39 protein-coding genes are annotated in these 44,157 nt (G+C 43.1%); 32 read left to right on the top strand and 7 right to left on the bottom strand.

Going from position 1 to position 44,157, the window contains the following annotated elements; translation table 11 throughout:
* Window positions 1–322 precede the first annotated feature (322 nt).
* From EDD59_RS14870 to EDD59_RS14860, 3 genes are read left to right on the top strand one after another with little or no spacing between them, the layout of a single operon-like run.
* A complete protein-coding gene (locus EDD59_RS14870; protein WP_132383284.1) occupies window positions 323–898 on the top strand; it encodes a manganese efflux pump MntP in 576 nt (191 codons plus the stop codon).
* A 32-nt stretch (window positions 899–930) separates the two neighbouring features.
* Complete coding sequence (locus EDD59_RS14865) at window positions 931–2,286, top strand: radical SAM/SPASM domain-containing protein (protein WP_132383281.1); 1,356 nt, start codon at window positions 931–933, stop codon at window positions 2,284–2,286.
* A gap of 11 nt (window positions 2,287–2,297) precedes the next feature.
* Window positions 2,298–3,284, top strand: coding sequence for a lysylphosphatidylglycerol synthase transmembrane domain-containing protein (locus EDD59_RS14860; protein WP_132383277.1), 987 nt, complete (start codon window positions 2,298–2,300; stop codon window positions 3,282–3,284).
* 37 nt (window positions 3,285–3,321) lie between these two features.
* Here EDD59_RS14860 and EDD59_RS14855 read toward each other — a convergent pair whose 3' ends face one another.
* The 3 genes from EDD59_RS14855 to EDD59_RS14845 all read right to left on the bottom strand — a co-directional run bounded on the left by EDD59_RS14855 (window position 3,322) and on the right by EDD59_RS14845 (window position 4,554).
* Window positions 3,322–3,579 (bottom strand): spore coat protein, encoded by a 258-nt coding sequence (locus EDD59_RS14855; protein ID WP_132383275.1) that lies wholly within the window; start codon window positions 3,577–3,579, stop codon window positions 3,322–3,324.
* 12 nt (window positions 3,580–3,591) lie between these two features.
* Window positions 3,592–3,774: a hypothetical protein gene (locus tag EDD59_RS14850; protein ID WP_089984974.1), complete on the bottom strand. Its 183-nt coding sequence runs from the start codon at window positions 3,772–3,774 to the stop codon at window positions 3,592–3,594.
* A gap of 69 nt (window positions 3,775–3,843) precedes the next feature.
* Window positions 3,844–4,554, bottom strand: coding sequence for a gamma-glutamyl-gamma-aminobutyrate hydrolase family protein (locus EDD59_RS14845; protein ID WP_132383273.1), 711 nt, complete (start codon window positions 4,552–4,554; stop codon window positions 3,844–3,846).
* Between the two features lie 421 nt (window positions 4,555–4,975).
* Between EDD59_RS14845 and EDD59_RS14840 the strand changes: the two genes are divergently transcribed.
* The 7 genes from EDD59_RS14840 to uraA all read left to right on the top strand — a co-directional run bounded on the left by EDD59_RS14840 (window position 4,976) and on the right by uraA (window position 13,761).
* Window positions 4,976–5,803 (top strand): flagellin N-terminal helical domain-containing protein, encoded by an 828-nt coding sequence (locus EDD59_RS14840; protein WP_132383271.1) that lies wholly within the window; start codon window positions 4,976–4,978, stop codon window positions 5,801–5,803.
* A gap of 104 nt (window positions 5,804–5,907) precedes the next feature.
* Window positions 5,908–7,236: a tetratricopeptide repeat-containing glycosyltransferase family 2 protein gene (locus EDD59_RS14835; protein ID WP_132383269.1), complete on the top strand. Its 1,329-nt coding sequence runs from the start codon at window positions 5,908–5,910 to the stop codon at window positions 7,234–7,236.
* A gap of 17 nt (window positions 7,237–7,253) precedes the next feature.
* Window positions 7,254–9,776: a hypothetical protein gene (locus EDD59_RS17975; protein WP_207670416.1), complete on the top strand. Its 2,523-nt coding sequence runs from the start codon at window positions 7,254–7,256 to the stop codon at window positions 9,774–9,776.
* Between the two features lie 16 nt (window positions 9,777–9,792).
* Window positions 9,793–10,251, top strand: coding sequence for a glycerol-3-phosphate cytidylyltransferase (gene tagD / locus EDD59_RS14825; protein WP_132383267.1), 459 nt, complete (start codon window positions 9,793–9,795; stop codon window positions 10,249–10,251).
* The gene (locus EDD59_RS14820; RefSeq protein ID WP_132383265.1) at window positions 10,229–11,377 is read left to right on the top strand and encodes a glycosyltransferase family 4 protein; all 1,149 of its coding nucleotides are present in this window, start codon (window positions 10,229–10,231) and stop codon (window positions 11,375–11,377) included. The genes tagD and EDD59_RS14820 overlap by 23 nt, the downstream gene beginning before the upstream one ends.
* Window positions 11,378–12,301, top strand: a complete 924-nt coding sequence (locus EDD59_RS14815; protein WP_132383263.1) for a class I SAM-dependent methyltransferase — start codon at window positions 11,378–11,380, stop codon at window positions 12,299–12,301.
* A gap of 197 nt (window positions 12,302–12,498) precedes the next feature.
* Entirely contained in the window at window positions 12,499–13,761 is a 1,263-nt protein-coding gene (gene uraA, locus EDD59_RS14810) for a uracil permease (RefSeq protein WP_132383261.1), read from the top strand.
* A gap of 97 nt (window positions 13,762–13,858) precedes the next feature.
* Here the strand turns inward: uraA and EDD59_RS14805 are convergent, their stop codons facing one another.
* Entirely contained in the window at window positions 13,859–14,398 is a 540-nt protein-coding gene (locus EDD59_RS14805; RefSeq protein WP_132383259.1) for a prolyl-tRNA synthetase associated domain-containing protein, read from the bottom strand.
* Between the two features lie 318 nt (window positions 14,399–14,716).
* Window positions 14,717–15,931: an argininosuccinate synthase gene (locus EDD59_RS14800; RefSeq protein ID WP_132383257.1), complete on the bottom strand. Its 1,215-nt coding sequence runs from the start codon at window positions 15,929–15,931 to the stop codon at window positions 14,717–14,719.
* 298 nt (window positions 15,932–16,229) lie between these two features.
* On the opposite strand from EDD59_RS14800, the gene EDD59_RS14795 reads away from it, so the two are divergent.
* The 22 genes from EDD59_RS14795 to dnaJ all read left to right on the top strand — a co-directional run bounded on the left by EDD59_RS14795 (window position 16,230) and on the right by dnaJ (window position 42,266).
* Entirely contained in the window at window positions 16,230–17,264 is a 1,035-nt protein-coding gene (locus EDD59_RS14795; protein WP_132383255.1) for a threonine aldolase family protein, read from the top strand.
* A gap of 17 nt (window positions 17,265–17,281) precedes the next feature.
* Window positions 17,282–18,463, top strand: a complete 1,182-nt coding sequence (locus EDD59_RS14790; protein WP_132383253.1) for an iron-containing alcohol dehydrogenase — start codon at window positions 17,282–17,284, stop codon at window positions 18,461–18,463.
* Window positions 18,464–18,937: 474 nt separating this feature from the next.
* Window positions 18,938–19,816, top strand: coding sequence for a glutamate 5-kinase (gene proB, locus EDD59_RS14785; protein WP_132383251.1), 879 nt, complete (start codon window positions 18,938–18,940; stop codon window positions 19,814–19,816).
* Window positions 19,788–21,038 carry a glutamate-5-semialdehyde dehydrogenase gene (locus EDD59_RS14780; RefSeq protein WP_132383249.1) on the top strand — a complete coding sequence of 417 codons (1,251 nt, stop codon included), beginning with the start codon at window positions 19,788–19,790 and terminating at the stop codon, window positions 21,036–21,038. The genes proB and EDD59_RS14780 overlap by 29 nt, the downstream gene beginning before the upstream one ends.
* 177 nt (window positions 21,039–21,215) lie before the next feature.
* The gene (gene argC / locus EDD59_RS14775) at window positions 21,216–22,256 is read left to right on the top strand and encodes an N-acetyl-gamma-glutamyl-phosphate reductase (protein WP_132383247.1); all 1,041 of its coding nucleotides are present in this window, start codon (window positions 21,216–21,218) and stop codon (window positions 22,254–22,256) included.
* Between the two features lie 89 nt (window positions 22,257–22,345).
* Complete coding sequence (locus EDD59_RS14770; protein WP_132383245.1) at window positions 22,346–22,792, top strand: GNAT family N-acetyltransferase; 447 nt, start codon at window positions 22,346–22,348, stop codon at window positions 22,790–22,792.
* Between the two features lie 37 nt (window positions 22,793–22,829).
* Window positions 22,830–24,053, top strand: a complete 1,224-nt coding sequence (gene argJ / locus EDD59_RS14765) for a bifunctional glutamate N-acetyltransferase/amino-acid acetyltransferase ArgJ (RefSeq protein ID WP_132383243.1) — start codon at window positions 22,830–22,832, stop codon at window positions 24,051–24,053.
* Window positions 24,054–24,062: 9 nt separating this feature from the next.
* A complete protein-coding gene (gene argB, locus EDD59_RS14760) occupies window positions 24,063–24,962 on the top strand; it encodes an acetylglutamate kinase (protein WP_132383241.1) in 900 nt (299 codons plus the stop codon).
* On the top strand, window positions 24,952–26,142 hold the full coding sequence (locus tag EDD59_RS14755) for an aspartate aminotransferase family protein (RefSeq protein ID WP_165920954.1): 1,191 nt from the start codon (window positions 24,952–24,954) through the stop codon (window positions 26,140–26,142). Before argB ends, EDD59_RS14755 begins: the two co-directional genes overlap by 11 nt.
* A 72-nt stretch (window positions 26,143–26,214) precedes the next feature.
* Window positions 26,215–26,649: a DMT family transporter gene (locus EDD59_RS14750; RefSeq protein ID WP_132383239.1), complete on the top strand. Its 435-nt coding sequence runs from the start codon at window positions 26,215–26,217 to the stop codon at window positions 26,647–26,649.
* 120 nt (window positions 26,650–26,769) lie between these two features.
* Window positions 26,770–27,417, top strand: coding sequence for a helix-hairpin-helix domain-containing protein (locus tag EDD59_RS14745; RefSeq protein ID WP_132383237.1), 648 nt, complete (start codon window positions 26,770–26,772; stop codon window positions 27,415–27,417).
* A gap of 164 nt (window positions 27,418–27,581) precedes the next feature.
* On the top strand, window positions 27,582–28,271 hold the full coding sequence (locus EDD59_RS14740; protein WP_132383235.1) for a response regulator transcription factor: 690 nt from the start codon (window positions 27,582–27,584) through the stop codon (window positions 28,269–28,271).
* Entirely contained in the window at window positions 28,228–29,700 is a 1,473-nt protein-coding gene (locus EDD59_RS14735) for a sensor histidine kinase (protein WP_132383233.1), read from the top strand. Before EDD59_RS14740 ends, EDD59_RS14735 begins: the two co-directional genes overlap by 44 nt.
* A 16-nt stretch (window positions 29,701–29,716) precedes the next feature.
* Window positions 29,717–30,652, top strand: a complete 936-nt coding sequence (locus EDD59_RS14730; protein ID WP_165920953.1) for a GerMN domain-containing protein — start codon at window positions 29,717–29,719, stop codon at window positions 30,650–30,652.
* On the top strand, window positions 30,649–32,973 hold the full coding sequence (locus EDD59_RS14725; RefSeq protein ID WP_132383229.1) for a DNA internalization-related competence protein ComEC/Rec2: 2,325 nt from the start codon (window positions 30,649–30,651) through the stop codon (window positions 32,971–32,973). The genes EDD59_RS14730 and EDD59_RS14725 overlap by 4 nt, the downstream gene beginning before the upstream one ends.
* 47 nt (window positions 32,974–33,020) lie before the next feature.
* Window positions 33,021–34,037, top strand: coding sequence for a DNA polymerase III subunit delta (gene holA / locus EDD59_RS14720; protein WP_132383227.1), 1,017 nt, complete (start codon window positions 33,021–33,023; stop codon window positions 34,035–34,037).
* A gap of 67 nt (window positions 34,038–34,104) precedes the next feature.
* Entirely contained in the window at window positions 34,105–35,919 is a 1,815-nt protein-coding gene (gene lepA / locus EDD59_RS14715; RefSeq protein ID WP_132383225.1) for a translation elongation factor 4, read from the top strand.
* Window positions 35,912–37,114: a radical SAM family heme chaperone HemW gene (gene hemW, locus EDD59_RS14710; RefSeq protein ID WP_132383287.1), complete on the top strand. Its 1,203-nt coding sequence runs from the start codon at window positions 35,912–35,914 to the stop codon at window positions 37,112–37,114. The genes lepA and hemW overlap by 8 nt, the downstream gene beginning before the upstream one ends.
* A gap of 185 nt (window positions 37,115–37,299) precedes the next feature.
* Window positions 37,300–38,355: a heat-inducible transcriptional repressor HrcA gene (hrcA, locus tag EDD59_RS14705; RefSeq protein ID WP_132383223.1), complete on the top strand. Its 1,056-nt coding sequence runs from the start codon at window positions 37,300–37,302 to the stop codon at window positions 38,353–38,355.
* 15 nt (window positions 38,356–38,370) lie between these two features.
* Window positions 38,371–39,069, top strand: coding sequence for a nucleotide exchange factor GrpE (grpE, locus tag EDD59_RS14700; protein WP_132383221.1), 699 nt, complete (start codon window positions 38,371–38,373; stop codon window positions 39,067–39,069).
* A gap of 38 nt (window positions 39,070–39,107) precedes the next feature.
* Entirely contained in the window at window positions 39,108–40,979 is a 1,872-nt protein-coding gene (gene dnaK, locus EDD59_RS14695) for a molecular chaperone DnaK (protein ID WP_132383219.1), read from the top strand.
* A gap of 93 nt (window positions 40,980–41,072) precedes the next feature.
* The gene (dnaJ, locus tag EDD59_RS14690; RefSeq protein ID WP_132383217.1) at window positions 41,073–42,266 is read left to right on the top strand and encodes a molecular chaperone DnaJ; all 1,194 of its coding nucleotides are present in this window, start codon (window positions 41,073–41,075) and stop codon (window positions 42,264–42,266) included.
* Window positions 42,267–42,340: 74 nt separating this feature from the next.
* Here dnaJ and EDD59_RS14685 read toward each other — a convergent pair whose 3' ends face one another.
* The gene (locus EDD59_RS14685; protein ID WP_132383215.1) at window positions 42,341–42,961 is read right to left on the bottom strand and encodes a response regulator; all 621 of its coding nucleotides are present in this window, start codon (window positions 42,959–42,961) and stop codon (window positions 42,341–42,343) included.
* Window positions 42,962–42,964: 3 nt separating this feature from the next.
* A complete protein-coding gene (locus EDD59_RS14680) occupies window positions 42,965–44,005 on the bottom strand; it encodes a sensor histidine kinase (RefSeq protein WP_132383213.1) in 1,041 nt (346 codons plus the stop codon).
* Window positions 44,006–44,157 lie beyond the last annotated feature (152 nt).

The raw sequence follows: 44,157 nt of genomic DNA, 5'->3' as shown, positions 1-44,157 counted from the left end.
GCCCCCTGATACCTACGGATTGCTCCGCACTTTGCGCTCTCGCAATCCTAAAAACATTCGAAATTCGCCCTATTCGGGCTACTTTCTCATGTTTTATGGGTCCCAAGGCCATACTTTTCCATGCAAGCATGAAACGCATGGCCTTTTGACCCTGGTATCATAAAATAAGAACAGAGTATACAAATTATGCGGTTTGTAGCCGAAAGAGAACGATTCTTTGATATTGTACTGATTTAGATACAGGAAGAGGGGTTTGAAGCTTATAGGAAGGGCTCCAAAGTGATATAATATAACTAAAGCATACAGGAAGGAAGGGAGGAAATTGGTAATATATGAAATTCTTATGTTTTCGGTTGGGCTGTCTTTAGACGTGTTTGCATATGCATTATATAAAGGAGCTATGATGCCGGAAATCAGCAAATCTTCTTTAATAAAAATTGGCAGTATATTTGTACTGTGGCAAATGACAAGTCTCCTGCTCGGACATATGGTTACCAATATCCCAATGGTAAAGGAATCAGCACAGCAGGCTGCTGTTCACTGGCGCTACATATCGGTGTTTATCTTTTGCGGCCTGGGCCTGTATATGATACTGAAGGGAGGACAGCAAAAGGTAATCATTGAACGGAAGGAAGATAAGCTAAAGCTGCGCCAGATTGTTATATGGGCATGTATTACAAGTATAGATACATTTCTCGCAGGAATTGGATTTGGATTTTTTCGGACAAATTTTTTGGTTACAATTCTGATCATCGGCATTATTACAGCACTCAGTGTCATTGCAGGCATCTATTCAGGATATTGGCTGGGGTGTCAGTCCAAGAAAAAAGTTGTAACCCTCGGAGGCTGTATCTTGCTGCTTGGAGGCATTGAACTACTAATTCGGGGAATAAACTAAAGAGGATTGGAAGAAAAAGGAGGAAATGAGCTATGGGTAAAATAAGGCATCAGGCAGAACGGGCTGCATTTGGAAAGGTGATAGATTCTGTATTAAAGTACATTAACAAGGACAGAGAAAAGAATCTTCTGAAAGCAGTGGATTTGACGGAAAGCTTTGCGAAGGACAGATTCAAGCCGGAGAGCTATGAGGCTGCCAGGAGGATGATACGGGATCAGGACGGGAAGTGGATGACTTATGTTAATCGTCTGCTTGATGAAGTCAGCCCCAATGTTATCCGCACTACAGTTATGGATTTGGGTTTTGAAGCTATGTTGAGCGGTACGAAAATTATGCACGAGAACCGTGAGAAGTATGACTGCAACATACCCTGGTTGATTTTGATGGATCCGACCAGCGCATGCAATTTGAAATGTACCGGCTGCTGGGCTGCTGAATATGGGCATACGCTTGCATTGTCCTATGATGAAATGGACAGCATTATTACACAAGGGAAGGAGCTGGGAATATTTTTTTACATGTACACAGGTGGCGAGCCGCTTGTAAGAAAGGCAGATATTATTAAATTGTGCGAAAAACACAATGACTGTGCTTTTCATGCATTTACCAACGGAACCCTTGTTGACGATGCATTCTGCGAGGAAATGGACCGCGTGGGAAATCTTTCCCTTTCTATCAGCCTGGAAGGGTATGAGGAAGTAAATGATGGCCGCCGGGGTGCCGGGGTGTTTGACAAAGTAATGAAGGCTATGGACACATTAAAAGCGCACGGGCAGATATTCGGTACATCTATCTGCTATACAAGGGCTAATATTGACACGGTAACTTCTGATGAATTTCTGGATATGATTATTGAAAAGGGATGCCGTTTCGCCTGGTATTTCCATTATATGCCAGTTGGGAATGACGCTGCGACAGAACTTTTGCCAACGAAAGAGCAAAGAGAGTATATGTATCACCGGATCCGCGAAATACGTGCTGTGGAAGGCGGCAAACCAATATTTGCTTTTGATTTCCAAAATGACGGCGAGTATGTGGGCGGATGTATTGCCGGAGGAAGGAATTACTGTCATATCAATGCAAACGGAGATGTGGAGCCGTGCGTATTTATACATTATTCCAGTGCAAATATCAGAGATGTAAGCCTTTTGGAAGCACTGCAGCAGCCACTGTTCAAGGCATACAGGGACGGGCAGCCATTTAATAACAACCATCTGCGTCCTTGCCCGATGCTGGAAAATCCAGAATTATTAAGAGAAATGGTGAAAAAAACCGGGGCACAATCTACAGATTTACAGTCGCCGGAATCAGTGGAGCATCTTTGTGCAAAATGTGATATGTATGCACAGGAATGGAAAGAGAAAGCGGATGAGCTTTGGGCCAAGTAAGGTGAATATAGTTGAAAAAAGGGCTATCAAAAATCTGGAGACCGGCATTTTTTGTCTTGGTGATCCTCATAATCTACATGGTCTTCAAGGATTCCTGGGGAGATATATGGGGTGCGCTTAAAAACACATCATGGAAAGTACTGGCAGGAGTAGTCATCTGCAGTGTGCTGTATAACTGTTTTGACGGTGTTGCAGTGACAAAACTCCTGCGCAGCTGTGATGATAAATTTCCATGGAATGAAGGAATTAAGTGTTCCTTTTATTACAGCTTTTTCCGTGTAGTTACCTTTGGAAGCGGAACAGCTGCAGCCGGAATGTATTACGTAAGCAAAAGAGGAATCCCTGCTGTCAGGAGTCTGGGGATATTTACTTTAAATTATATAGTGCAGCGGATTGCAGTATGTCTGTATTTCATATTCAGCTTTCTTGGAAACTATCAAACGATGCACCGGTATTTTGGAGGCTACGGGAGATATATGCTCTATGGTGTGGCACTGGCGGTTCTGGTTGTGGCAGCCCTGATTATATTTTGTATTTGTGAACCACTGCATACATGGGCGTTTGGGCTATTAGAAAAAGTGGTCAGGAAAGAAAAAAATAGGGGAAAGATAGCAGAGTGGAAAGAAAGAGCAGGTACGCTGCGCACTGAGGCACAAGGGCTTTTGAAAGATAAGAAGCTGCTTTTAGAAGTGTTGCTGCTGAATTTTTTGAAATTGAGTGCATGGTATCTGATACCGGCTGTTGTTTTCGGTAAGATGGAATCCCTGAGGCTGCCCCTTCTGATGGCAACAACCTCTATGGTGCAGGCCCTTTCCGGTGTCATTCCGGCACCGGGCGGTGTGGGGGCTGTGGAGTTCGTGTTCGCCTCACTGTTTACTACGCTCGTCGGAAGTGTGGATGCGGTTTCTGGAATGCTGCTGTACAGATTTTCGACCTATATACTTCCCTTTGTTTTGGGGATACCATTGGTATTAAAGAACTCCAGACGTAAAAAATGAAAAATCTGATGATTCAGATTTTTCATTTTTGTTTCACTTAAAAAGTTTTAGGCTGTGTCAGGATTGATTTCACATGGTCTACTTCCTGCTGATTTGCTTTTTCTGCAGGAACATAATAGCTTTTTTCTCTTGCTATTTGATAAAGCTTTTCCTGGGACATTTCGCATTCATTGCGGATTTGCTTCAGGCATTGTTTCAGCTCTTTGTTTTCCGTCTGTGCAATCATGTCGCCGAACATTTTCAGTTCTCCGTTTACTCCGACTAAGGCATCGGATACCATAGTTTTTTCATTCATATACGTCACCTCTTATAAAAATTTCATCAGTTCCTGTTTGTTTTTCATTGCAGAATCAGCGGCATCCTGGAAAAGTTTTTTCACTTCAGGGTCCTGAGTCTGTGATGCATAATCAGTCATCTTGCAGTGTGTTGTGTCATACCCCCCAATCAGATGACGTAAGTTTTGCAGATCAAGCATTGAAATATCGGACATAATTTGACCTCCTTTGAGAAATAATATTTTCGAGGTTTATTATGTCCTTTAAAACAAATAATATACGTACTATTTAGGCCGTAATCGAGTATGGAGAACAAATTCTGAAAACAATTCCCGCATTTCAGGTGACGAGCGGTACATGCATTCCGGATGCCACTGAACTCCTATGGCAAAAGGATGGGATGACATTTCTACCGCTTCAATTGTTTTATCTGTCGCATGGGCGCAGGCAGTCAGATTTTTTCCCAGCATGCCCACGGTCTGGTGGTGAAAGCTGTTTACTTTCAGATGAGAGCCGATGTATTTACAAAGCTGCGAATTTTTTTCAACACAAATTTTGTGGCTGACCTCCGCCCGGGAATAGGATTGCTGCATGTGGTTCAGCGGATGTCCGGGCTGCAGGGAGATATCTTGATAAATAGTGCCTCCGCAGGCTACATTAAACACCTGCATACCGCGGCAGATGGAGAAGACGGGTTTTTTTGTGCTCAAAACAGCTCTCATCAGACGAAGCTGAAACAAATCAAGGGTGACATCGGTTTTTCCAATACCACTTTTGGGCTCTTCCCCAAACAGCAGAGGAGTGATATCGTCTCCCCCGCAGAACAAGAAACCATCGCAGAAAGAAATATATTCTTGAATTGCATTGTCTGAGCGTATTACAGGAAGGATAAAAGGGAGTCCGCCTGAATACCTGACGGACTGGATATAAGTGTTGGTTACAAATTGCCTGTCATCCGTAAAACCACAGACAACAACTCCGATTTTTGGTCGCATAAGCACTCCTTTTCTGGCATAGGATAGTTCGGCAGAGGAGAACCCTGCCGGTTATGGTGGTTATAGCGTATGTAAAAATGTGGTAAAATATACCTATGCACAGACATATTGGCTTTGGTAACTGCTCAGAGCCAAGCAGCGAGGAAACCGTAGATTTTCGAGCTGGGTTCAGAACAGTTACTGATTTTGCATAAATAGTGCGGGATGAAGAAAATAAATAAAAATATAAAAATACCTTATCTAAAATTTTTTCATGACGATATTAGAATTAGAATGTAAATGAACTCATTTCAGGGTATCTGTTATATTCTTTACATAACTATCAGCCTTCATCCAGGGCCCGGGTGAAAGGTTTGCATAGATAAAAAAGAAACCAGGGGGAAAGGGAATTCCCCGACACAATTCAAGGAGGTATTTTATTATGAGAATCCAACATAATATTGCGGCTTTAAATTCATACCGCAACTTAACAAACAATAACAGTGCAGTGTCTAAGAATCTGGAGAAACTGTCCTCAGGTTACAGAATCAACCGTGCAGGTGATGATGCAGCCGGACTTGCTATTTCCGAAAAAATGCGCGCTCAGATCACAGGTCTTGAGACAGCACAGAAGAATGCCAATGACGGCATCTCTTTAGTACAGACAGCAGAAGGTGCACTGACAGAAGTACACTCCATGCTGAACCGTATGGTAGAGTTGGCTGACCAGTCTGCTAACGGAACATATGACGATCCAACAGACCGTGCAAATCTTCAGAAAGAAGTTACATCTCTGACAGCGGAAATCAACAGAATTTCTGATGGAACAAACTTCAATGGAATTAATCTGCTGAATGGTTCACTTGCAACATCAGGTCTTACTCTTCAGATTGGTGATACTGCAGATCCATTTAATAAGCTGACGGTCACAATTGGAAATATGTCTGCTGCTTCTCTTGGAATCGCCGGCATTAACATTGGTACTCAGACTAATGCAGCAAGTGCGATTAGCCATATTAAGGATGCGATAAACCTAGTATCAACTACTCGTGGTAATCTTGGCGCTACACAGAACCGTCTGGAGCATACAATCAACAACCTGAGCGTAACTTCAGAGAATATGACTGCTGCAGAAAGCCGTATCCGTGATGTTGACATGGCAAAGGAAATGATGGCTTACACGAAGAATAATATTCTGGTACAGGCTTCTCAGGCTATGCTTGCACAGGCTAATCAGATTCCACAGGGTGTTCTTCAATTATTACAGTAATTATACTTAGAACCGATTAAAAACAATGAATATGAGGGCTGCCACATTAGCTGATAAAAGCTGCTGTGTGCGGCCTTTTATTCTTAGAGGGAAGGAACAGAGAAATGGGAAAAAGAGTGCGTCTTTCACAGTGTATGATTGTGAAAAATGAAGAAAAAAATATTGAAAAGGCATTATCCTGGGGTAAGGAAGTTGTGTGCGAACAGATTGTAGTGGACACCGGTTCTACGGACAGGACCGTAGAAATAGCGGAGCAGATGGGGGCAAAGGTTTTCCACTATAAATGGCATAATGACTTTGCTGCAGCGAAAAATTATGCAATAGAGCAGGCGGCAGGAAACTGGATTGCATTTTTGGATGCGGATGAATATTTTACTCAGAAGGACGCAAAACAGCTGAAGATTTTTCTTAGGGATATTTCTGCATCGTTTCCTGTTCCGGACATGGTGACCTGTCCCTGGATGCAGTTAAATGATGAGGGACAGATATTTGCAGTCTCGGTTCAGCAGAGGATTTTCCGCAACATTCCGCAGATTCGGTATGAGAATAGAATTCATGAGGCCTTATCCAGGACGGATAAGAGACACATGACCCAGATCCGTACGGAAGATAAATTTCCCATTTATCATACCGGATATACAAAGGAAGCCTATGAGGAGACAAGGAAGACAACAAGGAATAAGGAAATTCTGATTAGTATTCTGAAGGAAAATCCGGAGGATTATATAAATTTAGGATATCTGGGGGATTCCTATTTTGCCGAGGGAAATGTGGAAAAGGCCGAGGAGACGTTTAGAGAGGCTGTGGCTCATCACAGTCAAGTTCCTTCGGCTGCCCGTAACAATACGTCTTTCAGTAGTCTGATGAGGATTATATACCAGAAGAATGAATCGGATGCAGAAAAAGAAATGCGCATGATTTATGATCAGTTTGCAGAAACCGGGGAAAACTGCCCGGATATGGAATATTGGATGGGGCTTGGTATGATGCAGAAGAGGAAGCTTAAGGATGGTATATATTGGCTGGAAACGGCCTTAAAAAAGCTGGAACAATATCAGGGTGATGAAAGTTTATTTATTATGGCTAACCAGAGCGAGACATATAGAGTCCTTGCATATGCAAACAAGGAGCTGGGAGCTTTGTCACAGTCCGTCCGTTACTGTACGATAGCGCTTCGTGCAGATAAGAAGAAGGCAATGCCTCTTGCGCTGCTTCTTCAGCTTTTTGCAGAGGATCAGGGGACAACCGCCGCGGCGGCACTTGAATTTTTGTCAAAGATTTATGACTTTTCGGATGTGTTGGACCGAGTTTTTGTGTTGGAGGTGGCAAAGAAAGCATCTTACCCAGGATTAGAGAAGGAATTGTCCTGTATTATGACAGAAGAGGACTGGAAAGTACTGGAAGAGATGCAGGGAGAAACTCAAGGTGCGTAAGGAGGAATGAACATCTAATGAGAAAAGCACAGAAGGAAACAGCACTAAGTTTTGTTCAGACACTGTATCAGGCGAATGAACATATCAAAGAGCTGCTTGATCAAAAGGACACTGTCCAGGCGATGGAACTTTTGGGACAGTGTCAGCAGGAGGCAATCAGCTTTGGAGAATTGCTGGAGAAGACTGAAGGTGAAGCATGCCCTACAATTGGATATATAGAACAATATTGTGAAGAAACGTACCAGCTGTATGTAAAATTAAGGGAAAATGAACCTGTAAATAATAAGCAGACACATAAATTATTCCGCAGACAGCTGATACAGGTTGAAAACAGTGTCAAAAATGATATTCTGCAAGAGCTGGAGATTGTGTTTCTCCCATATAATGCCTCTATGTGGGATTCTCTGGAGAGTGTATGGAAGGCGGCAGATGAAGATCCCTGCTGTAATGTCTACGTAATCCCCATTCCTTATTACGATAGAAATAAAGACGGGAGTTTGAATAAGGAACATTGGGAAGGAAATCTATTTCCTGATTATGTGCCTGTTACCCGGCATGAGGACTATGATTTTGCTGAACGCAGACCGGACGTCATATTTATTCATAATCCTTATGATAATTTTAATTATGTTACTAGTGTTCACCCTTTTTTCTACTCAAAAAATTTAAAAAGATTTACGGATAATCTTGTTTACATTCCATATTTTATTTTAGATGAAATTTCACCGGATGATCGGCAGGAAATCGAAAAAATGAAACACTTCTGTACAGCGCCGGGTGTGATAAATGCAGATAAGGTAGTTGTACAGTCAGAGGATTTACGTCAGATTTATATTGATGTTGTGACTAAAGCGGCAGGAGCAGACACCAGGGGATATTGGACAAAAAAGATATCCGGTCTTGGCTCACCCAAGGCAGACAAAGTGTTGAATTCCAAAAAAGAAGATCTGATAGTTCCGGACGGGTGGATGAAGAAGATTCGAAAACCGGATGGAAGTTGGAAGAAGATTATCTTTTATAATATCAGTATTGGTCCGTTTTTATACTATAGAGATAAGATGTTGGATAAGATAAGGGATGTCCTGGAAATATTTGAAGAAAACAGGGATGATGTGGTATTACTGTGGCGTCCCCACCCTCTCTTGGAAGCAACCGTTGAATCCATGCATCCTGAGCTGCTAAAAAGGTATCAGGAATTAGTGGATGATTATCGGAGAAGTGATTGGGGAATTTATGATGATACAGCGGATATGAACAGAGCAGTTTTGTTGAGCGATGGATATTATGGAGACACAAATGCTTCAGCAGTTCCGCTCTACGGTATCACAAGAAAGCCTGCGCTCATACAAGACCCCAATGTAAATATGAAAGACAAAAGCTTTAAGCTCTCTTTTGAGGATGCTGTGATTGAAAAGGAAAAGCTGATATTCCCCACAGGTGACTGCGACATGATCTGTTTGTATGATTTTAAAAATGGAATTACTAAGAAATTTAAAGGATATGCGTCAGAGGACATTTTTAAACAACACCAATATGGAGCTGTTTGTAAATATGGCCCCCATGAGTATTTATTTGCTCCGTCATCAGGTTCAAAAATTTTGCTGTATCATTCAGAAAAAAATGAATTTTCATATATAGATATTGAGAATGTAAAGGGTGAAAGTTCAAAACTGTTTGGTACAACATTACAAAATGGAAAATATGTTTATCTGCTCCCAGGTACATATCCGGCGATTGTACGGTTTGACTGTGAGGATAACACGGTTGACTATTACGGCAATTGGCTGAATAAGCTGAAAAACCATGTGAAAAAAGGAGAGGAGCTTTTTGGACATGGCTGCGGTTTAATAGGAGAGAATTTATTTCTTGCAAGCAAAACAGCAAACCAATTAGTAAAATTCAACCTGCTTACTCAAGCGGAAACCTTGATAACAGTCGGGAGCAGTGATACCTCTTATAGTGCAATCTGCTCAGATGAAAAAAATTGTTGGCTGGCTACTTCGGATGGAACTGTTATGAGATGGGATCCTGTCAGCCAGAAATGTGAAATAATAGATCTGCCTCAAGATATTGGTTCAAGTGGTTATTTATCTTTCTCGGGCCTGCTGTATTTTGATAAACGAATCTATGCAGTGCCATATTCTGCAAAAGACGCAGTTGTGATAAATCAAGAAACTCTGCAAGCCCGGATTTTGCATACGAATGATACGATGGAATCCTGTTGGTGTTCTTTTAGCAGGATTACGGAAAATAAGCTATATCTGTATTATTCTGAACAGCGGAGATTGCTGGAAATAGATTTGCTGCAGGGAAAGCCGTCTAATAGCTATACTATTTATGAGGATCAGGATGATCCCATTTCCAGGAAAGATTTTTATTGGAAGAATTGTTGGGATAAGTCAAAGAATCAATATATAGAGGCTGATAGCAACTCATTGAGCTTTTTCCTGGACGCTGTAAAACGCAGCAGTATAGACGGGCATAGGGAAAAAGCTGGATTAATAGGAAAACAGATATGGGATAGTATTGTTAATGCCTGAAAAGAGGAATATGGATATGAAACGAGTTATAACATACGGCACTTTTGATTTACTGCATTATGGGCATATAAATATTTTGCGTCGTGCAAAGGAGCTGGGAGACTATCTTATCGTCGCCTTATCCACTGACGAATTTAATTGGAAAGAAAAGCATAAAAAATGTTATTTCAATTATGGGCAGAGAAAGCGTTTACTTGAAGCTATACGCTATGTAGATCTTGTTATACCGGAAACCTGTTGGGAGCAGAAAAGAACGGATCTGCATGAATATCATGTAGATACATTTGTTATGGGAGATGACTGGAAAGAAAAATTTGACTTTTTGCAAGACGAAGGTGTTGAAGTCGTTTATTTTCCCAGGACACCAGAGGTGAGCACTACACAGATAAAACAAGATTTAAATCAAACACTAAGAGCAGCAGGAAGCGAGAGCTGGAAAGGGGACGAATATTATGAAACAGGTTCAGAAGGATGAAAATTGTATTTCAATCATGCCAAAACGCATTGTGACACTGCCTGGTTCCAACCCTGGTTGGAGTAATGTAGAGCTAATTAAGGACTGTGGTTTGATTCCATGGCTTCTGCATAAAAATCACGGCCACGATGTCAGCATGGTCGGATATAAGCGTGAGGATGATTATCCTTACCTGCGAAAATATGTCAAAGGGCTGAAAATGGAATTTCTACCTGATGAAAGCGAAGAAGCGCGTGCAAACTACATACTTGAAAATGCAAATCAAATCGACTGTCTAATCCTTAGAGGATGCTATACTTCCAATTTTGTTCCTGCCCGTTTATATAAGCAGACAAATCCAAAAGGAAGAATCTATGTCGGACTGGACGCAAACAGCCACTGGATGGACCGGATCATATGGAACAATCCGAATTTCACACAATTTATGGATGACTGTGACGTCATTGCTACCTCCTGCCGGGCTATGCAGCGGCATTTGAATGAAAAATGGCCATGGATCATTGAACATATTCCCAATGGTTATTATAACTTCGGCCCTGACTTCTCTGTGCCCGAATTTGAAGAAAAGGAAAATGTCATTTTGACGGTATCCCGGCTGGGCACAACTCAAAAAGCTACAGAGATATTGATGCGGGCTTTTGCTATCATAGCAGGGGAAATACCAAGCTGGAATTTAAAGCTGGTGGGAAATGTAGATGAAAAGTTCAGAAGCTTCATTGAAAGGTATTTCAAAACCTTTCCTAAATTAAAAAAAAGAGTTTTGTTCACCGGGCCAATTGTAGAACGGGACAAGCTGGCGGAACAATACAGGAAGGCCAAAATTTTTGCTCTGCCCTCCAGGTTAGAGGGAGGGACACCCAATGTAATCGCAGAAGCTTTAATTGCTGGCTGTGCTACTGCAGTAACAAAGTTTGATGCCTATGAGCAGGCCATTGATGGGGGAAAGTGCGGAACATTTTCAGAAATAGATGATATCAGGGGATTTGCTAACGTCTTGCTTTCATTATGCAAAGACAAAAATCTTCCCTATCTTTCCGAACACGCTTATCAATATGCTAAAAAGTGTCTGGATATGGAAAAAATAACAACTAAACTTAATTATATGCTTTTTGGAGGGAGAGAATAAATGGGAACAGTCAAATTTGAAAATAATACTTTTATCTACACCGACGGAGTTAAAAGTACAAGCCTTTTAAACTGTTCAGATTTTTTGTCTAATAAAAGCCGGATTCCTTTGCACAGTCTGGGAAATGGTTTGAATGTGCCTTTGCTAATTTCAAAGCTGGTGGAAGTAAATAAACCTCTCAGCGCTGGTACGGGTGAAGAAGCGTTTGCTTTATCGAATCTTTTGTTGGATGTTCTGGTATCCTCTCATCTGGTAAAAACTCCACTTCCTGTGAAAGCTTTGGAAATTGGAACAGTTACAGGAGTGACCACCTATCATCTGGCTTCACTTTTAGGAAAATTCCATCCAGATTCTTTGTTGTGCTGCGTCAGTGATTCCATTGGAAATGAAAGCGGAAACCAGTGGCTTAACCGCATCGTCCTTGTGGAAGAGCCGCCGAGACTTTCCTTTCTGGCTGCGGATTATCACGATACAAATTTACAGGAAAGCAGCTTTGATATTATTGTAATCAACGGAATCGTAAGCTATGAAAACCCTTATGAGATTGTGTCCGAGGCAAAAAGACTCGTTAAAAACGGCGGGCTTATTCTATGTTATTCTGTTGAGAACCCTACTTTAGAGCAAAGTTTTAAGAAGGTATTTCCTAAGGTGACCGAATATCCTCTTACAGGCTCTGCGAATATTATAACTGTACAAGTTGATAAAACAAGGAAGACAGAAGCCCTGTATAAGCCTATGGAAGAGATATACCGCTATATAAAAGAGACAGAACAGACTATTTACAAAAATGCGGAGATCAATATAAATTTTTCTTTAAACAAAATTCAGGAGCATCTTGAAACTGCGGCAAAAGAGCAGGATACAACGGCAAAAATCCGGTTGATTGAACTGAGAGAATCCCTGATTGAGTATGCATTGTTCTAATTTTAAGGGTTTTCATTGTGTTGGAAAAAGAGAAATTGTATAATCACATTAATCTGAAAAGAGTTCAGGGTGAGATAAATAAAAGGTGACGGTCGTTCTTTGTTATCTTTGATTTTTAAGTTATTGCGCCGGGGTAGGGTTGGTGCTATAATAGGCAAGATAAAAAATTTTAAGAAACAAGAGAGACGGAGGGTTATATGGAGAGTAAGAAAATCATACAGGTGGAAGAGAAAGTACCATTTAAGCTGCTGGTGCCTTTGAGTATCCAGCATATGTTCGCAATGTTCGGAGCATCGGTTCTGGTTCCTTTTGTATTTGGAATTAATCCGGCAATTGTATTGCTTATGAATGGAATCGGAACTTTAATATTTATTTTCATAACAAAGGGAAAAGCACCGGCATACCTTGGCTCCAGTTTTGCATTCCTGGCACCGGCAGGAATTGTTATCAGCAAATGGGGCTATAATTATGCCCTGGGAGGATTTATCGCGGTTGGAATCGCCGGGTGTATTCTGGCACTGATTATTTATAAATTCGGCTCAGAATGGATTGATATTGTACTTCCGCCGGCCGCTATGGGGCCGGTTGTCGCACTGATTGGACTTGAGCTTGCAGGGACGGCAGCGTCCAATGCAGGCTTGAAGGATGAAGTGATAGATTTGAAAAATGTCATTGTCTTTTTGGTAACACTGTTGACTGCAGTGCTTGGATCTGTTTTGTTCCGCAAGTTTTTATCGGTTATCCCAATTTTGATTGCAATTATTGCAGGATATGTGGCATCACTCATCTGCGGTATAGTAGATTTTAGCGAGGTCAGCAACGCAGCATGGTTTTCCTTGCCTAATTTTACGGCACCAAAGTTTAAATGGGAGGCAATCGTTATTATTCTCCCGGTTATTTTGGTTGTCACATCAGAACACATTGGTCATCAGATTGTGACAAGTAAAATTGTAGGAAGAGACTTAATTAAGGATCCGGGACTTCACAGGTCTTTGTTGGGAGATTACATATCAACCATTCTTTCTGGTCTTGTAGGTTCTGTCCCAACAACAACATATGGTGAGAATATAGGTGTTATGGCAATGACCAAGGTGTACAGTGTCTATGTTATCGGAGGGGCGGCTGTGCTTTCTGTCATCTGTTCCTTTATCGGGAAGATGACCACATTGATTAATACCATTCCCGGACCGGTAATCGGCGGAATTTCGTTCCTCCTATACGGAATGATCGGGACCTCCGGCATCCGTATTCTGGTGGATGCACAGGTGGATTATGGAAAATCCAGGAATATGGCGATGACATCGGTCATTTTTGTCACCGGGCTTTCCGGGGCTGCTGTGAAATTTGGAAGTATCCAGCTTTCAGGCATGGTTCTCGCCTGTGTAGTGGGAATGCTGATGGGACTCATGTTCTTTACATTGGACAAGCTGAAATTGACAAATGACCGGGAGGAAGGATAGCTGGCGAGGCCCGCGTAAATAAAAATGCCGCCAAGCAACTGAACTGCAGATGCTTGGCGGCATTTCTTTACATTAAAGCTCCTGATTACGGAGTACTTTATAAATTGATGATTTTATAGGTGTGCTTTGAGTGCGGCAATAAAACATTGAGTATATCATCTGTTTTTACCTTCATGTATCCGGTTGTTGTTCCGTCACTGCATCCGTAATATTTATTCGCCACAACATCTCGGTCGAAAATCACCTGTATTGTTTTCTCCCAGTCAGTGAGTGTGGAAAAGACAGTCGCAGCTCCGATTTTTGTTCCCAGGATTTCTTCAAACAGCTCCTGCGGAGCAAATGATACCCGGGAAATATCCAAAGCCTCACAGAACTTTTTTGTATTGAAAGCTTTTTCCCCTGTTGTAATAAAAAGATAAAACAAGGTCTTCTTTTTATTGCACAGAAATAAAGTTTTCACCATTTCCATATTCAGCTTTTCATTAATCAGAATACAGTCCTCCATTGAAATTGCTTCGTCCGTTTCCACTCTTTCAAAAGGTATTTTAAGCTGACCTAACACCTTGTATACTTCTTTTTGCAAGTCAGTTATAAATTGCGCCGGAGGCGTACTAAAAATATTACTTATATAAAACATATCAATCTCCTGTTCTTTTTCAGTATTGTTTAATTTAGCAGTAGTTATCGAAGTTTGAATGTTAAGTACAAGTAAAATGTATTACCTTTTATATATTACTAAGCGTACAATACACCAGAATGTACTTAACACTCAGCATACGGGGGCGGGTTAACGCCTGATGTAAAACCGGCAAATATACGATAATTAGACATCTCAGACTCCTCCTTAAAAAAATTGATGAAAATAGATATATGATGTGCGGGTCCCAAAGTCATGCTTTTTCATGCAAGTATGAAACGCATGACCTTTTGACCCTGGTATCAATATATTATAATTTTATAGCTCCTGCATTTTCATAGCACGTACTTTAAGCGGCAGTCCGAACAGATTAATGAATCCTTCTGCATCATGATGGTCATACAATTCACCTGTGGTGAAGCTTGCCAGTGATTCGCTGTATAAAGAGTATGGAGAAGTTGTTCCTGCTTTAATAATATTTCCTTTATATAGCTTGAATTTTACTTCACCGGTCACATATTGTTGTGTAACGTCCACAAAGGCCTGGATTGCTTCACGCAGTGGTGTAAACCATTTTCCTTCGTAGACAATCTGAGCAAACTTGTTGCCCATATCTTTTTTTACATCATAAGTGGCACGGTCCAGAACCAGTTCTTCCAGCTGATCATGAGCTTCCATTAGAATGGTTCCGCCCGGTGTTTCATATACGCCCCGGGACTTCATGCCGACAACGCGGTTTTCTACAATATCTATAATACCGATGCCATGTTTTCCGCCAAGAGCATTCAGCTCTGTGATAATTTCTGAAACTTTCATTTCTTTTCCATTTAGGCTCTTTGGAACTCCGGCTTCAAATGTCATGGTGACATATTCTCCTTCATCCGGTGCTTTTTCGGGAGAAACGCCCAGTACTAACAAATCATCATAGTTTGGCTCATTTTCCGGGTCTTCCAGTTCCAGGCCCTCGTGGCTGATGTGCCATAAGTTACGGTCACGGCTGTAGCTGTGTTTCGCATCAAAAGGAAGGTCAATTCCATGCTGGCGGCAGTATTCGATTTCATCTTCACGGGACTGCATAGTCCATACATCTGTCATTCTCCAGGGAGCAATGATTTTGATATCCGGTGCCAGCGCTTTGATTCCAAGCTCGAAACGTATCTGGTCGTTTCCTTTTCCTGTTGCACCATGGCAGATAGCAGCAGCCCCTTCTTTACGTGCAATCTCAACCAGCTTTTTAGCAATCACGGGACGTGCCATAGAAGTACCGAGTAAGTATTTGTTTTCATAGACAGCCCCTGCTTTCACACATGGCACAATATATTCATCGCAGAATTCATCAATGATGTTTTCTATGTATAATTTAGAAGCACCTGATAATTTTGCTCTTTCTTCCAGTCCGTCAAGTTCTTCTCCCTGCCCGCAGTCGATACAGCAGCAGATAACTTCATAGTCAAAGTTCTCCTTTAACCACGGGATGATTGCGGTAGTGTCAAGTCCTCCGGAATATGCCAATACTACTTTTTCTTTACCCATTTCATTTGCCTCCTAAATATATTCATTCTATGTTGTTACGTTTCACCTTACATGGAGCTATATAAGCTACCACATACTATACACCATAATTTATAAATATGCAATAATAAAAGATAAAAATATGGATTTATACATAAAAACTAAGGATGAATGCATATAACCACACCTAATATGCAAAATTGATGTGAAAAAGAGTACAGAATATTCTGAAAACGGTGCGCAAAAGGGACAGTCCCCTTTTTCTTTTTCTACATCCGTAGTATAATAACTTTATTATTAAGAGATAAGGAGTTTGGCTATGATTTATTTTAATTGTGACTATAATGAGGGGGCTCATCCCGAGGTGCTGGGCAGGCTCTGTGAGACGAATATGGAGCAGACGTCCGGTTATGGAGCAGATATTTATTGTGAACGGGCACGTGGGGTTATCCGGGGACTATGCGGAAATGACAGGCTGGGAGTGCACTTTCTGGTTGGCGGGACACAGGTTAATCTGACGGTGATTGCCGCTGCGCTGCGGCCCCATCAGGGGGTGCTGGCGGCTGAATCGGGACATATTAATGTGCATGAAACAGGTGCCATTGAGGCCTGTGGGCACAAGGTGCTGACAGTTCCTTCGGAGAATGGGAAAATTTCGGCCCGGCAGGTGGAGGAAGTTTATCGCATTCATGTGGAGGATGAAAGCATGGAGCACACTGTACAGCCTAAGATGGTGTACATATCCAATCCCACAGAGCTGGGGACAATTTACAGCAAGGCTGAACTGGAAGAATTGTCTGCAGTCTGCAAAAAGAATGGTTTGTATTTGTTTATGGATGGGGCGCGGCTTGGATATGGACTGGCTGCTAAGGAAAATGATTTGGATTTGAAGATAATAGCCGAATTGTGTGATGTGTTTTACATTGGCGGTACAAAAGCCGGAGCCTTATTCGGTGAAGCTGTGGTGATTTCGAATCCGGCGCTCCAGGAAGATTTTCGCTATATTATAAAGCAGAAAGGCGGGATGCTGGCGAAGGGAAGACTGCTCGGCATACAATTTCTTGCACTGCTGGAGAATGAGCTCTATTTTGAGCTTGGGAAGCGGGCAAATGTGATGGCAGATATAATCCGCAAAGCATGCAGGGAGAGCGGATATCCTTTCCTGATTGAAAATACGACGAACCAGATTTTCACAATCATGCCTGATGATAAGCTGGACAGTCTTCGGGAAAAGTATACATTTTCTTATGAAAAAAGGATAGACGAATCTCACAGTGCCGTGCGTTTTTGCACCAGCTGGGCTACAGAGGAAGTAAATGCACAGAAACTTGCAGAAGACATTTCAAATGATTGAGAAAGGAAGAATATGATATGGAAAATTTTCAGTATTTTACACCAACAAAAGTGGTCTTTGGAAAGAAGACAGAATTACAGACGGGGACATTAATTCAGGAATATGGCTGTAAAAAGGTTATGGTTCATTACGGAAGCGGAAGTGTTAAGAAATCAGGGCTTCTTGAAAGAATATGCAAGTCTTTGGAGGAAGCAGGAATTGCATATATTACATTGGGCGGTGTTGTGCCAAACCCTCACCTATCCCTTGTCTACAAGGGGATAGAATTGTGTAAAAAAGAAGGTGTCGATTTTATTCTGGCTGTCGGCGGCGGAAGTGTGATTGACTCTGCAAAAGCAATAGGATATGGGGTGACAAATCCCGGAGACGTGTGGGATTTCTATGAGAAAAAAGGGAGCCCAAAGGCGTGCCTGCCCATAGGGGTAGTTCTGACCATTGCTGCAGCCGGCTCTGAGATGAGTAATTCTTCTGTTATTACGAAAGAAGAAGGCGGAATAAAAAGAGGGTGCAACAGTGATCTTGCCCGCCCCAGATTTGCCGTCATGAATCCGGAATTAACTATGACATTGCCGGAATATCAGACTATGAGCGGCTGTGTGGATATCATGATGCATACAATAGAGCGGTACTTAAACCGTGCGGATAATATGGAGCTGACAGATGGAATAAGTGAACACCTGCTTTGCACCGTAATGAAAAATGCGAAGATCCTTTTGCATCACCCTGAGAACTATAATGCGAGGGCAGAGGTAATGTGGGCAGGAAGCCTTTCCCATAACGGCCTGACCGGATGCGGCACAGACGGGGGAGACTGGGCTACCCACCAGATAGAGCATGAACTTGGCGGTATGTTTGATGTGGCCCACGGCGCAGGCTTGGCAGCTGTGTGGGGGAGTTGGGCGAGATATGTAGTTTCTGAAGGAACAGAGCGTTTTGCCAGATTGGCAGTGAGAGTGTTGGGGGTGTCGGAGACAGGCAGTGATATGGAAAAAGCTTTAAAAGGAATTGAAGCCATGGAAGAATTTTTCCGCTCCGTAAATATGCCTATATCCCTGGGGCAGCTGGGGATAAAACCGACAGAGGAACAGATGAGGGAAATGGCAGAAAAGTGCACTTTCTGGGGTCAAAGAACAATTGGATGCGTGAAAACTTTGGCTCAGGAAGATGTTTATCAGATATACCGGAAAGCAGCTTTATAGAAAGCAGGAGCGGATTGTAATAGTTCAGGAGGGCAAGTTCGATTGCACAGGGCCGTTCGTGAACATTTCTGCCCTCCTAAATAGTTACGAAAATTTCTTGACAAACTATAAAATATGTGTAAAATGAAATGAAATGGAAGAAACTATAAGACACACATGAATGATTGGAGTTGTAGTAATGAGAGCACAGTATAACAGTCTCGAAATCATGAATCATTTTAATCATACTCTGCCACTTGCTGACAGTGTTATTTTTGTGCCGTGCGTCCCGAGTCCCTTTGGGGTATGCGCATAGTACAAAAATTAATATTGACAGTAAAGAGGATATCGTTGTGCCAAACGTTTGATAAGGATAGGTTTCAAAGGGTGGAAGTATGGCAATATACTTCTATCCTTTTTTTACGCGGGTGTGCAGACCTCCCACAGAACGATTTGGCAGATGAGAGAGATTAAATTGAAAGAAGGCTGCATACTATGGAAAGAAAAGGGATTCTGGAAAATAAGAAGAGGATTGTTATAAAAGTAGGGACAACTACGATTACGCATGAAGAAACAGGAAATATTAATTTAGAGAAGCTAGAGAAATTTGTCAGGATACTGACTAATCTTCAGAATAAAGGCAGAGAGGTCATTGTTGTTTCATCCGGAGCAGTGGGAATTGGCCGGAATGTACTTGGACTGGAACAAAAGCCTGGAACTATAGCCGCAAAGCAGGCATGTGCGGCAGTTGGTCAGGGAAGGCTTATGATGACCTATGAAAAATTATTTAACGAATACGGACAGCTGACTGCACAGGTGCTTCTTACCAGGGAATCTGTTACAAACGACGAGTGCAGGAAAAAGGCTAGGCAGACCTTTGATGAGCTAATCCGTATGAAAGTGATTCCCATTGTGAACGAAAATGATGCCATATCTGCAGATGAAATGCTATATGGAAACTTTGGAGATAATGATACGCTGGCGGCTTATGTGGCAGAACTGGTAAATGCAGACCTGCTGATTCTGATGTCTGATATTGAGGGCCTTTACACTGATGACCCAAGGCAGAATCCGAATGCAAGATTTATTCACACAGTCGCCGGTATTGATGGACAACTGGAAAAGATGGCAAAAGGAGCCTTCGGTGACATGGGAACCGGGGGCATGACAACGAAAATAGCAGCGGCAAAGATTGCCATCGCTTCAGGCGTAGATATGGTGATTGCCAATGGAAAAAACATTTATTCTATTAATGATATAATGGCAGGCAAGAAGATAGGAACCTTATTTTTATCCGCAGGCCAGGAAACAATGAAAACATCAATTCAAACGATAGGAGGATGTCATGGTCAGTTATATGGAAACGTTAGGTAGCCGGGCAAAGGCGGCATCAAGAGAAGCGGTGACTTTTACGACAGAGGAAAAAAACAGGGGGCTGTTATCTGTCGCAGAAGAACTGTGTCAGAACACGAACACTATTTTACTGGAAAATGAGAAGGATATACAGGCTGCAGAAGAAAACGGGATGAAGAGCGCTCTGCTGGACCGCTTGCGGTTGACCAAACAGAGAATTCAGGATATGGCAAAGGGACTTAAGGAGATAGCTGTTTTGGATGACCCGGTGGGAGAAGTTCTTTCTATGAAGAACAGACCAAACGGGCTGAGAATAGGAAAACGAAGAGTACCTATAGGCGTAGTGGGGGTCATATATGAGTCAAGACCGAATGTAACAGCGGATGCATTTGGGCTGTGCTTTAAAACAGGAAATGCGGTGATACTCCGGGGCGGGAGTGATGCAATCAATTCCAATAAAGCAATTGTACATGCTGTGAAAGAAGGTCTGCGCAAGGAAAAGCTGTCCCAGGACCTGATTCTTCTTGTAGAGGATACGGACAGGGGGACAGTGTATGAAATGATGAAGCTGCATAATTATATTGATGTACTGATACCAAGAGGCGGTGCCGGGCTGATTTCCAGTGTAGTTGAGAATAGTACTGTGCCGGTAATTGAAACCGGAACTGGAAATTGTCATATATATGTGGATGAATGGGCGGACCTGAATATGGCAGTGGATATCATTGAAAATGCCAAGAGTCAGAGAATGGGTGTGTGTAATGCATGCGAATCTCTTGTCATACATGAGAGTGTGGCCCGTCAGGTGATTCCTATGATTGTCAATCGTTTAAAGCTCCACCAGGTAGAAATACGAGGAGACGAAAAGGCCTGTACATTCAGTGAAGATATTACAGCAGCAGAGGAAGAGGATTGGGGGACGGAGTATCTGGACGCTGTCATTTCCATAAGGGTTGTGGATTCTTTTGAGGCGGCGGTGGAGCATATCAATACGTATAACACAGGACATTCCGAAGCAATCATCACAGAGAATTATAAAAATGCACTTCGCTTTCAGGATGAGATTGATGCCGCGGCAGTTTATGTAAATGCCTCAACGCGGTTTACGGATGGATTTGAATTTGGATTTGGGGCAGAAATCGGGATCAGCACCCAGAAGCTTCATGCCAGAGGACCAATGGGGCTGGAGGCTCTGACAACATATAAATATATTATTTTTGGAAATGGACAGATAAGAGAATAAAAATAGTCCATAGAAAGCAAGCTTTCACGGGTTATTTTTAAATATATCTGCCTGGTTTTGAACAGTTACAAAAAATTAAAAATGGCGCTTGCATAATATACAAAATAGATGTATAATTATGCAAGCGCCATTTATAATATGCGCAGTAGGTTTACAGTGAGAAAGGAAGTTTTATAAATGATCAGAGCAGGAATAATCGGATCAACTGGGTATGCAGGAGGGGAGCTTGTACGGATTTTAACAGTACATAAGGATGTAGAAGTTGTATGGTATGGATCAAGGAGTTATATAGATAAGAAATATGCAGACGTATATCAGAACATGTTTCAAATTGTGGATGCAGTCTGTATGGATGATAACATGGATGAGCTCGCGGACCAGGTCGATGTGATATTTACAGCAACTCCCCAGGGATTGTGTGCTTCTTTGGTTAATGAAGGAATTTTGTCAAAGGTAAAGATTATAGATTTGAGTGCAGATTTTCGTATAAAGGATGTGGCTACATACGAGAAGTGGTATGGACTGGAACATAAAAGCCCTCAATTTATAGAAGAAGCGGTCTACGGCTTATGCGAAATCAACAGAGCAGATGTAAAAAGAGCAAGGTTGGTTGCAAACCCGGGATGTTACACTACCTGCTCTATTTTGACGGCATATCCTCTGGCAAAGGAAGGCATGATAGATATGAGTACACTGATTATTGATGCCAAATCAGGGACCTCAGGTGCCGGAAGAGGAGCAAAGCTCCCGAACCTTTACTGCGAAGTGAATGAAAATATTAAGGCATACGGAGTGACTACCCACAGGCATACACCAGAGATAGAAGAGCAGCTGGGCCTGGCAGCAGGGGAGAAGGTTTTACTGAACTTCACACCGCACCTGATTCCCATGAACAGAGGCATACTTGCAACAGAATATGCAAAACTAAAAAAAGAGGTCACCTATGAGGAAGTAAAAGCAGTTTACGATAAATACTATACAGATGAGAAATTTGTCCGCGTACTGGAAAAGGATGTGTGCCCTGAGACAAAATGGGTAGAGGGCAGCAATTTTGCAGACATTAATTTTAAGATTGATGAGAGAACCGGGCGTATTATTATGATGGGGGCCATAGATAATCTTGTAAAAGGCGCGGCGGGGCAGGCAGTACAAAATATGAACCTGATGTTTGGGCTTAAAGAATCGGAAGGCCTTGAACTCGTACCGATGTTCCCATAAGGATATCACTAAGGAGTATAAATAAGGAGACAACCATGCCGCTAAGCTCGAAAGGGCCTCACCAAGGAGTATAAGCAAGGAGTATAAGTATGATTCGTACGATGACGATTGAGGATTATGAGGGTGTATATAGTTTGTGGAAAAAAATTAAGGGCTTTGGGCTGCGGAGTGTTGATGATTCCAGGGAGGGAATCGAAAGGTTCCTGAAAAGGAATCCGACTATCAGTGTTGTGGCTGAGGAGGACGGCAGGATTGTAGGAGGGATTCTTTGCGGGCATGACGGACGCAGAGGATGTCTGTATCATGTATGTGTGGATGAGGGTTACCGGAGACGGGGTATTGGGAAGGCTATGGTCGTAAAGGCGATGGAAGCTTTAAACCAGGAAGAAATCAGTAAAGTGTCTCTTATAGCTTTTACGGAAAATGATGTAGGGAACGCATTCTGGAATACAATTGGCTGGACCGAAAGAATGGATTTGAACTATTATGATTTTGTACTGAATAAAGAAAATATTACTGCTTTTAATGAACAGTAGATGTAAGAAAAACATCAGGAAAGGAAGGAAATTGGGTATGGTGATTGTCAAAGGCGGAGTTACCGCAGCAAAAGGATTCGAGGCAGCATCGGCGGGTGCCGGGATTAAGTATCAGGGCAGAACAGATATGGCGCTTATATATAGTAAAAAGCCGTGCAGGACGGCAGGAACCTTTACTACAAATGTAGTAAAGGCGGCCCCTGTGAAATGGGACAGAAGCGTGGTGGAGAGCGGTGTGAAATCTCAGGCTGTTATTATAAATTCCGGCATTGCAAATGCCTGCACCGGAGAAGAAGGCTATGGCTATTGTAAAGAGACTGCCGCAGCGGCGGAAAAAGCCTTGGGTGTGGAGGCAGAGGGGGTTCTTGTGGGATCCACAGGCGTCATAGGAATGCAGCTTCCGATAGATAAACTGAAAAATGGAATTCGGGAAATGGCGGAAAACAAAAATGCCTCTCTTGAAAATGGGACATCGGCGGCGAAAGCGATTATGACTACGGATACTTTCCATAAAGAGATTGCCGTTTCAATTCAGGTGGGGGACAAAACCGTCACAATCGGGGGAATGGCAAAAGGCTCAGGGATGATTCATCCTAATATGTGCACCATGCTTTCGTTTATTACTACAGATGCTGTTATTTCCAAAAAAGCACTGCAGAAGGTGCTGAGTGAGGATATAGAAGATACCTATAATATGATTTCGGTGGACGGTGATACTTCAACAAATGACACGGTACTTCTTCTTGCAAATGGAATGGCAGAAAATGAAAAGATTAAATATAAAACAAAAGAGTACGAGAAATTTGCGGAGGCTCTTCACCTGGTAAACGAGTACCTTGCAAAAAAAATAGCCGGCGATGGAGAAGGTGCCACTGCATTATTTGAAGTAAAAGTGATTGGAGCTTCCACCAAAAGACAGGCAAAAATCCTTGCAAAATCCATTGTGTGCTCCAATCTGACAAAGACAGCGATTGCAGGGCACGATGCAAACTGGGGACGAATTTTGTGTGCTATGGGATATTCCGGGGCACAGTTTGACCCTGAGAAGGTGGATTTGTCCTTTGAGAGCAAGGCGGGGAAAATTCAAATTATTGAGAATGGCAGGGCTGTGAATTACAGTGAAGAAAAGGCAACTGAAATATTGTCACAGCCGGAGGTTGCGGCAATTGCAGACATTAAAGAAGGCACAGAAAGCGCAACTGCGTGGGGATGCGACCTGACCCACGGCTATATTGATATCAACGCAGATTATAGAAGCTAGGAGGGCATCATGGATAAAAATATGCAGCAGTATCTGGACAAAGCCCAGGTACTTATAGAAGCACTTCCCTATATACAGCGTTTCAACCGTAAAATTATTGTTGTTAAGTACGGCGGCAGCGCTATGGTTGATGAAGAACTGAAAAAACAGGTTATTGAGGATGTTACCCTCTTAAAGCTGGTTGGGTTTAAACCGATTATTGTCCACGGCGGCGGCAAGGAAATCAGCAGATGGGTCGGCAAGGTAGGCATGGAGCCTCAGTTTATCAATGGCCTGCGTGTGACAGATGAAGAAACTATGGAAGTGGCAGAGATGGTGCTGGGGAAGGTAAATAAAAGTCTGGTTCAGATGGTGGAAGAACTGGGAGTGCATGCAATTGGCATCAGCGGCAAGGACGGCGGCCTGCTAAAGGTGGAAAAGAAGCTGTCAAACGGGGAAGATATTGGTTTTGTAGGCGAGGTCAGGCAGGTAAATACAGACATCATCTATGACCTGCTGGAAAAGGATTTCCTTCCAATCATCTGCCCTGTTGGACTGGATGAGCATTATAATACATATAATATCAATGCTGACGATGCGGCCTGTGCCATTGCCCGTGCAGTAAAGGCGGAAAAATTGGCTTTTCTGACAGATATTGAAGGGGTTTATAAAGATCCCAGTGATCCGTCTACTTTAATCTCAGAATTACGTGTGAGGGAAGCCCGCAAGCTGATGGCGGAGGGCTATATAGAGGGCGGTATGCTGCCCAAACTGCAGAACTGCATTGATGCCATTGAAAATGGCGTGTCAAGGGTTCATATACTGGACGGCAGGATTGCCCACTGCCTGCTGTTGGAAATCTTTACGAATAAAGGTATCGGCACCGCAATTTTACACGGAGAGGAGAGCAGGTATTATCATGGTGAATAGCAAAATCCAGGCAGGGGAAGAAAACCTTCTGCATGTGTACAACCGTTTTCCCATTGCCCTGGATCATGGGAATGGGATGTATGTATATGATACAGACGGAAAAGAGTATCTTGATTTTGCCGCAGGCTTTGCAGTTACAGGTTTGGGGTATAATAATAAAGAGCTAAATGAGACATTAAAAGAACAGGTTGACAAAATTTACCACATTTCCAACCTGTATTATCACGAAAACTGCGGTGAAGCCGCCGCGGCGCTAAACAAGATAACAGGGATGGACAGAGTGTTTTTTACCAACAGCGGAAGTGAGGCAAATGAAGGGGCTCTCAAGTCTGCAAGACGGTATGCATATACAAGGCAGACTGGAAAATATGAATTTATTGCCATGGAAAATTCATTTCACGGCAGAAGCTTTGGCGCTGTGTCTGTTACCGGGCATGATTCCTACAGAGAGCCGTTCGAGCCGCTAGTCCCGGGTGTACATTTTGCAAAATTCAATAATCTTGACAATGTAAAGTCGCTGGTCAATGAGAAAACCTGTGCCATTATCCTGGAGCCCCTTCAGGGGGAAGGTGGAATTAACCTTGCCACCCAGGAGTTTATGGAGGGCATCAGGCAGATTTGTGATGAGAAGGATATCTTGATGATCTGTGATGAAGTACAGTGCGGGATGGGGCGCACCGGGTCTATGTTTGCCTGTCAGGGATTTGGCGTGAAGCCGGATATTATCACTGTGGCTAAAGCAATCGGCAACGGAATACCGGTGGGAGCATTTGCAATGACAAAGAAAGTGGCAGAGTATTCCTTAAAGCAGGGGGATCACGGTGCAACCTACGGAGGCAACCCTCTGGCCTGCACTGCGGTGAAAAAGGTGCTGGAAATTTTCGAGAAGGAGCATATTCTGGATCACGTGAATGAGATTTCTCCCTACCTGACAAAACGTCTGGATGAAATGACTGAAAAATGGGCTTGCATTGTACAGAGAAAAGGCAAAGGCCTGATGCAGGGACTGCAGTTTAATATTCCTGTGGGAGAAATAAATAAAAGGGCTGTAGAGAATGGGTTGCTGGTCATTCAGGCGGAGGGAAATGTAATCCGCTTTGTGCCGCCACTTATTTTGGAGGAAAAACACATAGATGAGATGGTGGAAAAGCTAGAGCAGGTTCTGATGGGACTTTGCTAGAGCAGTGCTTGCGCCGGGGGATAAAAACCAATCATTGAGTACATACTATGGAAAGGCAGGAGGTATGAGGATATGATTGGTTTTTTAATTGCGCTGTTATCCGGTGCGCTTATGAGTGTACAGGGGGTATTTAACACGCAGGTAACGAAAACAACAGGAATGTGGGTTGGTAATGCGTGGGTTCAGCTGACGGCATTTCTTGTGTGTGCAGTGGCTTGGTTTTTTGCAGGAAGAGACAGCATTGCTGCAATCGGAAAAGTAGACCCCAAATATATGCTGCTGGGGGGAGTGATTGGCGCAGGAATCACATGGACCGTCATAAAAAGCATGGCTGCTTTGGGGCCGGCCAAAGCAGCTCTGCTGATTGTTATCGCCCAGTTGATTGTGGCATATGTGATTGAAATCATGGGGCTGTTTGGCGTGGAAAAGCAACCTCTGGATTGGAGAAAAGTGGGAGGGCTGGCACTTGCACTGATAGGAATAGCCATTTTTCAGTGGGAGAAATGATACCTGTAATAAAAATGTAACAGAAACGTAAAAATATGTATTGTAATTTAGACCAATATTCGTTACAATATTAATGTCCGGCGAGGGGATTCCAGACAGCCAGAAGACTGTGAGGGAATTATGAAGGACAGAAGAAATATGGGAATCTGCAGATTCCTGTATGTAATTTTTACCGCAGTGGTACTGACCGCAGGATGTACAAAGGAAAAAGCGGATGATTTTACAGAGTTGGAGTTAGGGATAAGCGGTGATAAAGGCACAGAGGCGACACAGGAAGCCCCCGATAAGACGAAAGGGGACGCTGTAAAACAGGGGGAGAAGCCTTCCTCGGTTTTTGTTTATGTCTGTGGTGCGGTGCATACACCAGGAGTGTATGAATTAGACAGTGATTCCAGGGTATATGAAGCTCTTGCAAAAGCGGGCGGCGTGACGGAAGACGCGGCCGATGAAGCTTTGAACCAGGCAAGAGTGGTGACGGATGGGGAGCGCATTTATATACCTACGGCTAAGGAGCTGGAAAAAGGGTTTGTAGACGGCAGTATGCCGGAAGTGACAGGTGCGGATTACGAAAAAGAGGGAAAGATAAATATTAATACGGCTTCAAAGGAGGAACTAAAAAGCCTGCCGGGAATCGGCGATGCAAAGGCAGACAGTATTATTTCTTACAGGGAATCTAACGGAGGATTCCAGTCTGTGGAAGATCTGATGCAGGTTGAGGGAATCAAAGAAGGAGTATATAATAAAATAAAGGATAAAATCATAATATGATACCAGGGTCAAAAGGTCATGCGTTTCATGCTTGCATGAAAAAGCAAGACTTTGGGACCCGCAAAACATGAGAAAGAAGCCCGGGCAGGGCGGATTTCGAATGTTTTTAGGATTGCGGGAGCACAAAATGCACAGGTATCAAGGGGGCTAAGGGAAAGAAGAGAATGAGTAAAAAGAAAATTTTAGTAGTGGACGATGAAAAATTAATAGTAAAGGGGATTCGTTTCAGCCTTGAGCAGGACGACATGGAAGTGGACTGTGCATATGACGGTGAGGAGGCATTGGAATATGCTAAAAACTGCGAATATGACCTGGTACTTCTGGATGTCATGCTTCCCAAGCTGGACGGATTTCAGGTGTGCCAGCAGATACGTGAGTTTTCAGACATGCCGGTTGTTATGCTGACGGCAAAGAGCGAAGATATGGATAAAATACTGGGTCTGGAATATGGGGCTGATGACTATATCACAAAACCCTTTAATATTCTGGAGGTGAAGGCACGCATTAAAGCCATTATGAGAAGAACCACAAAGCGTGAGGAACCGGCAGGCAGCCCGGTTATCGTGAAGGGAGCCATGCGGATAGACTGTGAAAGCCGCAGAGTATTTATCGGCGAGAAGGAGGTTAATCTGACGGCGAAAGAATTTGATGTACTGGAACTTTTGGCAATGAATCCGAACAAAGTATATAGCAGAGAAAATCTTTTGAACCTGGTGTGGGGATATGATTATCCGGGAGATGCAAGAACAGTAGATGTACATATCAGACGTTTGCGTGAGAAGATAGAGAAGAATCCGAGTGAACCAAAATATGTACATACGAAGTGGGGAGTTGGTTATTATTTCCAGGGATAATTTTCATTTTAAATATAATGGAAAGTTTCTAAAAAGCCTGCGGTTCTGTATTATACTTTTAATTCTCGCGGTATCAATGATACCATGCTTTGCGGCCTACAGCGGGATTATTAAAGCCTATGAGACGAGGGCTGTTTCTTTGAGGACTGCAGATATACAGAATCAATGTACAATTCTAAGCAATCAGCTTAACAGCTATAATTATCTGGCAGACACATCTTCTGAGGTGATTAATGCAAATTTAACTCAATTGACAAATATATACAACGGCCGGGTAATGGTTATCAATAAGGACCTTGGGGTTGTAAAAGATACCTATGGACTGGACGAGGGGAAGACAATGGTATCGGAAGATGTTGTCCGCTGCATGAAGGGAAACTGTACCAATTACTATGATAAAAAAAATCGGTACATAGAGGTTACCTCTCCTGTTACTATAGGGGAATCTAAGGAGATATCGGGCGTGATGCTGGCCAGTGTATCCACGGACACGATTGAGGACAGCATTAAGATATTGCGCACAAAAGGCAGTACTATTTTGGGAATAGTATTTGTATTGATGCTGGGGTTGAGTCTGTTCCTGGCTAACTGGATTGTAAAGCCCCTGCACAAAATCACAGAATCCATTGCAGATGTGTCTGAGGGGTATGATGATGAAGTGCTGCATGTAAATACATTTACGGAGACCAGACAGCTTTCGGAGGCTTTTAACAAGATGTTGGGCCGGCTGAAGCAATTGGATGAAACCAGAGAGGAATTTGTCTCCAATGTATCACATGAACTGAAGACACCCCTGACGTCAATGAAGGTACTGGCAGATTCTCTTTTATCCCAGGAAAATGTTCCGATAGAGTTATATCAGGAGTTTATGGGGGATATTGCAGAAGAGATTGACCGGGAAAATCATATTATTACGGATCTTCTGACACTTGTCAAGATGGACAAAACTGCACAGGATATGAATATTAAGTCAGTAAATATCAATGAATTGCTGGAACAGATTTTAAAGCGGCTGAAACCAATAGCTGAGACAAAGAATGTGGAGCTTGTTCTGGAGAGTTTTCGTCCCGTAACTGCAGACATTGATGAAGTAAAGCTGACTCTTGCATTTTCCAATCTCGTGGAAAATGCAATTAAATATAATTATGATGATGGCTGGGTTCATGTTTCTTTGAATGCGGACCACAAATATTTCTATGTGAAAGTGGCAGATTCGGGAATAGGGATACCGGAAAGTGATCAGGCTCATGTGTTTGAACGGTTTTACCGTGTGGACAAGTCTCATTCCCGTGAAATAGGAGGAACAGGACTGGGGCTTGCAATTGCAAGAAACGCGGTGCTCATGCACAGAGGTTCTATTAAGGTGTACAGCATTGAAGGGGAAGGAACCACATTTACGGTAAGGATTCCTTTGATTCATGTTGTTTAAAGGAGGCAGAATATATATGAAAAGAAAAATATCAGGAGTGGTGTCTGTTTTTTTCTGTATTCTTTTTTTGCTGTCTGCCTGTGGGAAACCGAAGAATGAAAAAGGAGACAGTTTTGATATATATTATTTGAATTCTGACCGGACGGGGCTGACGAAGGTGACCAGTGAAATCAGTAAAAATCAGAGTACAGAAAAAATAATAGGGCGTATACTGAAAGCTCTGAAAAAGCCAACGGAGGATATTGATTATACAGCGCCTATTCCCGAGGGAGTTAAGATTAACAGTTATAAGCTGGAAGGAGAAATTCTGTATCTGGATTTTAACGGGAAATACGTAAATATAGATCCATTAGAAGAAAAGCTGGTAAGGGCAGCGATTGTTAAGTCTCTTGTCCAGATAGACGGAATCAGCGGTCTATGGCTCACTGTAGAGGGAGCGGATCTCAATGACAGTACAGGAAAAGTGACAGGGTATCTGAATGAAGACGATTTTGTGCAGAATACAGGTTCTTCACTGAATACTTATGAGACAGCAAATCTGACTTTATATTTTGCGAGCGAAGCAGGAAATAAACTGATTGCACAGAATATAGACGCAAAATACAGCAGCAACATATCCAAAGAGAAACTAATTGTAGAAAAGCTGATGAAGGGCCCCAGGAAAGGTACAGGTTATGCCACAATCAATACGGAAGTTAGTCTCTTAAGCGTCACGATCAAAGATGGGATTTGTTATGTGAATCTGGATAATGAATTTCTAACCGGCGGGGTTGATGTTAAGCCTGAAATTACGATTTATTCTATTGTTAATTCCCTGGTGGAGGGGACAACGGCCAACGAAGTGCAGATTATGGTAAACGGTGAAAAAAATATCTCCTACATGGACAAAATAGACTTAACCCAGCCTCTTAAAGAAGATATGAGTTGGGTGGAAAAAGCGGAGGAAGAATGATAAAACGGCCTCTATGTGCGGCTTCCATTCTTTTTCTGAGTATACAGGTAATTCTCACCGGGGGGCTTGATTTATCACCTGGCCGGAAACCCTCCGGGCTGGAAAAGCAGATAGATGGAAAAGCCCGGGTGGTTTTGGCGGGGACTGTATGCCGCAGGGAAGAAAAGACGAAGTGTGAAGCACTATATCTGAAAAATAGTCAAATTTATTTGAATAATCAGGTCTTTCATGAATCTAAAATTCTAGTTTTTATCGAAACAAAAAATCAGACAAGAATCGGTAACAGAATAAAAGTCTCGGGGGAAGCAGGGGTATTTCAAGATGCCAGAAATCCGGGGAATTTTAACCAAAAATTTCATTATGGAAAAGAAGGCATCCACGTTTCTGTGTGGGCAGATGAGCTCCAGATCCTTGATGCCAGAGTAAATATGATTTTTGAAAAATTAGCCCGAGTCCGTAAGCAGTGGAAGAATCTCCTGACAGAGCATATGGGGGAGTATTATGGAAACATCATGGGTGCTATTTTGCTGGGAGATAAAGGTAATCTGGACAGTGATGTAAAGGATTTATATCAAAAGAGTGGAATAGGGCATATTCTCGCCATTTCGGGTCTTCACATGTCATTTTTAGGAAATGGACTGTACAGGCTGCTGCGGAAAATAGGGCTGCCCTTTAAGCTTGCGGGAACAGTCGGGATCTGTTTTCTCCTGGTATATACTCTTATGACCGGATGCGGTGTGTCGAGTATCAGGGCTTTTATTATGTTCCTGATAAGAATAGGGGCTGATATAACAGGAAGGGACTATGATATGCCAACCAGTCTTGCACTGTCAGCGGCAGTGATTGCGGCGTGGCAGCCCCTGTATCTTTTTGATGCCGGATTTCTACTCTCCTTTGGTGCGCTTACAGGAATCACTGTGGTGGCTCCTTGTCTGGAATTCTGCTTTATTAAAGAAAAGGAAGAAATAAAAAAATATAAAAGCGAAAAAGAATCTAGGCTTACAAAGTATAGAAAAAAGCAGACAAAGCGATATATGAAAGAGTTTTGCTCCGGGCTGGCTGTTAATATTACACTTCTGCCGCTTCTGCTTTATTTCTTTTTTGAGTTTCCACCTTATTCTGTACTTTTAAATCTTTTTGTAATTCCCCTGACATCTACTTTAATGGGAGGAGGAATTATAGGTTCAATGGCAGTACCTGTTAGTAGTTATGCAGGAAGTTTTTTACTCTTCGGCTGCAAATGTATTCTATATTTATACGAAAAAGCATGTCAGATAAGCCTGGGACCACCGGGGAGCAGAATTGTAACGGGACAGCCCCCAAAAAGCTCTGTATTTTGTTATTATATGGTATTGGTCTTGTTCTGCATTATAATCGGCAGATATAAAGGCATGCAGGAAAGTGAGACAAAAGAGGCCGTTGTTTTGAATGATAGCAGATATAGAAAAATTATTGGGGGCACGGTACCGGCAGTGCTAATGCTGGTCCTCATACTGGCGTGTCAGTATACTTATGGAGGGCCGGGCAAACTTAAAGTGACTATGCTGGATGTGGGGCAGGGAGATGGTTTATACATAAAAGGACCTGAAGGCATCAACTATTTTGTGGACGGCGGGAGCAGCGATGTTTCTTCTGTTGGAAAATACCGGATAGAGCCTTTTCTAAAATCACAGGGGGTGGCGGCACTGGATTATGTTTTTATCTCTCACGGCGATGCAGACCATATGTGTGGGATAGAAGAGCTGCTGGAAAACCAAGACATGGGAATACATGTAAAAAATCTTGTGCTGCCTCCGGAAGATGTACAGGATGATGTCTTAAAAGCCCTTGCGGTGAAGGCAGACAGGTATCGGACAAGGGTAGTGACGATGAAGAAGGGGGAGATTTTAAGGGAAGGGAAAATGAAGTTTACCTGCATGGCGCCATTTCCGGAATACAGTGGAGAAACAGGGAACGCTGCCTCTATGGTATTGGAATTGAAATATAAAGAATTTGATATGCTCTTCACAGGAGATGTAGAGGGAGCAGGAGAAAAACTTTTGGAAAAGAGCAAAGAACTGACGAAATATGATATATTAAAAGCAGCGCATCACGGTTCAAAAAATTCCGGCTCAGAAGAATTTCTGAGGCAGACCATGCCTAAAATCACATGGATATCAGCGGGACAAAACAATAGATACGGGCATCCCCATGAGGAAACGCTGAAACGACTGAAAGAAGTAGAAAGCCAGATCTACAGTACACAAAGATCGGGCGCTGTAAATCTGACTACAGACGGGAAAAGAGTAGAGATTTCGTCACATATCACAGCTGCAGATTGAGTTTTATCTTTACAAATCAGAGAGTTTTCCTATATAATAGAACCGTTATGAAGAGTTTGAATGAAGATTTAAAGACAGGACAATTCAGGCAGATATATCTTCTCTACGGTGAAGAAAATTATCTGAAGAAACAATACAGAGATCGCCTGACGAAAGCGATGATTCCGGACGGGGATACTATGAATTATGCCTATTTTGAAGGGAAAGGCATAGATGTCAGGGCAGTGATTGACTTGGCTGAGACGCTGCCATTTTTCTCCGACCGCCGTCTGCTTGTATTTGAGAACAGTGGTTTTTTTAAGAGTGCAGGAGCTGATTTGGCTGAGTATATCAAGAATATGCCGGACACCACTTATTTCATTTTTATTGAGAAGGAAGTGGACAAGCGCAGCAAAATCTACAAGGCTGTGAAGGATAAGGGGCATATTGTGGAGCTGCCGTTCCAGGACGAAAGGACTCTGAAGAAATGGATTCTTGGACAGGTGCGCCGGGAAAATAGGCAGATTTCGGAATCTACAGTCACGTATTTCCTGAATAAAGTAGGCACAGATATGGAAAACATACAAAAAGAGCTGGAAAAGCTGCTGTGCTACACTTTGGACGAGAATGCCATTATGCCGGAAGATGTGGATGCGGTCTGCATCACCCAGATATCCAATCATATTTTTGACATGGTGGATGCAGTGGCAGATAAAAAACAGGAGCGTGCCCTTCATCTATATTATGAACTGCTGGCTTTAAAGGAGCCTCCCATGCGTATTCTGTTTATGATGACCCGGCAGTACAGAATATTATATCAGGTGAAAGATCTGCTGAAAAAAGGCTATGGAAGAAAAGAAATCGCAACCAGGGCCGGCCTGCATCCTTTTGTGGCAGGAAAATATATGGAACAGGCAAAACATTTTCAGTCCCGGGAGCTTCGGGATGTTATGGAGGACAGTGCCGGTATAGAAGAAAGTGTAAAGACGGGCCGTCTTACGGATATACTTGCCGTAGAGCTTTTTATTGTAAAACATTCATCATTATATATGATACCAGGGTCAAAAGGCCGGAGCAATCCGTAGGTATCAGGGGGCAAAATACCTTTTGCCCCCTACATCATTATATATGAAAATATGGGAGGAATAGAAATTGTCAGAGATAGATCAGAGTAAAATACGGAATTTTTGTATTATTGCACATATAGACCATGGAAAATCAACCTTGGCAGACCGCATTATTGAAATGACAGGGCTTTTGACCAGCCGGGAAATGCAGTCACAGGTCCTGGATAATATGGAGTTGGAGAGGGAGAGAGGAATTACGATTAAGGCACAGACTGTGCGTACTGTATATAAGGCAAAGGATGGGGAAGAATATATTTTCAACCTGATTGATACTCCGGGGCATGTGGACTTTAATTATGAGGTATCCAGGAGCCTTGCCGCGTGCGACGGCGCGATTCTTGTGGTGGATGCGGCACAGGGTGTGGAGGCCCAGACGCTGGCAAATGTATATCTGGCACTGGACCATGACCTGGATGTCATGCCTGTAATCAATAAAATCGATCTCCCCAGTGCAGACCCCGACAGAGCAAAAGAGGAAATTGAAGATGTCATAGGAATTGACGCCGAAGATGCCCCTCTGATTTCCGCAAAGACAGGATTAAATGTAGCGGATGTGCTGGAACAGATTGTGCAAAAGATACCTGCTCCGGGCGGAGATGCATCTGCGCCTTTGCAGGCACTGATTTTTGATTCGGTTTATGATTCCTATAAGGGAGTCATTGTTTTTTGCCGTTTAAAGGAAGGTACAGTGAGAAAAGGGAGCAGAATTCAGATGATGGCTACGAAAGCAACGGCGGACGTTGTGGAGGTGGGGTATTTTGGAGCAGGGCAGTTTATACCCTGTGAGGAGCTCAGTGCAGGAATGGTAGGATATATTACAGCCAGCCTGAAAAATGTAAAAGATACTCATGTGGGCGATACAATAACGGATGCACAGAGGCCCTGTGATAAGCCCCTTCCGGGTTACAAAAAGGTTAATCCTATGGTATACTGTGGGCTTTACCCTGCAGATGGAGCTAAATATCCGGATTTGAGAGATGCCTTGGAAAAACTGCAGCTTAATGATGCTGCGCTTCAATTTGAAGCGGAGACATCCGTGGCATTGGGATTTGGCTTCAGATGTGGCTTCCTTGGACTTCTTCATCTGGAGATTGTCCAGGAGCGGCTGGAGAGAGAATATAACCTGGATCTGGTGACCACAGCCCCCAGCGTTATTTATAAGGTGTACAAGACAAATGGGGAAATGATAGAATTGACGAATCCGACAAACCTGCCGGACCCCTCAGAAATTGAATATATGGAGGAGCCGGTTGTAAAGGCTGAAATTATGGTTACCTCTGAATATATCGGTGCGATCATGGATTTGTGCCAGGAGCGCCGGGGCGCTTATCAGGGCATGGAATATATAGAAGAGAACCGTGCGGTTCTGAAGTACCATCTGCCCCTCAATGAGATTATCTACGATTTCTTTGATGCTTTGAAATCCCGCTCCAGAGGGTATGCTTCCTTTGATTATGAGATGCTGGGCTATGAAAAATCTGAGCTTGTGAAGCTGGATATTCTTATTAATAAAGAAGAAGTAGATGCGCTCTCCTTCATTTTACACGCCGGCACCGCCTATGAGCGGGGCAGAAAGATGTGTGAGAAATTGAAGGAGGAGATTCCAAGACAGCTGTTTGAAATCCCGATTCAGGCAGCAATCGGCAGCAAGGTGATTGCCCGCGAGACGGTGAAGGCAATGCGCAAAGATGTCCTGGCGAAATGTTATGGGGGCGACATCTCACGAAAGAGAAAGCTTTTGGAGAAACAGAAAGAAGGAAAGAAGAGGATGCGCCAGGTGGGCAATGTGGAAATACCACAGAAGGCTTTCATGAGCGTACTGAAGTTGGATGATGATTAAAGAGATGGAAATTTATCTGCACATTCCCTTTTGTGTGAGGAAATGTGCGTACTGTGATTTTCTTTCCAGGGCAGCGGATGAAAAAACACAGCAGGAGTATGTGAAGACTCTGATAAAGGAAATAAGAGGGTATGGAAGCACTTACTATGACAGGGTCAAAATATCCACCATTTTTGTGGGAGGTGGAACACCTTCTATTTTAACAGGGGAGCAGATGCAGCACATATTCGATGCCTTGCATCAGAGCTTTCAAATTTCAAAAGATGCAGAAATCACAATAGAAATCAATCCCGGAACTGTGACTGATGAGAAGCTTTGTCTCTGGAGACAGGCGGGGATTAATCGGTTAAGCATTGGTCTGCAGTCTGTGAATGATGAAGAACTTCGAATGCTGGGACGAATCCACACCTATGGGAAGTTTTTGGATTCTTACAGGGCAGTGAGGGCACAGGGCTTTCAAAACATCAATATTGATCTGATATCTGCCATACCGGGACAGACTTTAGAAAGTTGGAGGGAAACACTTACTAAGGTGGCTGAACTGGAGCCCGAGCATATTTCGGCGTACAGTCTGATTGTGGAAGAGGGGACGCCTTTTTATCAGATGTACGGCGGCAGTGGGGAAAACAAGAAAGAGACTCAGGATTCCTTACTATGCGGGGAAGGTACACACAGGTATCTTCCCCTTCCTGATGAAGAGACAGAGCGGGCCATTTATGAGGCGACTGATGAGCTGCTGGGCCGATACGGCTACCAGCGATATGAAATATCAAATTATGCAAAAGAGGGGTATGTATGCCGCCACAATTTGGGATACTGGGAGCGTAAGGAATATCTGGGTATCGGATTGGGAGCATCCTCTCTTGTGGAGCACACCAGATATCACAACACTTCGGATTATGAAAAATATATAACCGGAGTAGAAGGACATAAGGATATCCGTGAGGAGATGGAAAAGCTGTCCCTTGCTGATGAAATAGAAGAGTTCATGTTTCTTGGCCTGAGAAAGACAAAAGGAATTTCGGCGAAAGAATTCAGAAAACAATTTGGAAAAACAATAACAGATGTCTACGGAAAAGAATTAAAGAAGCTGGAATCAGAAAACCTGCTTGTGCGTGCAGGGGACAGAATATATCTTACAGAACGAGGGACGGACATAAGTAATGCGGTATTTATCCGGTTTCTGGATCCTTGAAACTTTTGTAACAGTTCAGCCATCAGCTCGATTCCACCCCAAGGGTACCGTCTTTTAATAAAAAATGCATAAACAGTGTTGACAAAAATAAATACCGGTGATATCTTAGTATACGTAAGGTATTAGCACTCAAAACAAAAGAGTGCTAATAAATATAAAATAGCTGAATCAGGAAGGAGGGTTCTATGGCTACAGATATAAGTGAAAGAAAGCTGACAATATTGAAGGCCATCATCCAGAATTATTTGGAGACAGGGGAACCAGTAGGCTCCAGAACTCTTTCAAAATACACAGATCTTAACCTTAGTTCAGCGACAATTCGCAATGAGATGGCGGATCTGGAGGATTTGGGCTATATTTTCCAGCCTCATACATCAGCAGGGCGGATTCCTTCGGACAAAGGATACCGGCTGTATGTAGATATGCTGATGGAAGACAAAGAGCAGGAAATCACGGAACTGCGGAACACCATGCTGGAAAAGACAGATAAGGTGGATAAAGTATTAAAGCAGGCAGCAAAGGTGCTGGCTGCAAATACCAATTATGCCACTATGGTGTCTGCCCCGTTCAATAATAGAAATATACTGAAGTTTATTCAGCTTTCCCAGGTGGACGCGGAGCAGATTGTCGCTGTGATTGTAATGGGCGGCAATGTCATTAAGAATAAGATTATTCATGTAGGAGAGACCATAAGTAATGAAAACTTATTGAAGCTGAACATGCTCCTGAATACAACTCTAAATGGTATGTCTATTGAACAGATTAATTTAGGCCTGATAGCAAGGCTGAAGGAGCAGGCGGGAATCCACAGCAGGGTGATCGGTGATGTTCTGGACGCAGTGGCTGACATTATCCAGGTTGATGAGGACATGGAAATTTATACAAGCGGTGCCACTAATATTTTTAAATATCCCGAACTGAGTGACAATCAGAGTGCGCAGGAGATTATCAGTGCGTTTGAAGAGAAGCAGCAGCTGGCAGCTCTTGTTACTGAGACGCTGGCCAGTGAAGACAGTCATGGGATTCAGGTATATATCGGTGATGAAACTCCGGTGAAGAATATGAAAGACTGTAGTGTTGTAACTGCGACCTATGAGCTGGGGGAAGGTATGAAAGGCACCATAGGTATCATCGGTCCTAAGCGTATGGACTATGAGCATGTCATGAAGACGCTGAAGACTCTGCAAAGTGAGTTGGATGCAGTATATAATAGGCAATCAAATGAACAGGAAGGTGAATAGCTGGTGGGAGAAAAGATGAGTAATGAAGATATAATAAAAGAGGCAGTGGAAGAGGCAAAGGCTAAAGCAGCTGCCGAAGACGGAGAAGAGACAATCCAGGATCAGACAGCAGAGGAAACGACAGACCAGCCGGAAGTTCCCGTGGAAAATACTTCGGAGGGGCCAGTGGATCCTGAAAAAGAAGCTGATTCCGGTGAAAACGCAGAGGAACAGCAGGAGTCAAAGGATGAGAAAGAACAATCCGTCAAGAAAAAGTTTGGCAGAAAGCCAAAGAAAGATGAAAAGGACGAGAAGATAGAGGAACTGACTGACAGACTCACTCGTCAGATAGCAGAGTTTGATAACTTCCGCAAGCGTACCGATAAAGAGAAATCCCAGATGTACGAAATAGGTGCGAGAGATATCATAGAAAAGATTCTTCCGGTGGTCGATAATTTTGAGCGCGGCCTTGATGCTGTGCCGGAGGGAGAAGAATCCAATCCTTTTGCAGAGGGCATGGAGAAAATTTACAAACAGCTTATGGCTGCATTTGAAGAGATTGGCGTAAAGCCGATTGAGGCAGTCGGCGCTGAATTTAATCCGGATTTGCACAATGCGGTGATGCATGTGGAGGATGAAGAACTTGGTGAGAATATTGTAGCGGAAGAATTTCAGAAAGGCTACACTTACCGGGACGGCGTAGTGAGACATAGTATGGTAAAGGTAGCGAATTAGTTATTATCCGCAATTAAAAATTTTTAGGAGGAAATATTATGGGTAAAATAATTGGTATTGACTTAGGTACAACAAATAGCTGTGTAGCTGTTATGGAAGGCGGACAGCCAGCAGTTATTGCAAACACGGAGGGGGCAAGAACAACACCGTCTGTAGTGGCATTTACAAAGACAGGGGAGCGTTTGGTGGGTGAGCCTGCAAAACGTCAGGCAGTAACAAACGCTGACAAGACAATTTCTTCCATCAAGAGAGAGATGGGAACAGACCACAAAGTAACAATCGATGATAAAAAATATTCTCCTCAGGAGATTTCAGCAATGATCCTGCAGAAGATGAAAGCTGACGCAGAGGGGTACCTGGGTGAAAAGGTAACAGAAGCAGTCATCACTGTACCTGCATATTTTAATGACGCTCAGCGCCAGGCGACAAAAGATGCCGGAAAGATTGCAGGATTGGATGTAAAGCGTATTATTAACGAGCCTACTGCAGCAGCTCTTGCATATGGACTGGATAATGAAAAAGAGCAGAAGATTATGGTATATGACCTGGGCGGCGGTACATTCGACGTATCTATCATTGAAATCGGCGACGGTGTCATTGAAGTATTATCTACAGCAGGAAATAACAGACTTGGCGGAGATGACTTTGACCAGAAGATTACAGACTACATGCTCGCTGACTTTAAGTCAAAAGAAGGTGTAGATCTTTCTACAGATAAGATGGCACTTCAGAGATTAAAGGAAGCTGCAGAGAAAGCCAAAAAAGAACTTTCTTCAGCGACAACAACAAACATTAACCTTCCGTTCATCACAGCAACATCAGAGGGACCGAAGCATTTTGATATGAACTTGACAAGAGCTAAGTTTGATGAACTGACCCATGATCTGGTTGAAAAGACAGCAGAACCGGTTAGGCGTGCTCTGTCAGACGCAGGTATCAATGCATCTGAGCTTGGGCAGGTACTGCTGGTAGGTGGCTCTACACGTGTCCCTGCAGTTCAGGAAGAAGTAAAGCGCCTGACAGGGAAAGAGCCGAGTAAATCACTGAACCCGGATGAGTGTGTTGCACTCGGTGCATCCGTACAGGGCGGTAAGCTGGCAGGTGACACAGGTGCAGGCGACATTCTTCTTCTGGATGTTACTCCGTTGTCACTCTCCATTGAGACAATGGGCGGTGTTGCAACAAGACTGATTGAGAGAAATACGACAATTCCGACAAAGAAGAGCCAGGTATTTTCCACAGCAGCAGATAATCAGACAGCTGTTGATATTAATGTCGTACAGGGCGAAAGACAGTTTGCAAGGGACAACAAGTCTCTCGGACAGTTCAGACTGGATGGAATTCCGCCGGCTCCACGTGGAATCCCACAGATTGAGGTTACATTTGACATTGATGCCAACGGCATTGTAAATGTATCGGCCAAAGATCTTGGAACAGGAAAAGAACAGCATATTACAATTACAGCAGGCTCCAATATGTCTGACAGTGACATTGACAAGGCAGTAAAAGAAGCAGCTGAATTTGAAGCTCAGGATAAGAAGCGCAAGGAAGCAATTGATACAAGAAATGAGGCCGACGCGCTGGTATTCCAGACCGAGAAGGCTATCAAAGAAGTGGGAGATAAGCTGGATGCAGCAGACAAGAGTGCTGTAGAAGCAGATTGCCAGGCTTTGAAAGATCTTCTTGCAAAATCTTCTCCTGAAGAGACAACAGAAGCTCAGGTTGGTGAAATTAAGGCAGCAAAAGAGAAATTGACAGAAAGTGCTAATAAATTGTTCACTAAGATGTACGAGCAGGCTCAGGCAGCGGCAGGTGCACAGAGCCAGGGCGGCCCGGGACCTGAAGGTGGTCCGGCACCGGACGGCTTCCAGGGGGACGATGTAGTGGACGGAGACTATAAGGAAGTTTAAGACCCTGCTAAGAAGGGATGTTTCTACGAAGCCGGCCAAAACGGCTTCGTAGGACTTTTTATGTTATTACTTATTAATGAAAGGTAGAGTGTTATGGCAGAGTCAAAAAGAGATTATTACGAGGTGCTTGGCGTAAGCCGGGATGCTGATGATGCAGCGCTTAAAAAGGCATATCGTGTGTTGGCCAAAAAGTACCATCCGGATATGAATCCGGGAGATGTCGAGGCTGAGAAGAAGTTCAAAGAGGCATCAGAAGCGTATGCAGTGCTTAGCGACCCTGAAAAACGCCGCCAGTATGACCAGTTTGGACATGCAGCATTTGAAGGAGGCGCTGGCGGTGCAGGCGGCTTCGGAGGATTTGATTTTAACGGTGCCGATTTCAGTGATATATTTGGCGATATATTTGGCGATTTATTCGGCGGGAGCAGCAGAAGAGGGGGCCATACAAGCAATGGACCTATGAAAGGCTCAAATATACGCAAAAGTATCAGAATAACATTTGAGGAGGCAATCTTCGGATGTGAGAAAGAACTGGAGGTTATCTTAAAGGAACCCTGTAAAACGTGTAATGGAACAGGGGCAAAGCCAGGCACATCTCCTGAGACCTGTCCGAAGTGCGGTGGTAAGGGACAGGTGGTTTACACATCCCAATCCTTCTTCGGCACTGTGCAGAATGTCCAAACTTGTCCGAACTGCGGCGGTTCAGGAAAAGTGATTAGAGAAAAATGTCCATCCTGTTATGGAACTGGCTATGAGTCAAGCAAAAAGCGAATCAAGGTATCCATTCCTGCCGGAATTGATAATGGACAGAGTGTCCGTATCCGTGAAAAGGGTGAACCAGGTATCAACGGGGGTCCGAGAGGCGATTTGTTGGTGGAGGTGAATGTCTCCAGACATCCTATCTTCCAGAGGCAGGACGTTCATATTTTCTCAACTGTTCCGATTTCATTCGCACAGGCAGCCCTGGGCGGTGATGTGAAAATTCCCACAGTGGACGGTGATGTGCTGTACACGGTAAAAGCGGGAACAAAGACTGACACAAAAGTACGTCTGAAAGGAAAGGGTGTTCCTTCCTTGAGAAATTCACAGGTGCGCGGTGACCACTATGTTACTTTGATTATACAGACACCGGAGAAACTGAGTCCTGAGGCTAAGGAGGCTCTCCGTGAATTTGACAGGCTGACCGGAGGCTCATTAAACCCGGAAAATGGTTCAGAGAGTGGCCCTAAGTCAAAGGGAAAGAAAAAAGGATTCATGGGAAAGGTGAAAGAAGCTTTCGATGAATAAGAAGCATTAAAATAGCGAAAAACAGTAGTTTCAAAAAAGAAAGATTATGCTCCTTTTATGAAAACTACTGTTTTTTATTTATGACGGTAGTAAAAGACAGCCACCTGCGTTCTGTCGCGGAGATTTAGTTTATCTAATATAGAACTCAGATAGTTTCTTACTGTCCCCTCACTCAAAAAAAGGGTGGATGCAATTTCCTTATTACTGTGTCCTTCTGCAATCAGCTGTATGACCTCCAGTTCTCTTTCATTAATATCATGAGAAGCATAGTCAAAGCCAGATTTCTTCTGAAGAAGAGAAGGAAGTTTAGATACTATTTCATTTCCAAATACAGTCTGCCCGGAAGATATCGCAAGGATGGCAGGGATAATGTTCTGATAATCCTGTTTTAGAATATAGCCCTTCGCTCCCAGCCTCAGTGCCTTTATAATGTATTCATCATCTAAAAATGTGGTCAGCAGAAGAATCCGGGCATCCGGGTATTGTTTCAGAATTTCTGCTGAGGCATCAAGGCCGTTCATTTCTTTCATGCGGATGTCCATAAGCAGGACATCGGGTCTGTATTTTCTATATAGTGAAACAGCCTCTTTCCCATCATTTCCACATGCCGGGATGCAAAAATCCTCCCGGGTCTCTAAAATTGTCTTTAATGCACCTGTTACCAGACAGTCATCATCTACAATTAAAATCTTCATATCTTAAACTCCTTTTGGTATAGTGATAAATATTTTGAAGCCCTTTTCTGTGAGAATTTGTATATTCCCTTTTAAGGTGTGCACCCTTTCCTTCATATTAATCAGGCCGATACCCGAATCTAAAGAGTAGGTGCCATTCCCGTTATCTTCAATACAAAGCTGGTAAAGTCCGGGGTGTTCCCGCATGTAAAGCTGTACATAGTCTGCGTTGCTGTGCCTCATAATGTTGGCAAGTGCTTCTTTTGTGATGCTGATAAAGCAGTACTTAACCTCTTTTGGAATTTCCCGTCCCATATCATAATGAAAAGATATAGGGCAGAATATAAAATCCTTGATTAGACCATTTACGGCTTCTTCTAAGTTTATAGATTCATCGTGCAGATCATGTACGCTGCTCCTGATACTGTCCATCGCGGAGTTTAATGAGGCATCCAGGGTTCTCAGGGATTCGTCCAGCGTATCGTCCTTATTGACTGCCTGCAGGGCCCCTGTTATCAAAATGGAGCGGGAGAGCAGATGCCCCACGTTGTCGTGAATCTCACGCGCAATTCGGTTTCGTTCCTTAAGTGTGGCGGTATAGATTTCATAGTCCTGTTTTTCCAGAAGAGTGTGATTTCTTTCTGTAAGGAGAAGATTCAATTCAGTACTGTCATCTCGGGTGCGCCGATATAACTCTTCCAGGCGTTCATAGCAGCTGGTACTCTTTTGAAGTACACAGGCAATAAGCAGACCGAGATGACCGATACAAAGAATATAGAAATTGATATCTTTTGTGCCGAAGAAGTAAAGAAACAGGCCTAAACCAGCTGCCAGAGAAGGATAACTTCTATGGCGGAGCAGTACATAAGAAACGGCAGGAAAAAAGCAGAGAAAAAAAGGGGAAAGTAACGACAATGTAAAGTACAGCAGTACCGGGAGAAAAAAGAACTTTTTAAAATCCAGAAAATAATCTGCACAGCACAGTATTACTGCTGTTAAAAAGGCCAGTATGTAAAAGAAATCCGACCCTGTCTGAGAGGGCGTAAATTTTTCTGTGTCTGGCAAGTCAAGAACTGCCTGATTTGAATTAAATATGTATTGGTTTTGATGTCGATTTAACTCGAAATTCCTTTGTCGAATTATATTTCTATCTATAGTATTACCGCATCTGAAAATTTTATACCTTTTTTCGAAAAAATTTCATAGCAAATAAGACA

Source organism: Muricomes intestini (assembly GCF_004346165.1).
Classification (GTDB): Bacteria; Bacillota; Clostridia; order Lachnospirales; family Lachnospiraceae; genus Muricomes; species Muricomes intestini.
The sequence above is the reverse complement of the archived record's forward strand: the minus strand, read 5'-3'. Positions and strand labels throughout refer to the sequence as shown.

Coding starts and splice junctions, on each gene's coding strand:
- EDD59_RS14865 (WP_132383281.1), top strand. CDS start 931: ATGGGTAAAATAAGGCATCAGGCAGAACGGGCTGCATTTGGAAAGGTG.
- EDD59_RS14855 (WP_132383275.1), bottom strand. CDS start 3,579: ATGAATGAAAAAACTATGGTATCCGATGCCTTAGTCGGAGTAAACGGA.
- EDD59_RS14850 (WP_089984974.1), bottom strand. CDS start 3,774: ATGTCCGATATTTCAATGCTTGATCTGCAAAACTTACGTCATCTGATT.
- EDD59_RS14845 (WP_132383273.1), bottom strand. CDS start 4,554: ATGCGACCAAAAATCGGAGTTGTTGTCTGTGGTTTTACGGATGACAGG.
- EDD59_RS14840 (WP_132383271.1), top strand. CDS start 4,976: ATGAGAATCCAACATAATATTGCGGCTTTAAATTCATACCGCAACTTA.
- EDD59_RS14835 (WP_132383269.1), top strand. CDS start 5,908: ATGGGAAAAAGAGTGCGTCTTTCACAGTGTATGATTGTGAAAAATGAA.
- EDD59_RS17975 (WP_207670416.1), top strand. CDS start 7,254: ATGAGAAAAGCACAGAAGGAAACAGCACTAAGTTTTGTTCAGACACTG.
- tagD (WP_132383267.1), top strand. CDS start 9,793: ATGAAACGAGTTATAACATACGGCACTTTTGATTTACTGCATTATGGG.
- EDD59_RS14820 (WP_132383265.1), top strand. CDS start 10,229: ATGAAACAGGTTCAGAAGGATGAAAATTGTATTTCAATCATGCCAAAA.
- EDD59_RS14815 (WP_132383263.1), top strand. CDS start 11,378: ATGGGAACAGTCAAATTTGAAAATAATACTTTTATCTACACCGACGGA.
- uraA (WP_132383261.1), top strand. CDS start 12,499: ATGGAGAGTAAGAAAATCATACAGGTGGAAGAGAAAGTACCATTTAAG.
- EDD59_RS14805 (WP_132383259.1), bottom strand. CDS start 14,398: ATGTTTTATATAAGTAATATTTTTAGTACGCCTCCGGCGCAATTTATA.
- EDD59_RS14800 (WP_132383257.1), bottom strand. CDS start 15,931: ATGGGTAAAGAAAAAGTAGTATTGGCATATTCCGGAGGACTTGACACT.
- EDD59_RS14795 (WP_132383255.1), top strand. CDS start 16,230: ATGATTTATTTTAATTGTGACTATAATGAGGGGGCTCATCCCGAGGTG.
- EDD59_RS14790 (WP_132383253.1), top strand. CDS start 17,282: ATGGAAAATTTTCAGTATTTTACACCAACAAAAGTGGTCTTTGGAAAG.
- proB (WP_132383251.1), top strand. CDS start 18,938: ATGGAAAGAAAAGGGATTCTGGAAAATAAGAAGAGGATTGTTATAAAA.
- EDD59_RS14780 (WP_132383249.1), top strand. CDS start 19,788: ATGGTCAGTTATATGGAAACGTTAGGTAGCCGGGCAAAGGCGGCATCA.
- argC (WP_132383247.1), top strand. CDS start 21,216: ATGATCAGAGCAGGAATAATCGGATCAACTGGGTATGCAGGAGGGGAG.
- EDD59_RS14770 (WP_132383245.1), top strand. CDS start 22,346: ATGATTCGTACGATGACGATTGAGGATTATGAGGGTGTATATAGTTTG.
- argJ (WP_132383243.1), top strand. CDS start 22,830: ATGGTGATTGTCAAAGGCGGAGTTACCGCAGCAAAAGGATTCGAGGCA.
- argB (WP_132383241.1), top strand. CDS start 24,063: ATGGATAAAAATATGCAGCAGTATCTGGACAAAGCCCAGGTACTTATA.
- EDD59_RS14755 (WP_165920954.1), top strand. CDS start 24,952: ATGGTGAATAGCAAAATCCAGGCAGGGGAAGAAAACCTTCTGCATGTG.
- EDD59_RS14750 (WP_132383239.1), top strand. CDS start 26,215: ATGATTGGTTTTTTAATTGCGCTGTTATCCGGTGCGCTTATGAGTGTA.
- EDD59_RS14745 (WP_132383237.1), top strand. CDS start 26,770: ATGAAGGACAGAAGAAATATGGGAATCTGCAGATTCCTGTATGTAATT.
- EDD59_RS14740 (WP_132383235.1), top strand. CDS start 27,582: ATGAGTAAAAAGAAAATTTTAGTAGTGGACGATGAAAAATTAATAGTA.
- EDD59_RS14735 (WP_132383233.1), top strand. CDS start 28,228: ATGTACATACGAAGTGGGGAGTTGGTTATTATTTCCAGGGATAATTTT.
- EDD59_RS14730 (WP_165920953.1), top strand. CDS start 29,717: ATGAAAAGAAAAATATCAGGAGTGGTGTCTGTTTTTTTCTGTATTCTT.
- EDD59_RS14725 (WP_132383229.1), top strand. CDS start 30,649: ATGATAAAACGGCCTCTATGTGCGGCTTCCATTCTTTTTCTGAGTATA.
- holA (WP_132383227.1), top strand. CDS start 33,021: ATGAAGAGTTTGAATGAAGATTTAAAGACAGGACAATTCAGGCAGATA.
- hemW (WP_132383287.1), top strand. CDS start 35,912: ATGATTAAAGAGATGGAAATTTATCTGCACATTCCCTTTTGTGTGAGG.
- hrcA (WP_132383223.1), top strand. CDS start 37,300: ATGGCTACAGATATAAGTGAAAGAAAGCTGACAATATTGAAGGCCATC.
- grpE (WP_132383221.1), top strand. CDS start 38,371: ATGAGTAATGAAGATATAATAAAAGAGGCAGTGGAAGAGGCAAAGGCT.
- dnaK (WP_132383219.1), top strand. CDS start 39,108: ATGGGTAAAATAATTGGTATTGACTTAGGTACAACAAATAGCTGTGTA.
- dnaJ (WP_132383217.1), top strand. CDS start 41,073: ATGGCAGAGTCAAAAAGAGATTATTACGAGGTGCTTGGCGTAAGCCGG.
- EDD59_RS14685 (WP_132383215.1), bottom strand. CDS start 42,961: ATGAAGATTTTAATTGTAGATGATGACTGTCTGGTAACAGGTGCATTA.